Origin of the sequence: Aeromonas sanarellii, from assembly GCF_000820085.1 — a bacterium.
GTDB classification, from domain to species: Bacteria; Pseudomonadota; Gammaproteobacteria; order Enterobacterales; family Aeromonadaceae; genus Aeromonas; species Aeromonas sanarellii.
The window spans coordinates 55,447-112,260 of the sequence record NZ_CDBN01000007.1; the positions used below are offsets into that span (position 1 = coordinate 55,447).

The window sequence follows — 56,814 nt, forward strand, 5'->3', positions numbered from 1 at the left end:
TTGACAGCAGGCTATTTGGCAAATAAGGGTCTACTTTTGATTCTAAGAGTGCATATCACCTCGTTCTCATATTTTGTGCTGTTGCACCATGCTTGGGCCGGGTTGCACCGATTGACAGGTTTTTGAGCCGCTGGATAAGCTGCGAAAACGCAGGGAAGTGACGGCATCTTGCTTGGTTTGGGTGCCTGTTCGAATCAAACCACAGGGAAGAGTGACATGAAGCAGATACACAAGGCAGGTATGGTAGTGGTGCTGTCGCTGGTGGCAGCCAATGTGTGGGCAGAGGGGACTCTGGACTCGGTCAAGAAGAAGGGCTTCGTGCAGTGCGGGGTCGGCGATGGTCTGCCCGGCTTCTCCAACCCGGATGCCAAGGGGGTCTGGACCGGCCTGGACGTGGACGTGTGCCGCGCCGTCGCCGCCGCCGTGCTGGGGGATGCCGGCAAGGTGAAGTATGTCTCCCTGACCGCCAAGGAGCGTTTCACCGCCCTGCAATCCGGTGAGGTGGATCTGCTGTCGCGCAACACCACCTGGACCCTGACCCGGGATGGCTCCCTCGGCCTCACCTTTGCCGGGGTGAACTACTACGATGGCCAGGGTTTCCTGGTGAACAAGGCCCTCGGGGTCAAGAGCGCCAAGGAGCTGGACGGCGCCGCCGTCTGCATCCAGTCCGGCACCACAACCGAGCTCAACCTGGCCGACTACTTCCGTGCCAACGGCGGCATGAAATACACCCCTGTGGTGTTCGACACCTCGGATCAGACCGTCAAGGGATTCGAAGCAGGCCGCTGCGACGTGCTGACCTCGGATCAGTCTCAGCTTTACTCCCTCAAGATCAAGCTGACCAAGCCGGACGAGGCCCTGGTGCTGCCCGAAGTCATCTCCAAGGAGCCCCTGGGCCCGGCGGTGCGTCAGGGGGATGAACAGTGGTTCAAGGTGGTGCGCTGGAGTCTGAATGCCATGCTCAACGCCGAGGAGGCCGGGGTCACCAGCGCCAATGTGGACGAGATGCTCAAGTCCACCAACCCGGATATCCGCCGTCTGCTGGGGCTGGAAGAACCCAAGGGCAGCGTGCTGGGCCTGGATGACAAATGGGCCTACAACATAGTCAAACAGGTCGGCAACTATGGCGAATCCTTCGATCGCAACGTCGGTGCCGGCTCCCCCCTCAAGATCGATCGCGGCATCAATGCACTCTGGAACAAGGGCGGCCTGATGTACGCGCCGCCCATCCGCTGAGTTGACTGCAATCGGGGGGCCCTGCCCCCCATTTCCCCTGGCTTTGTCGGAGTCATCCTCATGGCGCTACAAGCATCAAACCATAGGAAGGAACAGGGCCGCTGGTGGTATGACGCCAAGGTGCGGGCGCTGCTCTTCCAGTGCCTGGCCGTGGCGGCCGTTATCGCGTTCCTGTTCTACATCGTCAACAATGCCCTGACCAATCTGGCCACCCGTGGCATCACCACCGGCTTCGATTTCCTGGGCAACACGGCCGGCTTCGGCATCTTGCAGAGCCTGATCCCCTATGACGAGACCCATACCTTCGGCCGCACCTTCCTGGTGGGGCTGCTCAACACCCTGCTGGTCTCGGTGCTCGGCATCCTGTTTGCCACCCTGCTCGGCTTCGTGCTCGGGGTGGCGCGCCTGTCGCGCAACTGGCTGGTGGCGCGGATTGCGGCCGTCTACATAGAGACGTTTCGCAACATTCCGCTGCTGCTGCAGATCTTCTTCTGGTATTTCTCGGTGCTGCGCACCCTGCCTTCCCCCCGCGAGAGCGTGGAGCTGGGGGGGCTCGCCTTTCTCAACGTGCGGGGCTTCTATCTGCCCAAGCCCTTGTTTGAAGAGGGATTTGGTTATGTGCTCTGGGCCCTGTTGCTGGCCGTCGTGCTGAGCTGGGGACTGAGCCGCTGGGCGCGGCGCCGCCAGGCGCTGACCGGCAGGATCTTCCCGTTCTGGCGCACGACAGCCGGTCTGGTCATTCTGCTCCCGGCCGTTACCTTCCTGCTGGCGGGCAGTCCGCTCACCTGGAGCGTGCCGACCCTGCAGGGGTTCAACTTCCGGGGGGGGCTGACGGTACTGCCTGAGCTCGCGGCCCTGTTGCTGGCGCTGACCATCTACACGGCGGCCTTCATCGCCGAGATAGTGCGATCCGGCATCCTGGCCATCAGCAAGGGACAGACGGAGGCGGCCTCCGCCCTCGGGCTGTCGCCCACCAAGACGTTGCGGCTGGTGGTCATCCCCCAGGCGATGCGGGTGATCATTCCTCCCCTGACCAGCCAGTACCTGAACCTCACCAAGAACTCCTCGCTGGCCACGGCCATCGGCTACCCGGATCTCGTTTCTGTGTTCATGGGCACCACCCTCAACCAGACCGGGCAGGCCATCGAGGTCATCGCCATGACCATGGGGGTCTATCTCATCATCAGTATCACCACCTCGGTGTTGATGAACATCTACAACCGCAGGATGACGCTGGTCGAGCGCTAGGGAGCTGTCATGTTCGTGAATGAATTGCAGGAGGCGCTGCCGCCTCCCAGCCATCGCCGGGGGCTGGTCGCCTGGCTCAGGCAGAATCTCTTTCCCAACTGGTGGAACGGCCTGCTGACCCTGGTGCTGGCCTGGCTGTTGCTGCCGCTGCTCTGGTCGGCACTGGACTGGGCGCTGTTTTCCGCCACCTGGCAGGGCAGCAGCCGTGCGGACTGCAGCCAGGGCGGGGCATGCTGGGTCTTTATCGAGAGCCGTCTGGGGCAATACCTCTATGGCTTCTACCCGGTTGATCAGTACTGGCGCATCAATCTGGCCTTCGCCGGCCTGGCGGTGCTGCTGGCCTTGCTGATCTGGCCGCGCACCCCGCGCAAGGGGTGGCTGGCGCTGTTTACGCTGCTGGTATTCCCCGTCATCGCCTTCTTCCTGATCCATGGCGGGGCCGGCCTCACTGTGGTGGAGACGAACCGCTGGGGCGGCCTGATGCTGACCCTGGTACTGGCGGTGGTGGGCATAGTGGTGGCCCTGCCGTTCGGCATCCTGCTGGCGCTGGGGCGTCGCTCCCACATGCCGGTCATCTCCAGCCTCTCCACCGTCTACATCGAGTTCTGGCGGGCGGTGCCGCTCATCACAGTACTCTTCATGGCGTCCGTCATGCTGCCGCTCTTCATGAGTACCGAGGTGGAGCTCGACAAGCTGCTGCGGGCGCTCATCGGCATCATCCTGTTCCAGGCGGCCTATGTGGCAGAGGTGGTGAGAGGGGGGCTGCAGGCGATCCCCAAGGGACAGTACGAGGCGGGGGATGCGCTGGGGCTCTCCTACTGGAAGGTGATGGGGCTCATCATCATGCCCCAGGCCCTCAAGATCACCATTCCCTCCCTGGTGAACACCTTCATCTCATTGTTCAAGGACACCAGCCTGGTGCTGATCATCGGCCTGTTCGATCTGCTGGCCATCTCCAAGGTGGCGCTGGCGGATCCGGCCTGGCTGGGTTTTTCCACCGAGGCTTATGTCTTCATTGCCATGATCTTCTGGATGTTCTGTTTTGGCATGTCCCGCTACTCCATCTATCTGGAGCGCAAACTCAACACGGGCCACAAGCATTAGGAGCAGTTTCGATATGAAAACGGACGCGGTAGTAGAACTGAAAGCCGTCAACAAGTGGTACGGTGAGTTTCATGTGTTGCGCAACATCAATCTGCAGGTGGGCAGAGGGGAGAAGATCGTCATCTGCGGGCCATCGGGGTCGGGCAAGTCCACCATGATCCGCTGCATCAACCGGCTGGAGGAGCACCAGAGCGGGGACATCCTGGTCAAGGGCACGGCGCTCACCTCGGATCTCAAGAACATAGAGACGGTGCGCCGTGAGGTGGGCATGGTGTTCCAGCACTTCAACCTCTTTCCCCACCTGACGGTGCTGGAGAACTGCTGCCTGGCCCCCATCTGGGTCAAGCAGTTGCCGCGCAAGGAGGCCGAGGAGATTGCCATGACCTTCCTGCGCCGGGTCAGGATCCCGGAGCAGGCCCTCAAGTACCCGGGCCAGCTCTCCGGCGGCCAGCAGCAGCGCGTCGCCATCGCCCGCAGTCTGTGCATGAACCCCCAGGTGATGCTGTTTGACGAGCCAACCTCGGCGCTCGACCCCGAGATGGTGCGCGAGGTGCTGGATGTCATGGTGGAGCTGGCCCACGAGGGGATGACCATGCTCTGCGTCACCCACGAGATGGGCTTTGCCAAGCAGGTGGCGGATCGGGTGATCTTCATGGACCGCGGCCAGATCATCGAGGAGAACGTGCCGGATCAGTTCTTCGACCATCCCCAGTCGGAGCGGACCAAGCTGTTCCTCTCCCAGATCCTGCAGCACTGAAACCGAGTCACGCCATAAAAACGGCCCGCACGCTCCAGTGAGCGGCGGGCAAAGACGTGCATGGAAGCAGACTACAGACGGAAAGGAGTATGTCAGCCCGGCAACGGGGTGCTGGTGCGCAGGTCGCGCACCGCCAGGTTGATCTGCCGGGCCAGGCTCAACGCCTGACGGCAGCTCAGCGTCCTCACATCGATGATCCCCCCTTGAAACTCAAACCGCCCCAGCGCCTCCACCATGAAGCTTCCATGATGAAAACTCTTGATATAGCGAGCAATTCGACGGGGAGACCACTGCTTGAACACCTTCATGGCAAGAGACCCTGTTGTTTGGACAGGGCACACTATGCCGATGGACAGTGACACTGATGTGACAGTTTGAGAAAGGTTTGTATGAATCCACTTCCCATCAGGGAAGGATCCACACTGGGGCCGAAAAAGTAGTGCCGTCCCCGACCCCGGCCCCGATATACTGCGGCCATCTCATGAATGACAAAGGTGCCGCACGTGGAGTGGGTGGACATAGTAGACGAGCAGGACAGAGTGATAGGAGTTGCCGAGCGCGCCAGGGTTCGGCGGGAAAACCTGCGCCATCGCGCCAGCTACATCCTGGTGCTGGACGAACAGGATCGCGTGCTGGTGCAGCGGCGCACCCTCGGCAAGGACTTCTGTCCCGGCATGCTGGATGCCTGCGCCGGCGGCGTGGTCACCCAGGGTGAGGCGATGGAGCCCTCCGCCCGGCGCGAGCTGGCGGAGGAGCTGGGGATCCACGGCGTGCCCCTCCAGGATTTTGGCACCTTCTATGCCGAAGGGGAGGGTTACCGGGTCTGGGGCGGCCTCTTCAGTTGCCATTATCAGGGGCCGGTGCAGCTTCAGGCGGAGGAGGTGAGCGAGGTGCACTGGATGAGCCTGGGCGAGATCGCCGAGCGGGCCGCCGAATTCACCCCCGACTCTTTGCTCGCCATCGCCACCTGGCAGGCGCGACGCTCGCAATCAGGTCAAGGGTAGCCGCCGGAAGTGCTCGTAGGGCATCCCCTTTGTTATCCCGGACGGGAGCCTGTTCGCCCTTTTGCGGATTGGGGTAGACTGGGCCTCTTTGAACCACATAAGGACGAGTCATCATGATCACGGTCGGTCAGACCCTGCCCGCAGGGGAATTTACCCTTATCACCGCCGAGGGCAAGCAGGTGAAGGATACCCAGACCCTGTTCGCGGGCAAGCGGGTGGTGCTGTTTGCGGTGCCCGGTGCCTTCACCCCCACCTGCTCCAACGCCCACCTGCCCGGCTATGTAGTGCTGGCGGACAAGTTCAAGGAGAAGGGGGTCGATGCCCTCTGCTGCCTGTCGGTGAACGACGCCTTCGTGATGAGGGCCTGGCAGGACGCCCAGAACGCGGAGGCCATCACCATGCTGGCGGATGGGGACGGCAGCTGGACCCGGGCCCTGGGCCTTGCCAAGGAGACCGGTGCCTTTGGCGGCCTGCGCGCCCAGCGCTTTGCCCTCATCGCCAATGACGGGGTGGTGGAGCGGCTGTTTGTGGAGGCCCCCGGCAAGTTCGAGGTCTCGGATGCCCAGAGCCTGCTGGCGGCGCTGTGAAAGATTAATCGCCGTTTGATTTTCCCTTGAAATGGAAAGTCGGCCCGTTACACTGGGCCCACTTCTGGAGAGAGCCGGGCCATCGCCTGGCTCTCGCATTTGCTGGCGATGGAATGGAGATGTTATGACCCTGGCTTTTGTTGCCCTGATAGCCGGACTGGCACTGCTGGTCTGGAGTGCGGACAAGTTCGTGGACGGTGCCGCCGCGACTGCCCGGTATGCTGGCATGCCGCCGCTGCTGATCGGCATGGTGATCATCGGCTTTGGCACCTCGGCCCCGGAGATGGTGGTGTCGGCCCTGGCTGCCTCCCAAGGCAACCCCGGGCTCGCGCTCGGTAACGCCTATGGCTCCAACATCACCAATATCGCGTTGATCCTGGGGCTGACCGCCCTGATCAGCCCCATCGCGGTAGCCTCCCAGGTGGTGCGCAAGGAGATCCCCGTCCTGCTCGCCATCACCCTGCTCTCCGGCGCCCTGTTGCTGGACGGCCAGTTGGATCGCACGGATGCCGCCATCCTGGGGGGGGTCTTCGTCGGCCTGATGGGCTGGTCCATCTGGGCCGGCATGAATGGCAAGGGGGATGCGCTGGATGTGGAGACGGAGGAAGACATCGAGAGTGAGGGCATGTCCCTCAAGAGTGCCATCCTCTGGCTCATCGTCGGTCTGGTGCTGCTGATCGCGGCCTCCCGCCTGCTGGTGTGGGGGGCGGTGACCATCGCCCAGGCGCTTGGCATCAGCGATCTGGTGATTGGCCTTACCATAGTGGCGGTAGGCACCTCCCTGCCGGAGCTCGCCTCTTCGCTGATCGCCATTCGCAAGAACGAGCACGATCTGGCCCTCGGTAACGTGCTCGGTTCCAACCTGTTCAATGCCCTGGCCGTGGTCGGGATCGCCGCCGGCATCCATCCGCTCGCGGTGGCGCCCGAGGTGCTCAGCCGTGACTGGAGCCTGATGATGGGGCTGACCCTGTTGCTGCTGGTGATGTGTCTGGGTCGCAAGGGGCCGGGGCGGATCAACCGGCTGGAGGGGGGCGTGCTGCTCGCTATCTTCGTCGCCTACACGGGCTGGCTGCTGACGAGCCAGTTCATCTAGGCCGGATGACATGAGAGAGGGGGAAGCATCGGCTTCCCCCTCTCGTTTTCGGTGTTGGCAACCCGTCAGGCCACGGCGACCAGCTTCTGCTTCTGGGCGCTGTCCAGGATGAGGATGCTCGCCTTGGGGAAGAAGTTGAAGGTGGAGGCGGAGGCCCAGGTGTAGGCTCCCATCACCCGGCCCACCACCAGTTCGCCGATGGCCAGATCCGGCAACATGATGTCGTCGCGAATGACATCCACGCTGTCACAGGTGGGGCCGGAGAGCACGGCATTGTGCTGTGGGCCGCTGGCATAGGGCGTGCTCACCGGGTAGGTGACGTGGTCGTAGAGCTGGCCGTTGTAGCTGCCGTAGAGGCCGTCATCCAGGTAGTACCAGATCTTGTCGCCGCGGTGGGCCTTGCCCATCACGCTGGCGACCGAGGTCATGGCCGGCGCGCTGATGAAGCGGCCCGGCTCGGCAATCTTCTGCACGGTGGCCGGCAGCTTCGCCAGCGCCTCGCGAATGGGGGCGCAGAAGCCGTCGATGTCGAACTCGCCGCCGTCATAGTCCACCGGGAAGCCGCCGCCGATGTCCAGTACCCAGGGCTTGAGGCCGAGATCCCAGGCTTGCTCCATGATCTCGCGGCAGGCGTCGATGGCCTGCACGTGGCGACGGGCGTGGGGCACCTGGGAGCCGACATGGAACGACAGTCCCATCACCTTGATCCCCTTGGCCTGGGCCAGTTGCAACAGCGGCAGCGCCTGCTCCGGGGTGCAGCCGAACTTCTTGGAAAGGTCGACCTTGGTCTCGGGGTTCGGGAAGCTGACGCGCAGCAGCAGTTTCACCTCGTCCTTGTAAGGCAGGAATTTCTCCAGCTCCAGCGGGTTGTCATAGACAAATACGGTGCAGCCGAATTCCAGGGCATAACGGATGTCGCTGTCGCGCTTGATGGGATGGGTATGGATGCAGCGCCCCGGGCGAACCCCTTGGCTGCGCACCAGATCCACTTCGCCATTGGTGGCCAGATCGAAACAGGCCCCCTCTTCCTTCAAGACAGAGACCACCGCCTCGTGGGGCAGGGGCTTGAGTGCATAATGCAAGCGCACATCGGGCAGGGCGGCTGCCAGGGCCCGATACTGTTTGCGGACGGCTGCCTTGTCGAGCAGCAGCAGGGGAGAGCCGAATTGTTCAACCAACTGACGGTAATCTTGTGCGACCAGGGTCTCGTTCATTCTCTTTTGATAGTCCTTAGGGGGCGTGATATGCCCAAGCCATATGCGATTGAACCGGCGACGGCCGGCTCAGGCGAGCGGTCCGGAGGGACCAACCAGGCACAATGCATAACTCCCTTGCGAAGTGCTTAGTTATGCGCGGGATTATCGGCTTATTGAGTTTGTGTGCAAGCATTTTGATTGGATATGTTGGCAAGTTTTTCTGGTCGAGACGAAACAGGCTCTTGATACGGGGAGCGTTCAGGGCCGTGATGGGGATCGCCCCCGAAGGGAGCTTGATAAGCTGTTGATAGTTAACGAACTAATAACATCAGGCCTGGGTGTTGCGGCTATGTAAAAAGGGGGCGCCGGGGCCAGGGAGTGGGAGACAGCTCACAGTTTTTAGATTACCATGCCCGCTTCCTAATCCAAACTAGTTCGGATGAAGGTAGCAGGAGAGCGATGGGCAACCATCCACCGAAGAAGTGAATCTTTCAGGTACCGGGCAACCGGTGTGGACTGCTACTGGACGATACTCTGGAGAGACCCGTTAGATCGGGCGCCGAAGGAGCAAGGCACCACGATTGCATCGCAATCTGGCGCCGGAAACTCTCAGGCAAAAGGACAGAGGGGATGGGATGGTTGTACCTGGGCTTGGAACTGTTCACGATCTGTCACGAGAGGTCGTCAGCAAGGTAAAGAGCCTCGCAGGAACCGGAGTGTATGTGAATACATGAGCCTCTCGGTCCCACATAAGCGAGCTGCGCATGAGCCTTGATCACTGCCTCGCAGTAAGAGTGTGAACACATTCTTGGCCTGCATCCGATCGCCTCTGGCCGATCGCGACACCTATGGGAAGATCATCCTTCTCCTCCTTAATCGTTGTTTTTTAAGGAGGATGCATGTCATCAATTCAATCGGCGCTCGCCGCCATCGATAGCTTTGTCTGGGGTCCGCCCCTGCTGATCCTGCTGGTCGGGACCGGCGTCTACCTCACCCTGCGTCTGGGTCTGCTTCAGGTGGTGCGTTTGCCGCTCGCCCTCAAGCTGGTCTTTGGTCGCGATCAGGGGCAGGGCAAGCAGGGGGATGTTTCCAGCTTTGGCGCGCTCTGCACCGCCCTCTCCGCCACCATAGGCACCGGCAACATCGTCGGGGTCGCCACCGCCATCAAGCTCGGCGGCCCCGGCGCCCTGTTCTGGATGTGGATGGCCGCCCTGTTCGGCATGGCCACCAAGTACGCCGAGTGTCTGCTGGCGGTCAAATATCGCCAGCAGGACGCCAACGGCCAGATGGCGGGCGGCCCCATGTACTACCTGGAGAAGGGGCTCGGCTCCAGGCCGCTCGCCAGGCTATTCGCCCTGTTCGGCATCGGCGTCGCCTTCTTCGGCATCGGTACCTTCCCCCAGGTCAACGCCATCAGTGACGCCATGAGCCTCTCCTTCTCGGTGCCCCGCGAGGCGACCGCCGTGGTGCTGACCCTGATCGTGGCGCTGGTGACCCTGGGGGGCATCCAGTCCATCTCCAGCGTGTCGAGCAAGGTGGTCCCCTTCATGGCCATCTTCTACATCCTGGCCTGTGCCGGGGTGCTGGTGAACAACGCCGGCGCCTTGCCGGATGCCGTCATGCTGGTGATCGAGAGCGCCTTCACCGGCCATGCGGCCACCGGCGGCTTCGTCGGCGCCGGCATCATGCTGGCGATCCAGTCCGGGGTGGCCCGCGGGGTCTTCTCCAACGAGTCCGGGCTGGGCTCGGCCCCCATCGCGGCGGCGGCGGCCAAGACGGATTCGTGCGTGGAGCAGGGGCTGGTCTCCATGACAGGTACCTTCATCGACACCATCATCATCTGCACCATGACCGGCCTGACGCTGGTGGTGACCGGGGTGTGGAGCGGCGATGCGAGCGGTGCGGCCATGACCAGTCTGGCCTTTGCCCAGGGGCTTGATGCCCATGTCGGTCAGTATCTGGTGAGCATCGGCCTGCTGTTCTTCGCCTTTACCACCATCCTTGGCTGGAACTACTACGGCGAGCGCTGCACCGAGTACCTGTTCGGGGTGAAGGCGATCAAACCCTACCGCCTCATCTATCTGGTGCTGGTGGCGAGCGGGGCCTTCCTGCATCTGGACCTGATCTGGCTCTTGGCCGACATCGTCAACGGCCTGATGGCGGTGCCCAACCTCATCGGTCTCATCGGCCTGCGCCACGTGGTGATCGCCGAGACCCGCGCCTACTTCAGCCGGGACCGGGATGCGGAGTCCGAGCCCGAGCCGCAGACGGCCTGACCCTGCACCACGCAGAAATGAAAAAGCCACGACCCAAGTCGTGGCTTTTGTTTCATGGCGCCATGGATGGGGCCTTTCCGCTCTTTCTGGGAGAGGGTCAGGACGTCTGCTCCTCGCCCAGCAGGCTCTCCAACCGTGTTCGTACCTTGTCCACCAGCCTTTCATCGCACTCCTGCCAACCAATGCAGCGCGCCAGCGTGGTGGAGGTGCCGGGCAAGAAACGCAGCTCCCCGCCCGCCAGCTCGTAGAAGCGGCTCGCCATCCGGGTGCCTTCATCCACATCCCCCGCTACGAGCAGCATGGCCTGGGCCAGCATGGCCCCTTGGTGATCCTGACCCGGCGCCAGCCAGCGCTGGGCGGTGCCGGTCACCTTGCGTCCCCCGATCACCAGATTGTACTGGCCGTCGCAAAACGAGCCGGGCACGAAGTCGTAGTTTCCCGCGAGACCGTACTCCCCCAACAGGCCGAGCAGCGGCGCCCCCAGCCGCCGGTAGTAGTGGGCGAGATCCGTGGTGGTACGGGGCAGCATGAGCGACAGGTTGAGGATGCCGGCGCCGTGGGGCACGGCGGTGCCGCCGCTGTCGCGCACGAACACCGGCCAGCCCTCGGCGGCAAGCTGCTCGCAGGCGTCGTGGTAGCGGGGCAAGCGGGTGTCCTTGCGGGTGACGATGAGGCATTGGGGGGCCTGCCAGAGGTGGGCGCGGGGCTGGCGGTCATGGGCACATTCCCGCAGCCAGCGCTGCTCCTCGGCCAGGATCTGATCCGGCGTGTGGCTGCTGGGCAGGGGGGGAAGCAGGGTATAGGGCATGGTGGCATTCTCGGGCAGAGGCTGCCCAGCACAGTACCCGTGGTGGTAAACAAGGTAAAGCCCCGCACTGCGGGGCTTTACCTGTGACATGGCGGGGCGTCAGGCCTGGGCGGCGCGCTTGGGCAGCAGCAGGTTCATTATGATGGCGGTGAGGCCGCCGGTGGCGACGCCGTAGGAGAGCACGCTCCTGGCGAGCTCCGGCAGGTGCTGCAACACCTCGGGCACCTGGGCTACCCCGAGACCCATGGCGAGCGATACCGCCAGTATCATCAGGGCGCGGCGGTCCAGCTCCTCTCGGGAGATGATGCGCACGCCGGCGGCGGCGATGGTGCCGAACATGACGATGGTGGCGCCGCCGAGCACGGGTTCGGGGATCTGCTGTACCAGGCTCGCCACCGCCGGGAACAGGCCGAGCAGGGCCAGCATGGCGGCGATGAAGAGTCCGACGTGGCGGCTGGCCACCCCGGTCAGCTGGATGACGCCGTTGTTCTGGGCGAAGGTGGACATGGGGAAGGTGGAGAAGACCGCCGCCAGCATGGAGTTGGCGCCGTCGGCCAGCACGCCCCCCTTGATCCGTTCCATGTAGACGGGCCCTTCCAGCGGCTCGCCGGAGATGTCCGAAGTGGCGGTCATGTCGCCGATGGCCTCCAGTGCCGTCACCACGAAGATGATGGCGAGCGGCACGAACAGCTGCCAGTCAAAGCCGAGCCCGTAGTGGAGCGGGATGGGCACCATCACCAGGGGGCCGTCGAAGGTGGGGGCGCTCACCTTGCCCAGCAGCAGCGCCACCGCATAGCCCGCCAGCATGGCGATCATGATGGCGGAGAGGCGCAGCCAGGGGTTGCGGCTGCGCTGCAGCAGCACGATGAGGCCGAGCACCAGCAGGGAGAGGAAGAGGTTGGAGTGGCTGGCGAAGCTGCCATCCGAGAGGGCGCCGTAGCCGCCACCCATGCTGATGAGGCCGACCTTGATCAGGGTCAGGCCGATGAGCAGCACGACTATGCCGGTCACCAGCGGGGTGATGATCCGTTTGACCAGGTGCAGGAAGCGGCTCATCACGACGATGGTGAGGGCGGCCGCCAGCATGGTGCCGAACAGGGTGCCCAGCAGATCCTCGGTGGGCATGGCCGCCTGCTTGAGGGCGAGACCGGAGGCGATGATGGGGCCGAGGAAGTTGAAGCTGGTGCCCTGCACCGACAGCAGGCCGGAGCCGAGGGGGCCGAAGCGGCGGGTCTGGATGAAGGAGGCGATGCCGGACATGACCAGGGACATGGAGACGATATAGCGGGTGTCTTCGGCCGGGAGGCCCAGGGCGTTGGCGATGATGAGGGGCGGGGTGATGATGGCGACAAACATGGCGAGCATATGCTGCAGGGCGGCGAACAGGGTCTGGGGCAGGGGCGGGACATCCTCTATGCCGTAGACCAGTTCGCTGTGGGGTCGCCTGGGGGGATGGGCCTCGACGGGGGCGCGCGCGACGGCTGCCTGTTCCATAAATACCTCGGATAATGTGGGGGAGGGGGAGAAAATTGGGCGCCATTGTAGTGATTGAAACGAGGCTTTCCAGCGTTAATTGAGCGGGAAAAGGTTTATTTTTTGATAGGTTGAAACGTTTTCCCGTGGCGTTTATGATCCGCCGGTTTGCGTGGGACCGATACCGTCATAAACCGGAGGCGTGCTGATGCATCCCGGCGGGGACGGTGTAGAATGAGCCCTCAGTTGGAAGATGGAGGCTCTGGATGCTGAAGCTGTCGGAGTTCTGGAGTGCCCGTGCCCACTCCGAAGATTTTACCCTGACCCGCATGGGCTTTATGACGGTGCGCCTGCGGCTGCTCATCTGCGTGCTGATGGTGGGGCTGCCCGCCTGGGCGCTGGTGGACTGGCTGACCCTGCCCGCCACCCAGTTCGAGGCACTGCTCCAGGCGCGCGTCTTCTGCCTGTTGGCCCTCTCCCCCCTGATCCCGCTCTCCTATCTCATCCACTTCAGGCGTGAGCGCATGAAGCTGGCGCTGGGCTATCTGATGGGGGTGATGATGCTCTTCTCCCTCATCTGTTTGCACAGCTTCGGCGCGGATCAGGAGTTGCAGGCTGGCTACATGGCCTTTCCCTATCTGCTGATCAGCCTGTTCGCCATCTTCCCCATTCCGCTCTCCCTCAGCCTGCAACTGTCGGGTGGCATACTGGTGACCATGCTGGCCGGCAACTGGCTGCTGGTGGGGCAGTCGCTCTGGAGCGTGCAGACCCTCAACCAGATCTGGCTGCTCGGGCTCTTTGCCGTCGCCAGCGCCTGGGTGCAGTGCGGCCAGCTCAACATGCTGCTGCAGCTCTACCGGGAGTCCACCACGGACGAGCTGACCGGCATGATGAACCGTCGCCTGCTGATGAAGCAGCTCGAAAAGGCCAGGGCCGCCATGATCCGCAAGCAGGCACCGTTCGCGGTGCTGCTGCTGGATCTGGATCGCTTCAAACGCATCAACGATACCTTCGGCCATCTGGCGGGAGATGCGGTATTGCGGGAGGTGGCGACGACCCTGGCGGAGCAGCTGGAGCCCGGCATGGTGCTGGGGCGTTATGGTGGCGAGGAGTTTGCCATCCTGCTGCCCCGTTGCCCGGAGCTGGCCCAGGCGAAGCGGGTGGCGGAGCGGCTGCGGGTGGCGGTGGAGGCGCGCCTGGTGAAGAGCCCCACCTCGGACGAGCTGCTGGAGGTGACGGTGAGCATAGGCCTGACCCTGGCGCGGCGCGGGGAGGGAATAGAGGCGCTGCTCAACCGGGCCGACGAGTGTCTCTATCGCGCCAAGATGGCGGGGCGCAACTGCGTGGTGGGCGAACTGGCGAAGACGTCGGAACAATCCGGGCCCACTAGGACGGATGCCGCCTGAAGGCGGCATCTTGTCGGAGGGATTGCGATCTCAGTTCAACCGGTACTTGCCTGACAACTGCTGGGCCAGCAGCTTGAACATGTTGAAGACCGCCATGGTCTTGCCGGTCGGGGTGCCATCTTCCGCCAGGAAGAACTCCCCCTTGAACACCAGGATGTCCCCCTTCTGCTCCACCGAGTCGGCGCGCATGCCGTGGATGAAGTCCTCGTGTTCCCGGATGATCCTGTTGGCCATCTCCAGCAGGGCCGTCTCGGTGATCGCCTCTTTCTGTGGTTGCATGTGCATCTCCTTTAACGACTGCTGACGGAGCAAAATGCGCCCCGTCGCTGATTGAAGAGGGGGCCAGCATACTGCAAGGGGGGATTTTCTGTCATTGATATGACCCCGCCTCGCCCCTCTTTTATCCCAGCACCAGATTTCGGAGCCAGTGGCGCTGACGGATGCGGCGCTGCACCAGCAGCACCTTGGCGAGCTCCTCCAGCAGCACCACGGCGACCACCCAGGAGAGGTGCCAGCCGAGCAGGCTGACCGCCACCCAGGCGAGCGGCAGGCCGATGCACCACATGCCGACGATGTCGATGAAGATGCTGTAGTTCACGTCGCCCCCCGAGCGCAGCACCCCGACGATGCCCACCATGTTGAACACCTTGAGCAGCATGCCAAGGCACATGATGGCGAGTACCTGGCCCGCCTCCCCCATGAGCTCGCCGGGCAGGTTGCCGACCCACTGCAGCAGGCTGCCCTGCATCAGCCAGACCGCGATCCCCACCAGCAGGGCGCCGACGGGGGCGAGCAGCAGGAACAGCTGGGAGTGCTGCCAGGCCTCGTCATACTCCTCGGCCCCGAGCCGGTGGCCGAGCAGGGTGGAGCAGGCCACCGCCAGCCCGAAGAAGAGGGAGATGAGGATGCTCTCGAGCGTCCCCAGGGTGGTCATAATGGCCAGGGAATCCGTGCCGAGGTGGGCGTAGAGGAAGCCGTAGAGCAGCATGCCGAAGGCCCAGAGCCCGTCGTGCAGCAGCAGCGGCAGGGCGATCAGGGTGAAGCGCACCACCTCCCTGCGCTTGAAGGCCGCCAGCCAGTCCGCCAGGCGCGGCACCAGCCGGGGCTCCTGGCGCAGCACATAGACGAGCAGTAGCGCGGTCTGCAGCAGGCGCGACAGCGTGGTGCCCCAGGCCGAGCCTGCCACCCCCATGGCCTCGAAGCCGAAGTGGCCGAAGATGAGGGCATAGTTGAGGATGACGTTGGCGATGATGGCGACGATGCCGATCCGGGTCGGTGCCGCCGCGTTGCCCACGGAGCGCAGTGCCGCCTCCAGGGGCACCACCACGGCGGTGCAGAGGATAGTGGCGCCGGTGATCATCAGGAACTCGTCGGCCAGGGGGCGCAGCACGGGATCCTGGCTGGCGAAGCCCAGCACACTGCCCGGCGAGAGCACATAGATGAGGGCAAACGGCAGGCTCACCAGCAGGGCACCCACCAGGGCCAGCGCCAGGGAGCGGCGCACCCCGGCGAGATCCCCCCGGCCGTAATACTGTGCCGCCAACACCGAGACGCCGCCCGAGAGCCCCGCTATCACCAGCAGATTGAAGAAGAAGACCCGGTTACCCAAGCCGACCGCCGCCACTGCGGTGGTGCCGAGCTGGCTCACCATCATGATGTCGATGAGGCCGAGCAGGGAGAACATCATGGACTGCAGCGACACCGGCAGGGCCAGTCGCCACAGTCTGGTCATGAACTCACGATCGGTGGTTTGTTTTAAAATCGCTTGCCAATAATTCATTTATGTTAACCGGGCATGTGAAAATCAAGGTTTGTCTTGGGTATGATAGGGGAGAAAAGGGGCTGTTCCACTGTGAGCCTCTCTCGGCTTTCTTGTGCAAAACTATCCTGTTGAGGTGCTATGCCATTTGTCAGCGAGTGTCTGGAAATTGCCCCGGCCTGCGAGGAGCGGATGCTGGGGCGCGAAGGTCTGCCCCTGCTCGGGGAGGCGGGGATCTTCCTGACCGGGCTCTCCCAGCTGCGGGATCACTATCTGATCCGTCGCAACAGGCCCGAATTCCACATCCTGATGGTGAGTCACGACGAGGGGGGCATGCTGCTGACCGAGGCAGGGGAGCAGCCGATCCCGGCCGGGGCCCTGGTATTCCTGCCGGCGGCCGTGCCGGGGGGGCTACGCCTCGCCGGGGAGCGCTGGCAGATCAGCTGGATCCTGCTGGACGACGTGCCGCGTTGGCACCACTTGCATCGGCTCGGCCATCGCATCTGGCAGGGGGAGGAAGGGGATCGGCTCTATCACCTGCTCAGCCTGATGCAGGGGGAGGGGGTCCGCTCGCCCCTGCAACCCCAGCTGCTGAGCCTGCTGCTGGCCCTGCTGGACCGCACCCTGCAAGGGGAGGTGCGCGGCACCCCGGAGCTGCGGCTGCAGGCGCTGTTTCGCCGGGTGGAGGCGCGCCTGGACGAGCCCTGGAGCGTGGCCCTGCTCGCCGAGCAGATGGCCTGCTCCGTGCCCCACCTGCACCGTCTCTGTCAGCAGGCGTTCGGCATGGGCCCCATGGCCTGGCTGACCCAGCTTCGCATGAACAAGGCGCGCCAGCTGCTGCTCTACACCAACTGGCCCCTCGGCGAGCTCGCCAGCCGGGTCGGTTACAGCGACGGAGCCAACTTCGCGAACCGCTTCCGGCGCCTGACTGGTCAGACCCCTGGGGCCTTTCGCCGCCTGGGTCGCAAACCTTTCGCAACAGACATGCAAACCCTTTGAAATTGTTGGCTCAAGCCCATAGGATCGGCGGGCCACACAGTCAAGGTACAGATCCATGTTTGAAGACAATAATCAGAAACGTCCCCTCTACATCCCCTACGCAGGCCCGGCCCTGCTGGAGACGCCCCTGCTCAACAAGGGCAGCGCCTTCACCAGCGAAGAGCGCAGCAGCTTCAATCTGGAAGGCCTGCTGCCCCAGAACATCGAGACCATCGAAGAGCAGGCCGAGCGCGCCTACCGCCAGTTCATGGCGTTCGGCAACGACATGGACAAGCACATCTATTTGCGCAACATCCAGGATACCAACGAGACCCTGTTCTACCGCCTGCTGAACAACCACCTGACCGAGATGCTGCCGGTCATCTACACCCCGACCGTGGGCAAGGCGTGCGAGGAGTTCTCCAACATCTATCGCCGTGCCCGCGGGCTGTTCATCTCCTATCCGGACAAGGACAGGATCGATGACATGCTGCAGAACGCCACCAAGCAGAACGTCAAGGTGATCGTGGTCACCGACGGCGAACGGATCCTGGGTCTCGGGGATCAGGGCATCGGCGGCATGGGCATTCCCATCGGCAAGCTGTCCCTCTACACCGCCTGCGGCGGCATCTCGCCCGCCTACTGCCTGCCGGTGGTGCTGGACGTGGGCACCAACAACCAGCAGCTGCTGAACGACCCCTTCTACATGGGCTGGCGCCACCCGCGCATCTCCGGGGAGGAGTACGACGAGTTCGTCGACGCCTTCATCCAGGCGGTCAAGCGTCGCTGGCCCGACATCCTGCTGCAGTTCGAGGACTTCGCCCAGGGCAATGCCACCCCGCTGCTCAACCGCTACAAGGACGAGCTGTGCTGCTTCAACGATGACATCCAGGGCACCGCTGCCGTGACCCTCGGCAGCCTCATCGCCGCCTGCAAGGCCTCCGGCGCCAAACTCTCCGAGAAGCGGGTCGCCTTCCTCGGTGCCGGCAGCGCCGGGTGCGGCATCGCCGAGCAGATAGTGGCGCAGATGAAGGCCGAAGGGCTGACCGACGCCGAGGCGCGGGGCCGGGTCTTCATGGTCGACCGCTTCGGTCTCATCACCGACAAGATCCCCAACCAGCTCGACTTCCAGCGCAAGCTCTCCCAGCCGCTGGAGCGGATCAAGGAGTGGCCGGTGGGGGACAACATCTCCCTGCTGGAGGTGATGGAACACGGTCGCCCGGACATCCTGATCGGGGTCTCCGGTCAGCCCGGCCTCTTCACCGAGGAGGTGGTCAAGACCATGCACAAGCACTGCGCCCGCCCCATCATCTTCCCGCTCTCCAACCCCACCTCCCGAGTGGAGGCCACCCCGGCGGATCTCATCCGCTGGACCGACGGCCAGGTGCTGGTGGCCACCGGCAGCCCGTTCGCACCGGTGGAGTACAAGGGCAAGCGCTATGTCATCGCCCAGTGCAACAACTCCTTCATCTTCCCGGGAATTGGTCTTGGCGTCATCGCCTCCGGCGCCAACCGGGTGACCGATGCCATGCTGATGTCGGCCAGCCGCGCCCTGGCGGACTGCTCGCCCCTGGTGAAGGGGGAGGAGGGCTCCCTCCTGCCGGATCTGGCTGACATCCACCGGGTCTCCCGCTACATCGCCAAGATGGTGGCCAAGACCGCCATGCTGCAGGGCAAGGCGGTGCAGACCCCGGATGATGTGATCGATCAGGCCATAGAGGCGAACTTCTGGCGTCCGGAATACCGCCGCTATCGCCGCACCTCGTTCTGACCGGGGGAGCCACCGAAAAACAGAAGGGATGCATCAGCATCCCTTTTTTGTGCACGGTGGCCGAGGGAGGGGTTATTGGGCCGGCTGCTCGGCGGCCGGCTCGGTGACGGCTTCTTCAGGGGCGGGTTCGGCAGCAGGTTCGGCGACCGGCACGGACTGCACGCCGGTGACTCGCACCTCGACCCGGCGATCCGGGGCCAGGCAGTCGATGAGGGCGGCCCTGGCCTTGACGGCATCACACTGGGTGCCGGTGACCGGGTTGCTCTCGCCATTGCCCTGGATGCTGACCTTGTCGGCAGGCAGGCCCTTGCCGATGAGGAAATCGGCCACGGTGCGCGCACGGGCTTCGGACAGCGCCTGGTTGTTGGCGTCGGAGCCGATGCGGTCGGTATAGCCCATCACCAGGGCGTTGCCGTCCTTGGGTTTGACGTCGACGATCTGCTGGTAGAGATCGTCCAGGGCGGCCATGCCTTCCGGCTTGAGCTCCGCCTTGCCGAAGGCAAACAGCACGTCAGAGCTCAGGTTGAAGGTCTGATCCACCGGTTCGGGGGCCGGCGGCGGGGCCACCACCATGGGGGCCGCCACCGGCACGGCGGCGACGGTGCGGTTGGGGTGCAGCACCAGCTCTATGGTGGCGGTGCTGATGTCGCTAACCCAGCGCTGGGTACCGCTGCCCACCTTGTCGTTGTCCGAGTCATCTCCCACCCGCACCATGTAGCGATAGCGGGCCTGGATGTCGATCCAGTCGTGCAGCCTGGCGGTCATGCCGAGTCCGGCCAGCGGCGCCAGGTTGTCCTCGCTGCCGTTGATGGACTTGACGCTGTAGAGGTAGCCACCACCCTCGGCAAACACCGAGAAGATGTCGTTCAATGGCAGGCGGCCCAGGATCGACAGGGTCGCCCCCTGGTTGCTGAATTCGTGACCATTGACGTCCCAGTCCCCGCCCGAGAGATAACCCAGTTCGGCCCCCAGGTTTTCGGTGAAGTTGTAGCCGGCGAAGGCGTTGTACGCGGTGTCATCGTTGCTGACATCCTTGCTGAAGTCATCGAGATCATGGGCCCATGCCCAGCCTGCCCCCGCGCCTATATACCAGTCATGAACAGGTGCCGCCTGTGCCGCTCCCGTCGCCAATACCAGTGCAATCCATACCGGTTTCAGTCTAATGTTCATCGCGTTTCCTCGTCGATGTTGGGTGTTATAGGGCTCCCAGCCCTTTGTTATGTATAACCAACATTATGTATAGGCCATATGAGACGTTTAACCACTTAAGTGGCGACCCCGTATGGAAAATCTGTGAGGAAGGTGACAACTGGTTCGCCCCAGAACGGGGGTGGGAAGGGCAGGCTGATGAATAAAAAAGGGGCCGAGTGGCCCCTTGTTTGGTTGCGGGTTGCCCGCTTACTGCTGGACTTCCTGCACGCCGGTGACGCGCACTTCGACGCGGCGATCCGGCGCCAGGCAGGAGATCAGCTGGTTCTTGCCCTTGACGCCGTCACACTGGGTGCCGGTGACCGGGTTGGCTTCACCACGGCCCTCGATGGAGACCTTGCCCGCCGGCAGACCCTTGCCGACCAGGAAGTCGGCCACGGTGCGTGCACGGGCTTCGGACAGCTTCAGGTTATAGGCGTCGGAGCCGATGCGGTCGGTGTAACCCACCACCACGGCGCTGCCGTCTTTCGGCTGGACGTCGACGATCTGCTGATACAGGGTGTTGAGCGCCGCGGTTCCTTCCGGCTTCAGGGTGGACTTGCCGAAGGCAAACAGCACGTCTGAGCTCAGGGCGAAGCTCTTGTCGACCATGACGGGCTCGGGAGCCGGCTCGGGAGCCGGTGCGGCCACAGGTGCGACATAGGCTTTGCGGTTCGGGTGCATCACCAGCTCCAGGGAGGCGACGCTCATGTCGGTCTTCCAGGTCTTCTGATCGTCGCCCAGATCCCAGATGTAGCGATAGCGAGCCTGCAGATCGAGCAGATCGGTGAGCTTGGCGCTCAGGCCCAGACCGGCCAGCGGCGAGGTGCCGTTGTCGCTGTCACCGTTGCCGTTGACGTGGTTGAAGTAGGCACCGCCTTCGGCGAACACGGAGAAGATGTCGTTCATGGGCAGGCGGGCGATACCGGACAGGGTCCCACCCTGGGTCTTGAAGTCGACGCCGTCGACGCCACCCTTGCCGGCATAGAGATAGCCCAGCTCGGCGGCAAAGTTTTCGGTGAAGTTGTAGCCGCCGAACAGGGAGATCGCGGTGGCGTCCTTGTCGGCATCCAGGCCGAAGGAGTCCAGGTCGTGGCCATATGCCCAACCTGCCCCCATGCCTGTGTACCAGTCGTCAGCCGCCTGGGCCGTGGTGGTTCCCATGGCTGCAATAGCCAGAGCAATCAGGGTTGGTGCCATTTTCATTTTCATCGTTTTATCCTCGTTGAGTTGCCGTGCTAAGGGCGTACTGCGCACTCTTTGTTATACCGGTCGCAGATGACACTTCATGTGCGACACCGTGAACGCGTCACGGACGGCTTGAATAAAAAAATGGATGGTAACCTGGATTCTCATGAAGCTTATTCTCCATGGACAACGCACCGGGCATTCAGCACTTTTAATAGTTCATCCAATGTCTTACAAGCGCAGCTACTGTATTCTTTTGAATCAGCTTGATCAAGTTTCCGGTCAGATATGCAGCGCTGGCGCCGGTACCATGGGGCTACCGCCAGAGTGGGAAGAGGGGGAGAGGTGAGACAGGAGATGTCGCCGGGGAAAACGCCAGACAAGCAAAAGGGGATGCCGTGGCATCCCCTTTTCGCATTATCTGAGCGAGGTCAGATTACTGCTGAACTTCCTGTACGCCGGATACGCGTACTTCTACGCGACGGTCCGGAGCCAGGCAGGAGATCAGCTGAGCCTTGGCCTTGACGCCGTCACACTTGGTGCCGGTGACAGGGTTGGCTTCGCCACGACCTTCGATGGCAACCTTGCTGGCAGCCATACCCTTGCTGACCAGGAAGTTGGCAACGGTACGGGCACGGGCTTCAGACAGCTTCTGGTTGTAAGCGTCGGAACCGATGCGGTCGGTGTAACCAACGACAACGGCGTTGCCGTCTTTCGGCTGGAACTCAACGATCTGCTGGTACAGGGCGTTCAGGGCTTCCACGCCTTCGGCCTTCAGGCTGTCTTTGCCAAAGGCAAACAGCACGTCGGAGTTCAGGGCGAAGTTCTTCTCAACGATTTGCGGAGCAGGAGCCGGAGCTTCTTCAACAACCGGAGCCGGAGCCGGCGCTACGTAGGAAGTGCGGAACGGGTGGTAAACGGCTTCCAGGGTCGCAACGCTCTGGTTGGACTTGTAGCGTACGTCGTCGGCGTGCAGGTCAGCCACGTCCCACATGTAGCGGTAACGAGCTTGCAGGTCCAGCGCGTCGTTGACCTTGTAGGTCACACCGACACCGGCCAGCGGGGATACCTTGGTATCGCTGGTGCCCAGACCGTCGGTGTGGCCCCAGTAGGCGCCAGCTTCACCGAACAGGGAGAAATCGTTGCCCAGCGGCAGACGAGCGATACCGGACAGGGTGGCACCCTGGCTCTCGTAACGGTTGCCGTTGGTGTTGCCACGGCCGGTGTATTGGTAGCCCAGCTCGGAACCGAAGTATTCGTTGAAGTTGTAACCAACGAAGGCATTGGCAGCAGCCGCGTCTTCTTCACCAGCGTTCACGCCTTCGATCTTGTTCAGACCGTTGAAGTGAGTCGCACCAACACCGGCACCGAAGTAGATGTCGTCAGCGGCGTGCGCTGCAGTTGCACCCATGGCAGCCATGGCGATGGCGATCAGGGAAGGAGCCATTTTCATCATAAAATAATCCTCGTTGAGATGGCACGTTGTCCACGTGCTTCGCACTTTGTAATTTATGTAAGCTGCTGGCTCTGTCGACCAACGACCGTTGGCGCGAACAGGGATCCTAGATCCATCCAGGAGGCACGCATCTGGGTGCACAAGTGAGCGGGTTGCACTGTCGACAATGCACGAACTCCGCCACGAACAGCCGATGTCATTCCGATGACGTGGCGCACTTTATGCCCATTTCAAAACATGATCAAGCTCACAGATAACCCATGGGGCAAATTGTGTCGTATGGATAACTGGCTGTTTCTTCGAATTTATTAGTGATCCAAGTAGGCGCGGTGCAGTTTTTTCTCAAGCTTCATATAGGCCTGAGCCCAGGCGTGCTGCGGGCTTGCGCCTGCCACCCTGGCCGAGAAGACCGCGAGATAATCGGCCTCGGTTGCTTCGCATAGCAAGGGGGTGAAGCTGAGCAAGAAATGGCGGGCGAGATAGGGGTCGAGGGGCCAGATATTGAGGATGGCCCGCGCCACAGGCTGAACGGCGGCTGAACAGATGAAATGGAGGTGACCGGCAGCCAGCCAGGCTTCCATCTCGTGCAGACCCAGCTCGGGCACTATGCCGCCATCCCCTTTGGCCTTCGCGAGCGCCATCCGGTTACCATTTTCCAGCCTCAGGGTGCCATCTTCCTGCAGGACTCCGTCGTGGCTGCGCAGCCCCGACGTCGCCGGGCATTCGAGATAGAGGCTGCACTTGTCCGAGAGGGCCGCCAGCACGGTGGCCGCGTCGTGCTGCATGGCCGCGGGCAGCCAGAATGCCTCGGCCCGGGTCTGCTGGCCCTGGCTGAGTTGACGGGGGAGGGATGCGGGATCCGAATCCGGGTGGAGACGGGAGATGATGCCGGGAAATGCCATGCTGATGACTCTCTTGGAAATAATCGGCGAATTATACGAGCGATGGCCGGGCAACCGGAAAGGTTTCTTTTCGAGACTGTTTACCTGAAGCGGCTCTGCGATTACCATCCCCGAGGTTTGTTAGGGTTGTCGTCGAAAGACGCTGATTATAGATAGAGGCTCGACCATAACGAGTCCGTTCAAAACTGATACACTTGACTACGAGTCGTCGCGAAAAATAAAGGTGGAGTCAATCCGCCGAACGGAGTATGGAACACATGAATTCAAATATCGTAACTGTTGGCAAGAAGATCCGTCAGATCCGCGAAGCGGTAGGCCTGAGCCGTCCCAAGTTTGCCGATCTGCTGGGCGTCCCCCCAACCACCCTGAAGAACTATGAACTGGGTTACCGTGAAGTCGGAGGCGCCTTCCTGGTCGCCCTGGCTCATCACCCGGATCTGCACAAGTTCACCCTCTGGCTGCTGGCCGACAAGAAAGTCGCCGAAATCGGCCAGATCGGTCCGGACGATATTGCCAAGGCTTGATGGCCTGAGCCTTGATAAAAATGCCGCCCTGGAGGCGGCATTTTTTATTTTTCAAAACAGAGGCTTGTTTAAATAAATACGGCGTTATGTGCGATGTGTGGCGATTTCAGCGAAATCAGCTTGTGGAACTGGATTAATCCCCGGAATATTCCGACCCTTTGAATTCAGGCCACTGCTGCGCACAACGAGACAAACATGAGTCAAACCACATCCAAGGCCAGAGATGGCTTTACCAGTACCTTTGGCGTGCTGGCCGCGACCCTGGGGTCGGCCGTCGGGCTTGGCAACATCTGGAAGTTCCCCTACCTGACCGGGGAGAACGGCGGCGCCGGCTTCCTGCTGGTCTATGTCATCGCCACCCTGCTGGTGGGGCTGCCGGTGATGATCTCCGAGATCATGCTGGGGCGTCAGGCCAAATCCGATGCGGTGAGCGGGCTCATCAAGCTGGCGCCGAAGGGACAACCCTGGTGGCTGATCGCGGCCATGGGGGTGAGCGCGGCCTTCCTCATCATGTCGTTCTACTCCGAGGTGGCGGCCTGGGTGTTTGCCTACATCTTCAAGGCGGCCAGCGGGGATATCCTCTCGACCGATCCCGCCGTGACGGGGGCGGCCTTCAACGCGCTCATCACCAATCCGCTGCAGAGCCTGCTGTGGCAGTGGCTGGTGCTGGCCCTGATGGGGGGCATACTGCTGATGGGGGTGGCCAAGGGGATCGAGGCAGTCACCAAGCGGCTGATGCCGCTGCTCTTCATCCTGCTGCTGGTGATCGGCATCCGCAGCCTGACCCTGCCAGGGGCGAGCGAGGGGCTGGACTTCCTGTTCTCCCCCGATTTCTCCAAGGTGACCGCAGGCGTCGTGCTGACGGCCATGGGACTGGCGTTCTTCAAGCTCTCCATCGGCATGGGCTGCATGATGACCTATGGCAGCTACTTTCGGGATGACCAGCACATTCCCCTGACCACGGTCCGGGTGATGTGCGCCGATCTCTTCGTCTCCATGCTGGCGGGGATCGCCATCTTCCCGGCGGTGTTCGCCTTCGGCTTCGAGCCGAGCGCCGGCCCCTCCCTGCTGTTCATCACCATACCCGCGGTGTTTGCCAGCATTCCGTTCGGTCACCTGTTCATGGTGCTGTTCTTCGTGCTCTCCGCCATCGCGGCCACGGGGGCCATGCTCTCCATCCTGGAGGTACCGGTCTCCGTGCTCTCCGAGCGTTTTCACATGAGCCGCAGAAGGGCCACCCTGATCAACCTCTTGGTGCTGGGGGCGGTCGGGTCGACCTGTGCGCTTTCCAACAGCACCCTGGCGGACGTGCAGATCGCCGGCAAGACCTTCTTCGATCTGTTCGACTTCGTCTCCTCCAACGTGCTGATGCCCCTTGGCGGCATCTTCCTCTGCCTATTCGTCGGCTGGGTCTGGGGCTTCGAGCGGATGAAGACGGCGCTGACCAATGGCGGCGAGCTGGAGCTGCCCATCCTCAAGCCCCTGTTCTTCATCATCCGTTACGTGTCGCCCCTGCTGATCCTGATCGTGATGCTCAAGGGGCTGGGGCTGTTCTGACCGCGGGGCCCGGACAGCAAAAGAGCGCCTGATGGCGCTCTTTTCATTGGTATCCCTGGGCGTCAGAGCAGGCCGAGCCGGGAGAGTTCCTCCTTGAGCTGATCCAGGCTGCGCTCGACACAGGCCTCCCCCTCGTTGATGGCGTCGTTGGCGCGGTGGAAGTCCATGATGGAGAGGTTGCCGAGGCGAGGGCAGAGCTGGATCTCGGGGGGATCGCCGGCCATCCGGGCCCGGGTGATGCGCTCCTGCATGATGTTGATGGAGCCGGTCATCACCCCCCACATGCCGGGGGTACTGGGTTCGGTGCGGCCGAGCCACTGGCTGAACAGCCCCCCCGGGGCGGGTTCGTCCGGCTCGTCCGTCCAGGGCTGGTGCAGGTCGGTGTTGAGGTTGACGGCGATCACCACCTCGGCCCCCATGGCGCGGGCGAGCGAGATGGGCACGGGGTTGACCACGGCACCGTCGACCAGCCAGCGGTCATCGATCCGGGTCGGGGTCAGGATGCCGGGCATGCCGCAGGAGGCGCGCACGCATTGGCGCAGGGGGCCCCGCTGCAACCAGATCTCGCGGCCGGTATCGAGTTCGGTGGCGACGCAGGCGAAGGGCAGCGGCAGGCTCTCGATGGCGGGATCCCCCAGATGGCCGGCGGCGATGCCGAACACCTTGTCACCGCGGAACAGGCCGCCGGAGAGGGCGGGGTCGAGCAGCCCCATCACCTGCAACCGGTTGAAACCGCGCACCCAGTTCTCCAGTTTGTCCAGTTCGCCGGCGGCGTAGGCGGCGCCGACGAAGCTGCCGATGGAGCAGCCAGCCACCAGATCCGGCTTGACGCCGAGGCGCTCCAGCGCCCGTATGATGCCGATGTGTGCCCATCCTCGGGCAGCGCCGCTGCCCAGGGCCAGACCCAGGCGGGGTTTTCGTGCCACAGTGCGTCTCCTGATGTGAATTGGGGTTCCAGCTTACCCCGGCTTCTCCTGCCCGTCATCCTGCCAACTTTCGCGGCGATTGCGACCGTTGCCCTTGGCCTGATAGAGGGCGAGATCGGCGCGGCGAATGGTCTCCAACAGTGTGCACGAGGGGGCTGGCGGCAATGGCTCGGGCTGAGCATGAGGCGCAAATCGGCCATCAGTGCAGGGCAGAACCCTCGTCATCGTCCCGGGAAGATGGTTTTTGATGATCTTCTCGCCAGGTTGTTACGTTTTGTCACATTTATACATAGTCGCGGCATAGTCAGGGGGTAACATGGTGCCATCCTTGATGAAGCTCTTTCCCTTTCTCTCTTTGACTGCATGGATCCTGTGATGAAAACGCGCGTGTGGCTGTGGCTTTTCCCTCTTCTACTGTTGCTGGCGGCGGGGGCCTGGCACCTGCGGCGGGACGTCCCCGCCAGCAAGCCCGAGCCAAGACAGCTCAACATCAGGGCCGAAACCGTCAGGCAGAGCCTGGCCGAGCCCTCCATCAAGCTGGTCAGCAAGCTGGCGGCCAATCGCTCCGTGGTGGTGAGTCCCGAGGTGACCGGCCGCATCGTCAACATTGCGGTGCGATCCGGCCAGCAGGTGGAGCAGGGGCAGACCCTGATCGCCCTGGACGCGGGCAAGCAGCAGGCGGAGCTCGCCGAGCAGAGCGCCAGCGTGCGCGACGAGGCGCGCAAGTTGCGGGACATGCGCCGCCTGGTGGCGCGCGGCGCCATCACCACCTCCGAGCTGGAGGGGCAGGAGGCCACCGTCGCCCAGGCCCAGGCCCGGGTGGACGCGGCCCGTTACGAGCTCTCCCTGCGCACCCTGGCCGCCCCCTTCGACGGCACCGTCAGCCTCATCGACTTGAGCGAAGGGGCCCTGGTCAACAGCGGTGACGTGCTGCTGCATCTGGACGAGCTGGCGAAGCTGCGCCTCGATCTGGCGGTGCCCGAGCGCTACCTCTCCCTGCTGCGCCCCGGCATGGCGGTGACGGCGACCAGCTCCGCCTGGCCGGATCAATCCTTCTCCGGGGTGCTGGAGACCCTCGACAGCCGGATCTCCAGCGACACCCAGAACATCAAGGCGCGGGTCATCCTGCCCAACCCCGGCGGCCAGTTGCGCCCCGGCATGCTGATGAACGTGGCGCTCGAACTGCCGGCCCAGAAGATGACCCTGATCCCGGCCCAGTCGGTGGAATACGCCGGCGAGCAGCGCTTCGTCTATCGCCTGGAGGCGGACGGCCGGGTGAAGCGCGTGCCGGTGGAGCTTGGCGACACCCATGGCGAAGAAGTGTGGGTGCTCAAGGGGCTGAACGTCGGCGATCGCATCGCGGTGGAGGGGCTGGTCAATTTGCGCGACGGCGCCCTGGTACGGGATCTGGGCGAGGTGAAAGGCTGATGTGGCTCTCCGATATCTCAGTGCGCCGCCCCCTGGTGGCGGTGGTCATCAGCGCCCTGCTCACCGTGTTCGGCCTGGTGGCCTTTTCCAAGCTGACGGTGCGGGAGATGCCGGACGTGCAGACCCCGTCCGTCTCCATCACCACCACCTATGAGGGGGCGGCCCCCGAGGTGATGGAGAGCCAGGTCACCAAGCCCATCGAGGACCAGCTCTCCGGCATCAGCGGCATCAAGAACATCAACTCGGTGACCCGCAAGGGGCGCTCCTCCATCACGGTGGAGTTCAAGCTCGGCTGGAACATGCTGGAGGGCACCTCGGACGTGCGCGACGCCATCTCCCGGGCCAGACCCAGGCTGCCAGACGGGGCGGACGAGCCCATGGTGACCAAGGACAACGGCAACGGCGACGTGGCCATCTGGCTGAACTTCAGCAGCACCCAGATGGACCGCACCGCCCTGACGGATTACGCCAACCGCATGCTGGTGGATCCCCTGAGCCTAGTGGACGGGGTGAGCGAGGTGCAACTCTCGGGGGATCTGACCCAGGTGATGTACGTGCGGCTGCGCCCGGCCGACATGGCGGCCCGCGGCATCACTGTGGCCGACGTGCAGGATGCCCTCAAGCGGGAGAACATCGAGCTCCCTGGCGGCGAGATCCGCAACAACACCATGACCATGGCGGTGCAGATCGCCCGCCTCTACCACAGCGCCGAGGATTTCCGCTCCCTGCCGGTGACGACCGCCGCCAACGGCCAGAGCATCTACCTGGCGGACATCGCGGATGTCGAGGTGGGGGCCAAGAACGAAGACAGCGCCTACCAGCGCAACGGCCGCGAGAGCCTGGGGATTGGCATAGTCGCCCAGTCCACCGCCAACCCCCTGGCGGTGGCCCAGGGCATCGAGAAGAAGCTGGTCGAGATGCAGCGCTTCCTGCCGGAAGGGGCAAAGCTCGAGGTCGACTACGATTCCACCATCTTCATCAAGCAGGCCATCGACGAGGTGTACGAGACACTCGCCATCTGCGCCCTGCTGGTGGTCGCCGTGCTCTATCTGTTCCTCGGGCAGGGGCGCACCACCCTGATCCCCGCCATCACGGTGCCGGTCTCCCTCATCTCGGCCTTTATCGGCGCTTGGTATCTGGGCTTTTCCATCAACCTCATCACCTTGCTGGCGCTCATCCTCGCCATCGGCCTGGTGGTGGACGACGCCATCGTGGTGGTGGAGAACATCCACCACCACCTGCAACGGGGGGAATCCCCATTGATGGCGGCCTGGCACGGCACCCGGGAGGTGGGGTTTGCGGTCATCGCCACCACCGCCGTGCTGGTGATGGTGTTCGTGCCCATCGCCTTCATGGAGGGCATGGTGGGGCGGCTCTTCACCGAGTTTGCAATATTGCTCTCGCTCGCCGTGCTCTTCTCCTCCCTGGTGGCGCTCACCCTGACCCCGGCCATGGGCTCCTGGCTGATGCGCGCCGTGGACAAACCCAACACCCTGACCGCCACGCTGGATAAAGGCCTCGGCTGGGTGGAGCGGCGCTATCGCGCCCTGCTGGGGGCCGTGCTGCGCCACGCCGTCTGGATGCCCCTGGTGCTGCTGCTCTGCCTTGGCGGCATCGGCGCCCTCTTTGGCAAGCTGCCCGCGAGCCTCACTCCCACAGAGGACAGGGGCGTGCTCTATGTGTTCGTGAAGGGAGCAGAGGGCACCAGCATAGAGCGGATGAAGCGCAACATGCAGCAGGTGGAGGCCGCCGTCCTGCCGCTGCTCGGCAAGGGGGTGGTGCAGGCGGTGAGCTTCAGCACCCCGGCCTTCGGCCGCGGCGGCGATCAGACCGGCATGGCCATCATCCAGCTCAGCGACTGGGCGGTGCGGGAGCAGACGGCCACCGAGTTCGGCCGCTCCCTGAGCGGGCTGCTCGCCGACATTCCGGACGTGATGATCCGCACCTTCCAGCCGGGCTTTCGCGGTGGCTCCACCGCCGCCGTGCAGTTCGTGCTGCAGGGCTCCGATTACGGCGAGCTATACCAGCAGGGGCTCATCTTGCAGCAGGCGGCGCGCCAGAGCGGGCTGATGCAGAGCCCGGATCTCGACTATGCCGAGAAGACCCCGGAGCTGCAGGTGACCATAGAGCGGGAGAGGGCCAGCCAGCTCGGCATCCCGGTCTCCACCATAGCAAGCTCCCTGCAGGCCCTGCTCGGGGGCGTCAGCCAGACCACCTATGTGGACAGGGGGAAGGAGTACGACGTCTATCTGAGGGCCAACCAGACCCAGTTCAACGGTATCTCGGATGTGAGCCGTATCTACCTCAAGGCCGCCAGCGGCGAGATGGTGAGCCTCTCGACCCTGGCCACCGTCACCCAGGTGGCCAGTCCCCAGCGCCTCAACCACTATCAGCGCCAGAAGGCGGTCACCCTCACCGCGGACCTGGCCCCCGACCACACCCTGGGGGAGGCGCTCGACTTCCTGGATGGCTGGGCCGCGGATCATCTGCCCATCGGCATGTCGGTGGATTACGCCGGCGAGTCCAAGGATTATCGCGACAACCAGGGGGAGATGGCGCTGGTGTTCGGCCTGGCCCTGCTGGTGGTCTACCTGGTGCTGGTGGCCCAGTTCGAGAGCCTGCTGACCCCGGCGGTGGTGATGATGACGGTGCCGCTCGGCATCTTCGGCGGCCTGCTCGGCCTCTGGCTCACGGGGCAGGAGCTCAGCATCTACAGCCAGATCGGCATGATCATGCTGATCGGCATGGTGACCAAGAACGGCATCCTCATCGTGGAGTTCATCAACCAGTTGCGCCAGCGGGGTGAAGGGTTCGAGGAGGCGATCATCAAGGGGTCGGTGCGCCGCCTGCGCCCCATATTGATGACGTCGCTCACCGCCATCATAGGTGCCGTGCCCCTGATGCTCTCCATGGGGGCGGGCTACGAGAGCAGGATGGCCGTGGGGACAGTGGTCTTCTTCGGGTTGTCGCTCGCGACCCTGGTCACCCTGCTGGTGGTGCCCGCCATCTATCACCTGATCGCCAGACGTGCGGGGATGACGGGGGCGCGGGATCGGCTGGTGGACGAGGTGCTGGCCACGGCAGCTCCGGCCAGCCCGTCCCCAGTGCAGGGGGAGGACGCCCCCGAGGGGCGGGACAAACCGGCGGCCTAGCGTGCCGACTCGGATGACAACAAGCAGGGCGCCCATGGGTGCCCTGCTTGTTGATGAACACCGAGTCTGTCACGCCGACCCGCGGCACCCGCTCGAAGCAGCCCTTTCCCCTCGCGTTCTGTGGGGGCAAAAAGCCGTCGCCCCCGCCTGGCTCTGCCGGTATAATGCGCGACCCGAATTGTTCCAGGTGGTCAAAATGCAGCCGGTTACCAACCTCTTCTCCTATCCCCGTTACTGGGCCGAGTGCTACGGCACGGCGCCCTTCCTGCCCATGTCCCGCGCGGAGATGGACAAGCTCGGCTGGGACAGCTGCGACATCGTGCTGGTGACAGGGGATGCCTATGTGGATCACCCGAGCTTCGGCATGGCGGTGATCGGCCGCATGCTCGAATCCCAGGGTTTTCGGGTCGGCATCATCGCCCAGCCGGACTGGTCATCGAAGGATGACTTTATGCGCCTGGGCAAGCCGAACCTCTTCTACGGGGTGACCGCGGGCAATATGGACTCCATGATCAACCGCTACACCGCCGACAAGAAGCTGCGCCACGACGACGCCTACACCCCGGGGGACGTGGGCGGCAAGCGGCCGGACCGCGCCACCCTGGTCTATACCCAGCGCTGCAAGGAGGCCTATAAAGAGGTGCCGGTGGTCATCGGCGGCATCGAGGCATCGCTGCGCCGCATCGCCCACTACGACTACTGGTCCGAGACCATCCGTCGCTCCATCCTGATCGACGCCAAGGCCGACATCCTCATCTACGGCAACGCCGAGCGCCCCCTGGTGGAGGTGGCTCACCGCATCGCAGGTGGCGAGACCATCGACACCATGCAGGACATTCGCGGCACCGCCGTCATTCGCAAGGAGCCGCTGCCGGGCTGGCGCGGGGTCGATTCGAGCAAGCTCGACCAGATTGGCCGCATCGACCCCATCCCCAACCCCTATATGGAAGGGGCGCCCTGCGCGGACGACGAAGGGACCGCGCCGATGGAACAGGAGGCCAAGCCCATCCTGGTGCAGCCCCCCAAGCAGAAGCCCTGGGAGAAAACCTACGTCAAGCTGCCGGCGTTCGAGCGGGTGAAGGAAGACAAGGTGCTCTACGCCCATGCGTCGCGTATCCTGCACCACGAGACCAACCCGGGCTGCGCCCGTGCCCTCTCCCAGGCCCACGGCGATCGCATCATCTGGGTCAACCCGCCCGCCTTCCCCCTCGAAACCGACGAGATGGACGGGGTGTTCGGCCTGCCGTATCAGCGGGTGCCGCACCCGGCCTATGGCAACGAGAAGATCCCGGCCTACGACATGATCAAGACCTCGGTCAACATCATGCGCGGCTGCTTCGGCGGCTGCTCCTTCTGCTCCATCACCGAGCACGAAGGGCGCATCATCCAGAGCCGCTCGGAAGAGTCGATCCTCAAAGAAATCGAAGAGATCCGCGACAAGGTGCCGGGCTTTACCGGCGTCATCTCGGATCTGGGCGGCCCCACCGCCAACATGTATCGCTTACGCTGCAAGAGCCCCAAGGCCGAGCAGACTTGTCGGCGCGCCTCCTGCGTCTGGCCGACCATCTGCCCTCACATGGACACCGACCACAGCCCGACCATCAACCTCTATCGCAAGGCGCGCGATCTCAAGGGCATCAAGAAGATCCTGATCGCCTCCGGGGTGCGTTACGACATCGCGGTGGAAGATCCGCGCTACATCAAGGAGCTGGCCAAGTACCACGTCGGCGGCTACCTCAAGATCGCGCCGGAGCACACCGAGGAGGGCCCGCTCTCCAAGATGATGAAGCCCGGCATGGGCAGCTACTACAGCTTCAAGGAGCTGTTCGACAAGTACTCCAAAGAGGCGGGCAAGCAGCAGTACCTGATCCCCTACTTCATCTCCGCCCACCCGGGCACCACGGATGAAGACATGTTGAACATGGCGCTCTGGATTAAAGCAAACCGCTTCAAGCTGGATCAGGTGCAGAACTTCTACCCGTCGCCGCTCGCCAACGCCACCACCATGTATTACACCGAGAAAAACCCGCTCAACAAGGTGAGCCGCCAGGGCGGGGACGTGTTCGTGGTGAAAGGGGAGCGTCGTCGTCGCCTGCACAAGGCGCTGCTGCGCTACCACGATCCGGCTGGCTGGCCCATGATCCGCGAAGCCTTGCTGGAGATGGGCAAGGGCCACCTCATCGGCAATGGCCCCGACTGCCTGGTGCCGCCGGAAGGCCGTGGCGAAGCCAAGGCCGAGCGCAGCCGCAGCAAGGGCCTCAAGCCCGCGTTGACCCGCCACAGTGCCATCACCCATCAGCGCAGCAACGGGGCTGGCAACAAGGCCGCCCGCAGCGAGGCTGGCGCAGGCAATGCCCCTGCGGCCAGCAAACATGGCGGCAAGACGGGCAATGGCAAACCGATCGGCTCTCAGCTCCAGAAGGGCTCGGGCAACGGCAAGTTTGCCGTGCAGGGCGCAGGGCAGGGCACTGGTCAGGGTAAACCGGCAGGGCAGGGGAAACCCGCTCACAAAGGCAAGGCCCCGAGCCGCGCAGGCACTGCCAAGCCGGGCGCCAAACCCGCCACTCAAGGCGGCAAGCCCGCGGCTAAAGGGAATAGTGCCAAGCGACCGGCTCGGTGAGTTTCCCTGTTGTTGGGGAAAGCAAGAAATAACAAGGGCGACCAGATGGTCGCCCTTGTTTTATTTGTATCTCGTATGTTGGCAGGAGGAAGCAGTCGCTCAAGATAGCGGTTGGTATCGATAACTATATGTTTTTATTTATATTTAATATTTTCAACTATAGGCGGGCAGTATATGTACCATTGATACGGCTGACTACACCGGGCAAGTGGCCACGATCTGCTCATTCTCGATCTTCACCAACATAGTCACAGGTTGGAGTTGCTTGGCAATGACTGCTTCCACAGCCCGCAGATCCCTGGCGATCTGTTCTTTGCATTGTGAGACTTCAGCCACCAGCCGGTCGTTCCATTCCAAGAGCGAGAGCTTACGTTCGTTCACGGTGAGGTTCTTGTTCCAGAGCGCCGACATAGACTTCACCTTCCGTCGCATGAATGCGTCGGTGCTGGAAAGCAGATCGCCGCCTTCCACCAGCTCCTCTATGGCCTCCTCGATGCTCCGCTTCCTGGTCTCCTTCAGGCGGTCCTCACCTGGATAGGCGGCCAGGAGCTGCAAACCGCAAGCTCTTGCTCGAATGCAGAGCAGCAACTGCTGGTACAGGTCATTCAGGAGATTCTGGTGCCCGCGGATAGCATCTTCCATGCCCTTCGACCCGAACATAGTCTCGTCTTTCACGTTCAGGATTGCCAGGTTCTCGTGTCGGATGTCGGCCATAAGGTGCTCTTGGACCTGGATCAGTTGGGCTTCATGGTGCTCAATCTGGCTCCGAACGCTTTCGGATAGCTCACCAGAGAGGACTGCCTGTGCCACCTGCTCGAAGTAGCGAGTAGCGCCCTTTATAACAGAGCAGCGCTCGTTCTTCTGAAAATCAAGGATCCTGTCGACGCTCATTTTTATCTCGGAGAGCTTCCTGCTGATGTCCGCCAAATGTTTCTGTGCAACTACCACCGATGCCACCTGGAGCAAGGCCGATGCGTTTACGATTGTGGAAAGTTTGTTGGGATCCATCAGGGTGCCGTGACTGGGCTTACCATCGATCATTGTTATGAGCCTGTAGCCATCCTGCCCCTTGGCCTTCAGTAGCGGCCCGTTGATCACGACCTCCATATATTTACCTGTCGCGACCTCGCCAGCCGTCGCTAGGCTTGGTACTCCCTGGAGGAGAGAATTGAGCCTGCTAATGCCATCGTCACTGTCAACAGGGTTCCATTCAACCACCTTCGGCTTCGGGATGCGCGCTAGCGACAGCACCGGGACTTCTTCAGACGTCCCGATGACGAGCGCGTCCGAACGAACCAGAGACCGGACTGCAGGTGCCGTATTAGCAACAGTCTGATGCACCCGAGCCGGGCTTGTGACCTCCAGGTACTTCTTGCGCAGGTACGCGATGTGTAGGACGCAAGGAACCGTCACTGAGAAGGCGGGATCTGCGATGCTGAAGACCGACACACCCCACCCTATTGGGCCGAGAGCCAACCGTGCCATCAGCAGAGTGCCGCCTTCCCGGATGACGTTTTTCGCATTGATATTGGTTCCTTTGGCTGCATCGGCACGAGCCTCCGCGATGAGTATCTCTCGCTCCTCCTCACTAAGCGCTTTCCACTGTCGGTCTAGGAAGATGGTCAGCAGGTTACTCTCGTTCCTGACTGTCTCGCCATCGCGGCACGGAACGTCGAGTTTCTTGCAGACGTCGAGGACCACCTCGTCATAAGAGGGCCCTTCTCCGCCGCGCATCAGGTTCCGGATCGTATTCCCGCCGAACAGTCGAATTTCGTCTGCGATGAACCGGTGGTACTTGGTGTGGTCGGGACTGTGTCGCTTGTAGTCTTCGTTGATGTCCAGTAGGTTTGAGAGCTTTTCGGTGATGCAGATCACTAGAGGATCCAAGTCTTCCTTGGTGCAGGCGGACAGAAGGGCGTACAGGTCCCCCTTGGCGATGTCCTTGATCTTTGTTCTCATTCAATTTCCTCATGGCCCGATCTCGTATGTTGGGCTTTACAGGCTTAGCGCCGACCTCCGTTTGTGGAGGTTGTGACTGGGCAGAGCGAAGCTCAACGTTTAGCGCGACGCCAATGTTACCGAACCATCCAATGTTTATCAGGTGGCTATTCCCTTATTCCGTACCAGAAGCAATATCAGTGGCCCAATTACGGTTTATCTATCCCATCACTGATGTTGGACTTCGCAAGCTCCGCACCAATCTACGAATTACAAAAAAACACGCTACCGCCCGTGGATTACAGCCATTGACCGGCAGGGTATCCATCGTGGTTCAACAGGCACTGATGGGTAGACTAAGCCAAACGAATCAGCTCATGCGAGCTCAGAAGTGATGCAACCATCAGAAAATCATCGTTTTTTGAGCCGTATCATCAAAGAGCTTAAGCAGGTGCGATAAAGGCGGGCAAGCTGGTGCGGCTTTGCTATCTTGATCAGCCTTATGGATAAGGGGAGGGGCTGAATGGCCGGCTCCCTTGCACAGGAGCAATAGATGGCGGTGAAAGCCAAATCCAGAAGAGAGAAGATTGGCAGCGGGCTTGGACTGGTGATGGGGCTCATTGCCTTTAACCTGATTGCGCCCCTGCTCCTCGAATCAACAGAGATCTCGGATATGAACCGGATGATCGGGGCCATGATCAGTGCCATGATCTGCTCCGAGCTGGGTGCCCGAATCGGCAAGTGGCTCGATGCCAGGGAGTAGGCCAAAGAACTGGCGAAAGAACCCGAATAGAAAGCGCCGGATATTACTCTGTCTGCATCCCATCCATCACAAGGAGTCCCCATGCGCATTGCCCTCGTAGGTCTTGGCGATATCGCCCAGAAGGCTTATCTGCCGCTGCTCGCGAGCGACGAGCGAGTCACCCCGCTGCTCTGTACCCGGAGCCCAGCTGTATTGGCTAAGCTGGCCCGCCAGTACCGGATATCCGAGTGCTTTACCGAGGTGGAGGCGTTGCTGGCTAGCCGCCCGGATGCGGTGATGATCCACGCCGCCACCTCGGTGCACTTCGCGTTGGCCGAGCAATGTCTGCGGGCAGGCATCCCCACCTTTGTGGACAAGCCGCTCTGCTTTGATTACGCCGAGGCGGAGGCGCTCGCCAATCTCGCCATCGCGAAGGGCTGCCCGCTCTTTGTGGGTTTCAACCGCCGCTATCTGCCCGCCATGGGCGCCGCCCGTGCCCAGCCGCTCACCGAGCTTCACTGGCAGAAGCACAGACACTATCTGCCTGGGGCGCCACGCCAGTTCCTGTTCGACGACTTTATCCATGTGCTCGACAGCCTCTGCTTCTACGGCGGCGTGCCGGACGGGGATCTTCATGCCGTGCTGCGGCGCAGTGCGCAGGATCCGGACATGCTGGTGAGCGCGAGCGTGGCCTGGCAGAGCGGGCAGGTGGCGGTGAGCGGCAGCATGAACCGCAGCGCCGGCATCACGGAGGAGCGCATCGACGCCTATGGCGACAACCTCTCCCTGCATATCGAGAACTGCACCCGGGGCACGTGCGCGCGGGACAAGGCCGTGCAGACCCTGGCACCGGACGACTGGCAGCCGGTGCTGGCGAGCCGGGGTTTCGTGGCGATGCTCGATCACTGGTATGGGCAGGTTGAGCTGGGTCGGGCCGACGGGGCGTTGATTGAGAGCTATCTGCACGGCCACCGGCTGGCGGAACGACTGGTGGCCCTGGCGGGGGAGTGACCCCGTCGCAACCGGCCGGCATAACTGGCCAGAGAAGCTGCAGACCACTGTACAAGATGGCGCATCCCTGCGCAGTCAGGCGACCTGGGCGCTGCCGCGCGAGCCAAGCGGGGGCGAGTTTGCTATCTTGGCCGCCATGAACAGCCTTCAACACAGCAGAGTCTCATGAGCATTATCTTGGGGATCGACCCCGGCTCCCGGATCACCGGTTACGGCGTCATCCGCATCGTCTCCGGCAAGGCGCAGTACCTGGGGTCGGGCTGCATCCGTACCGATCTGGGCGAGCTGCCGTCCCGCCTCAAGCAGGTTTACGACGGGGTGAGCGAGATCATCACCCAGTTCAAGCCGGACGAGTTTGCCATCGAGCGGGTCTTCATGGCCCGCAACGCGGATTCGGCGCTCAAGCTCGGCCAGGCCCGTGGCAGCGCCATAGTTGCGGCGGTCAATGCCAGCTTGCCGGTGAGCGAGTACTCGGCGACCCAGATCAAGCAGGCGGTGGTGGGCACCGGCGGCGCGGGCAAGGAGCAGGTGCAGCACATGGTGATGCACCTGCTCAAGCTCTCGGCCACCCCCCAGGCGGATGCGGCGGACGCCCTCGGGGTGGCGCTCTGCCACTTCCATACCCGCCAGAGCCTGATCCGGATGGCGGGCCAGGCCAGCGGCTCGGTGCGCGGACGTTATCGCTGAGCCCGGTGCTCCGCCTTGGCAGAGTGCGAGAGAAGGGTGAGCCAGATGTCGGCGCCTGTTGGCAAAAGCGCTGATTGAGTCACGATTTGTCGCACCTCCTCAGGGGACTCCCATGAGAAAGCCCCATGGGGCGGGACTGGTTCTTTCTACCTAATCAACAACTTGTGATTAAGATCACACATTCCCCCCGGTGCGGGCCGGCTTCGCCTTGTGCCGCCACACTCCCATAATATGGCGCCTGTTTAATAACAGTGTTCGTATGAGCCTTTCCTGGCTCCTGTGTTAGTCATCATGGGGAGAGACAAGAGTGAAACCTTTTGCTGCTGAATTTATGGGGACCTTCTGGCTGGTGCTGGGGGGCTGCGGCAGCGCCGTGCTGGCCGCCGCGTTTCCGAACGTGGGGATCGGCCTGCTGGGCGTGGCCCTGGCATTCGGCCTGACCGTGCTGACCATGGCCTATGCCATCGGTCATATCTCCGGCTGCCACCTGAACCCGGCCGTGACCGTCGGGCTCTGGGCCGGTGGTCGTTTCCCGGCCTCCAACGTGCTGCCCTACATAGTGGCTCAGGTGCTTGGCGGGATCGCGGCGGGTGGCGTGCTCTATGTCATTGCCAGCGGGCAAGCGGGTTTTGATGTGAGCGCCGGTTTTGCCTCCAACGGTTATGGCGAGCACTCCCCCGGCGGCTACAGCCTGCTGGCGGCCCTGGTGTGTGAAGTGGTGATGACCGGCTTCTTCCTGTTCGTCATCATGGGCGCCACCGACAGCCGTGCCCCGGCCGGGTTCGCGCCCATCGCCATCGGCCTGTGCCTGACCCTCATTCACCTCATCAGCATTCCGGTGACCAACACCTCGGTCAACCCGGCGCGCAGCACGGGTGTGGCGCTGTTCGTGGGTGACTGGGCCATCGGCCAGCTCTGGCTGTTCTGGGTTGCCCCCATCGTCGGTGCCATTCTGGGTGCATTGGCCTATCGTGTGATCGCCACGAAAGAGTGATGTGTTGCTAAACAACGTGTGGTATCGACACGCCCCCGGGCGTGTTTTTTTGTTTCTGGCGGGCACGAAAACGGGCCACCAAGGGCCCGCAGTATTGTTCAGCCGGCTGAAAGAGGGAGGGGGTTACAGACCCCGGGCGCTCAGCATCTCCTTGTAGCGCTGATGCAGCAGTTTGACTCGCTCCACATAGGCACGGGTCTCGGCGTAGGGCGGGATGCCGCCATGCTTTTGTACCGCGCCGGCCCCTGCGTTGTAGGCCGCGGTGGCCAGGGCGACGTTGCCGTCGTACTGCTTGAGCAGCCCCGCCAGGTACTTCACCCCGCCGAAGATGTTCTGCTCCGCCATCAGGGCGTTGCCGACCCCCAGCTCGCGGGCGGTGGCGGGCATCAGCTGGGTCAGCCCCATGGCCCCCTTGCGGGAGACCGCCAGGGGGTTGAAGGCGGATTCGGCGTGGATCAGCGCCCGAATGAGGGCGGGCTCTACCTGATACGCCTTGGCTGCCGCCTTGATGGTGCTGGCGTAGTCATAGAGGAAGAGGCCTGTGGTGCGCCAGTTGACCTTGGAGGCGGGATCGCAGGCATAGCAGTCGTTGAACAGCAGCAACTCGTAGTGGCCCTGCTCCGGCATCATGTCGGAGTAGCGGATGACCCCGTTCTTCTGCACCGACTTGTAGACCTGGATCTGGCGGCTGGCGGGCGTGGCGGACCCGGGAGGCGGCGAGGAGAGGGGGGCCGTGGCGGCGGCCACTGTCTGGGGCTTGGGAGCCGGGGCTATCGACTCCGGCGTCAGGATCACCACCTCGGCCGGTGGTGGCATCTGGCCCCAGGCAAGGTGGGAAAACAGCGGGATCATGCCCAGCAACATCCATGCTTTCAACGGCTTGCTCCTTAAGCCTCGTTAGCCACGTTGAGTAAAGCATCCGGAGCGGGACAGAACAAGTCCGCCGGCGGAGCGTCGCAGGAAAAGTTCAGGAAAGAGGGGGCCGGATGGCTGCAAAGGGCAGGGGGGTGGCCGATGTCCGGCACGGCATCGTGCCCACAGCGTCGTCTTTTCCATCAGGCTATTGGCTTTATTGTAAGTTAAAGCCGTGTTATCTTGCTGTGGCTCCACTCTGGTCAGATCTCTTCGTGGGGCCGGATGATGGGTCAGGAGAGGGCGGGGTGGCCAGAGCGACATGGGTATGACAAGCAGGCGGGCGATGGAGCTCAGATTCGAAGAGTACTGTGATGCGGATCTTTCCCTGATCAGGGACTATTACGAAACGACTTTTTCCCACTATGTGCCGGACCTGGCCGAGCGGATCTTCGTGGTGCGCGACGCCCATTGGCTGGTGGGGGCTGTGCGTCTGCGCGACGAGCAGGAGTACTACCATCTGTGCGGTTTCCGGCTGCTGCCCCATTACCAGTCCCTGGGCCTGGGCTCCCGGCTGTTGCAGCATGCCTGCCGCGGTCTGCTGGACAAGCCCGTGATCTGCCATGCCCTGCCCTTCGAGAAGCCCTTCTACCTCAAGGCCGGCTTCGACCACCTTCCCCTGCACGAACTCGACGGGCCGCTTCATGCCCTCTACCACCAGCAGCGCGAACAGGGTTACCAGATCGAGCTGCTGGTGCGTCAGGCGAGGGCTCCCGTCTTCAACTGAGGCGTCACTGTGGCTTGGTCAGCAGGTGGATCTTGCCCGGTGACAGCTCCAGCCCCAGCAGATTCTCCTTGAGCCAGGCCTGATTGGGATCCTTGTCGTCGAGCCTGTAGACGGGCTGGGTCTCCAGCCGCTTCTCCATGCTCTGCAGCAGCATGCGCAACATGAAACCGAACTTCTGCTCGGCCGCCGCCGGCTCCAGCTTGTAGTCGACGAGCTTCATGTTGTCGAGAAAGAGCGCGCTCTGGGCCTTGTCGTAGCGGGGCCTCGCCTCATAGGTCATGTTCAGCAGGGCGTCGTACTCGGTCTGGTCCGGCAGCGCTATCTTCAGCTTGCCCTTGCCAAACACCCTGGCGGTGTCCGGGCTCTGGCGGCCGATCTGCACATCGCTCTGCTCAAGCTTCACATGGGCCTTGATAATGCCGGGCAGTTCCAGCTGTTTGTCCACTTGCACCTGGGATTGCAGGTACTGATTTATCTGCTGCTCATTGATGTCATATGAGCCTTGACCTAGCATGGCCAGACTCAGCAGCATAGATTGCAGGATCATGCTAACGACCTGATAGAATGGGTTTGTCCTACAGCATACCATTCCGGCCTTGTGGGATCTGCCCATGCCACTTGTTCAACACACCAAGGAGTCGCCTTGCTCGACGGTCTGGAATACGACATTCAGTTGCTGTTTTCCCGCTTTCTCGGCTGGTTGTTGCTGCTGTTTCACACCGTGATCGTGGCGGGGATCTCCCTGCGGGTGGTGATGAAGCGGCGTCCCATCGGGGTGTCGCTGGCCTGGCTGGCCCTCATCTATGCCATCCCCTTCGCCGGGGTCGGCTTCTATGTGCTGTTCGGCGAGATCCGGCTCGGCCGCAAGCGGGCGGAGCGCGCCCAGGCCATGTACCGCCCTTACGCCATCTGGATCCGCCAGCTGGCTCGCCTCTTCCCGCAGCACTGCTGCGAGGTGGGGAGCAAGGCCCGTCCGCTCCATGATCTGATCCAGGGCCGGCTGGCCATGCCCATGCTCTCCGGCAACCGGATGACGCTGCTGCACAAGCCCGACACCATCATCCAGGAGATAGTGCGCGACATCCGGGGCTCCTCCCAATCCTGCTACCTGGAGTTCTATATCTGGCATCCCGGCGGGGATGTGGACGCGGTGTGCGAGGCGTTGATGGAGGTGGCGGCACGCGGCGTGGATTGTCGTGTGTTGCTCGATTCCGTCGGCAGCAAGACCTTCTTCCGCTCCCATTGGCCGAACACCCTGGGCGCGGCCGGCGTCAAGGTGGTGGAGGTGCTGCCGGTCGGCGCCTGGCGCATCCCCTTCCAGCGCCAGGACTTGCGCATGCACCGCAAGCTGGTGGTGATCGACGACAGGGTCGGTTACACCGGCTCCATGAACATGGTGGATCCACGTTTCTTCAAGCAGGATGCCGGGGTCGGCCAGTGGGTCGACATCATGATCCGGGTGCAGGGGCCCGTGGTGCCGCTGATGTGGTCCACCTTCGTCTGGGACTGGGAGATGGAGACCGGCGAGCGCCTGCTCGACAGCCTGCAGCACGAGCCCGAGGCCTGGCCGCAAACCAACTACCGGGCCCAGCTCATCCCCTCAGGCCCCTTCGTCGGGGGGGACTGCATCCAGCAGAGCCTGCTGCTGGCCATCTATCAGGCCCGCCACCATCTGGTGCTGACCACCCCCTATTTCGTGCCCGATGACCCGTTGGCGGCCGCGCTCTCCTCGGCGGCGGCCCGGGGCGTGCTGGTGCAACTGGTGTTGCCGGCGCGCAACGACTCCCTGATGGCCAACCACGCCAGCAACTCCTTCATGGAGGATCTGCTGGCGGCCGGAGTCGAGATCTACCGCTACGACGCCGGCCTGCTGCACACCAAGAGCGTGCTGGTGGACGATGACTTCGCTCTGGTGGGCACGGTCAACCTGGACAGACGCAGCCTCTGGCTCAATTTCGAAATCACCCTGCTCATCGACAACCCGGTGTTTGTCGCCGAGATGAACCAACTGGTGCAGGGCTACATGCTGGAGGCGACCCCCATGTCCCTGACCAGGTGGCGTGCGAGGCCCTGGTACAAAAAATTGCTTGAGAACATCTTCTACCTGTTCAGCCCCCTGCTGTGACAATGGAGCGTGGACCCGGCGGCCTCATCCGGCTTGCGTGGCCTCCCATCCTCCCCGTAGAGTGCGCCCATGCACCCGCCATCGAATAATGTGGAGAAACAGAACAGATGAAGAAAAAAGTGGCCTTGGCCGTTGGGGCCGTATTGGTGGTCGGGGGGCTTGGCGCCTGCTGGTACACGGGCAATACGTTCGACCGGATCCTGGCCGAACAGATCGCCAGGGCGCAGCAGGAGAGCGGGATCGAGATCACCTGGCACCCTACCACGGAGCACCTGTTCGCCCGTGACGGCATGCTCAAGGTGGTGGTGCCGCCAGAGACGCTGGCGAGCCTGGACCCCCAGCTGGCGGGGAGCGAGCCCATCGAGATGCAGTTCGCGTTCAACAGCCGCATGCTGCCGCTCTATATCAAGAGCCACCTGCTGCTGGATACCGCACAGGGCACCCTGGCGCCGATATTCAGCTCCCTTGGCATGCAGCAGTGGCAGCTGGGAGCGGAGTCGGCCAGCAGCCTCTGGACCATGAGCAACAGCTCCCGTTTCTGGGTCGGTGACTTCAAGGTCAGAGAGGGGATGAACGAGTTCAACTTCCTGCCCCTGAGCGGCGACTATCGCGGGGATCTCGACGGCAACGGCCACATGACGGTCCAGTGGCTGGGCATGACGGTCCACGATGCGCAGAGCAAGATGGATCTGGCCCTGGCCGATCTCAAGGGCAGTGCCGACATGGCCGAGATCAGCGGCCTCTGGCTCTCCCCCCGCAGCGATGCGACCCTGTCCGCCTTCACCCTGACGCAGCCGGGGAACATCAGGCTCTCCCTGCAGGGGCTCTCCACGGCCACCCAGCTGGCGGGGGACGACGCCCAGACCCTCTCCAGCCGTTACCAGATGAAGGTGGAAACCCTCAATCTGGAGAGCGAGGAGGACAGCCTGGCGCTGACCGAAGGCAACCTGGACCTGGCGCTCAACGGGCTGGATCTGGAGGGGTATCAGACACTGCAGGAGGTGAGCGGTCAGCGGGTGGATGAGTCGGCCATCCAGGAGGCGCTGGACAAGATGCTCCAGCGGGGCGTTACGCTGCAGCTGACGGATTTCAGCGCCCGGCTCAACGGTGAACCCGTCAGCCTGCAAGGGGAGGCCAGGCTGGCGTCAACGACCCTGGCACAGCTGATGGGTAGCGAGGAGGGGATGCAGGCCCTGTCGGGGCTGCTCCATGCCCACCTGGGTGACAAGCTGGGTCAGGCGGTTCCCCAGCTGGCCCCCATGCTGGCGCAGTTCACCGCCCTGGGGTATCTGAAGGCGGAGCAGGCGCAGCTCCAGGCCGAGCTCAAGCTCGACAAGGGGCAGCTCACCGTCAACGGTCTGCCGCTGCAGCCATGAGTGCCGCGCGATGAAAAAAGGCTCCCTCGGGAGCCTTTTTTCTGGATGCCTGGCGGCGGCTTACTTGAACACCACCGTCTTGTTGCCGTAGACGAACACCCGTTCGTTCAGTACCAGCTCCAGGGCGCGGCTCAGCACGGACTTCTCCACGTCGCGGCCAGCCTTGGCCATGTCGTCGGCGCTGAAAGTGTGGTCGACGTGGATCACGTCCTGCTCGACGATGGGGCCCTCATCCAGATCGTCGGTGACGAAGTGGGCGGTGGCGCCGATCAGCTTGACCCCGCGATCGAAGGCCTGGCGATAGGGGCGGGCGCCGATGAAGGCGGGCAGGAAGGAGTGGTGGATGTTGAGGATCTTGCGGGGATAGGCCGCCACGAAGCTCGGGGTGAGCACCCGCATGTACTTGGCGAGGATCACGTAATCCGGCTGGTAGCCGTCGATGAGGGTGCGCACCTGCTCTTCGTGCTCGGTACGGCTGAGATCCTCGTGGCTCACGCAGTGGAAGGGGATGTCGAACTTGCCCGTCAGCTCGGCGAGGGTGTCGTAGTTGCCGATCACCGCCACTATGTCCATGTCCAGGGCGCCGGCATAGTTCTTCATCAGGATGTCGCCCAGGCAGTGGGTCTCCTTGGTCACCAGGATGACGATGCGCTTCTTGCCCGCCTTGACCAGGCGGCGCTGGGCACCCGCCGGCAGGGCGTCGTCGAGATCCGCCAGCAGGGTCTCGTCGTTGAAGCGTCCTTCCAGCTCGGTACGCATGAAGAAGCGGCCGTTTTCGTGGTCCACGAATTCGTCGTTCTTGTTGATGTTGAGCTGGTGCTTGTAGCAGATGTTGGTGATCTTGGCGATGAGCCCCTTGGCGTCGGGGCAATCGGTCAGCAATATTTTCTTTTCCATCTCTGTCATGATTCCGTTTGTGTTGTTGGCGCCCGAGTCTGCGCGGGCTGCACGTTTTTGCTGGCACTATGCCACAAACAAAATCAGAAAGGACAGCGCGCCGTGCATCGGAGTGGCAGGTGGGTGGGCCGGTTCGCCACCTGTGCCCCTTGGTCTTTGATGGGTTTTGGGCTGGCATCCTGCGCCTTTTTTCTTTAGGCTGTCTGCGCTTATTCTCAGGGCGGGGTGAAATTCCCCACCGGCGGTATCCCGATGTGACTCGGGGAGCCCGCGAGCGCCCGACCCGGTCTTGGACCGGTTCGGGGTCAGCAGATCCGGTGAGATGCCGGAGCCGACGGTCATAGTCCGGATGAAAGAGGATAAGACAGATAATGCTGGCGAGCCCCCCATGGGTTGGCCGCCGCATGCCTGCCTCTGTCTGCCTTTCCATGCCCTGATTCTGGTCCTTGTCTTTTTTAGGAGTCTTACCATGAATCAGTCTCTGCTCAGTGAATTCGGTGATCCCATTGCTCGCGTCGAGGCCGCGCTGGCCGCACTGCGTGTCGGCCAGGGTGTGCTGGTGGCCGACGACGAAGATCGGGAAAATGAGGGTGACCTCATCTTCGCCGCAGAATCCATGACCAACGAACAGATGGCCATGATGATCCGCGAGTGCTCCGGCATCGTCTGCCTCTGTCTGACCGATGAGCGGGTCCGCCAGCTCGAACTGCCCATGATGGTGGAGGCGAACTCCAGCCACTACCAGACCGCCTTCACCGTGACCATAGAAGCGGCGCAGGGGGTGACCACCGGGGTGTCCGCCGCCGACCGCATCACCACTATCCGCGCGGCCATTGCAGACGGTGCCAGACCATCCGACCTGCATCGCCCTGGCCACGTCTTCCCGCTGCGCGCCCGCACGGGTGGCGTGCTGACCCGGCGCGGTCACACCGAAGCCACGGTCGATCTGATGCAACTCGCCGGTCTCAAGCCCTACGGGGTGCTGTGCGAGCTGACCAAGGAGGATGGCTCCATGGCCAGACTGCCCGACCTGGTGGCCTTCGGTCGTCAGCATCGGATGCCGGTGCTGACCATCGAGGATCTGGTGCAATATCGTCAATTGCTGTCAGAGCGTTCGGCCTGAGCCTCATACGAAATTGTAATAAGCCGAAAATTTGGTTACGCTTTGCACGAACCTCATCCAGGGACACTTATTTTTGCTTAAAGTTTGCGCATAAAGTGTGCAACTAAAAAAAAATGAGGGTTTTAACGCATTTATCTGTGATGGGGCCTATCCAAACTATGATTTTTTTGTGCCATAATCACGCCGCTTGCTAAACGTCTGGCGAGTTAAAGGGAGCTTTTAAAAATGAAAAAAATGTTGTTGGTAGGTGTTGTTGGTCTGTCCGCTCTGCTGGGCGGTTGTGCAAACACCAGCGAACTGGAAACTTCCGTTCAGAATCTGTCTAACAAAGTTGACCAACTGGCTCAAGATGTTAGCGCTGTTCGTGCTGATCAGTCCAAGATCGCTGCTGATGTTGCAGAAGCCAAGCAAGAAGCTATGCGTGCTAACCAGCGCATCGACAACATGGCTACTTCCTACAAGAAGTAATCCATGCGAAAAAATGGCGCATTTCAATGCGCCATTTTTTTTGCCTGAAATTTGGTTATTCCCCCGCGTTTCACTCCGCCTGAACAAGGCAATGCCGACTGATCGGCATTCCCCGTCCTGATTTCCCATTCGATCAATAGAGCAGGCTGTAGAGCTTGCGGCGGTAATTCTGTGCCGCCGGGTGTGCGCCCATGGTGGCCAGCACGTCGAGGTAGATCTTCTTGGCATCCCCAAAGGCCAGATCCCGCTTGAGGATAGTAAACAGCAAGGCCAGGGCCTCCTCCTGGCGACCAACCTGGCTGTAGAGCACCGCCAGCTCCTGGGTGATGGCAGCGTCGTCCGGCTGTTCGGCGTGACGCAGCTCCAGTGCGCGCAGCTCCGGACTGTCGCTGGCCTGCTGCGCGAGGGAGAGGCGGGAGCTCAGGGTCTGATAGTGATCGTCCTGCGCCACCATGGGGATGGCGGCGAGCAGGGACTGGGCTTCATCCAGCAGGTTCAGATCCAGCGCGGCCTGTGCCAGCCAGAGGCTGATGTCGTGGCGCTCGGGGGCGAGGCGATGGGCCTTGCTCAGATGACTGTGCGCCACATCGGCCTGCTCCGCGGCCAGTGCCTGCTTTGCCTGTTCGAGCAGCAGCTCTTCTTCCTTGGGGGCAAAGGCGGCGAAGTACTGGCGCAGGGTGGCTTCATCCTGCGGACCTTCGAGGATGGCCTGTTCGTCCGGGCGCCCCTGATGGAACAGCACCAGCGCCGGCAAGGCACGCAGGGCAAGCTGGCTGGCCAGCGGCTGCAGCTGGGGATCGTTCATGTCGACCTTGGCCAGGGTTACGCCGGGATTGGCCGGGCCGACCAGGGCTTCCACCAGGGGGGTCATGCCCTGGCATTCCGGCATCTGCGGCGCATGGAAATAGATGACGACCGGCTTCTTCAGGGATGCATCGATCAGTTCGGCGTGAAAATTCTGGGGAGTGATGTCGACGATCATGAGGCTGACTCTCGGAAAATGGTGTGGATCAACATGGGGTCCAACGGGGTGGATTTCAAGCGCGCATCCAGCAGATGGGCGCTGACCTGGCGGGTCGGGGCGGCGAGGCTGAGCCAGCCGTTGCCGACCCGCCAGTCGCTCACTTCATAGTTGCGGGCATCGAGGCGATTCTCCAGCCGCCATCCCTGCGCCGGGATGAAACAGATCTTGTCCAGTCCGGCGGCAATGCCGGCGCCATGGGCCTTGAGCACCGCCTCCTTGCGTGCCCACAGCCGGTAGAAGGCGGACGCCTGCTCCTGTGGCGGCAAGCTGCACAGCCACCTGTGTTCGCCCGGGGCATAGAAGCGCTCAGCCAGCGGCAGTACGGGCCGGCGGCGCAACCCCATCTCGATGTCCACGCCGAGGGGCCCCTCCCGACAGAGGGCGAGCACCAGCCACTCCCCGCTGTGACTCAGGTTGAACTGCCAGGAGTGGCTGCGCAGTGCGGGCTTGCCATGCTCGCCGATGGAAAATGCCAGCGCATCGGGCGGGCAGTGGAGTCGCTCTGCCAGCAGACGGCGCAGCAGCACCCGGCCGAGCAGGTATTCCCGCTGGCGGCCGGGCTGACGGATCTCGTGCCAGTGGCCCTGTTCCTGTGGGGAGAGCTCGGACGGCAGACTGAGCCACTGCCCTGCATCGACACACGCCGTATTTAACAAATAGAGATCCGCAGAGAGCATAATATTTCACTTAAAAATGGGGGCGAAGTAGCGATAACAGTCGGTTTGACGAGGGCAAAACCGGTACTTCCCAGATTGTATATTGTTTGGTCATGATCACATAAATTGCGCTAAACAGAGCATTTCCTTGCAAAAATGTGAGATCGATTGGGATTTTCGCTTGCCTCGATAGAATTCTTGGATATAGTCGGGTGCTGTTGCCTTATAAATTGCCCTCTCGGGCTGCATTTTAACAAGTTTCACTCTTTTGCGGGGATAAAGGATTGCGCCACCTGATGCTACTGCTGGTCGCGCTCGGAATGGTGGGTTGTGCCTCGGCACCCCAACCCGAGGTCGCGAGCAAGATCGAGGTTTCCATGATGGAGCCCGTGATTGAACCCGAAGTTTCAACCACCCCTGATGTCAACGAAATCCTGACCGTATACAAAGAGTGGCGTGGCGTTCCTTACCGCATGGGGGGCAGCAGCCAGCGAGGCATCGATTGCTCCGCCTTCGCCCGTGAAGTGTTCCGCAACGCCGTCGGCATCGAATTGCCCCGCGATACCCGCTCCCAGGTACACGAGGGGACCCGGGTCTCCAAACAGGAGCTGGTCGAAGGGGATCTGGTCTTCTTCAAAATCAATCCCCGTCTCAATCACGTCGGCATCTATGTCGGCAACGGCGAATTCATCCATGCCTCCACCCGCGCCGGGGTGACGCGCTCCAAGCTCGACAGCTCTTACTGGCGCAGCAAGTTCTGGCAGGCACGCCGGATCGATATCTGAGTCAGGCTGGACAAACGGCTCGCAGTACGGACTGTTTTTCCAACCTCACTTGAACCGGGCCCCGAAGGGCCCGGTTTTTTTTATGACCCTCGTTTAGACTTTCCCTGGCCGACTCTCTATAGTGTGGCCCCCTTGATCCTCGGCAGGTCCAGCATGAAGCCCCAGCACAAATCCGGATTGCACCCGCGCAACCGCCATCAGGCCCCCTACGACTTCGATGCGCTCTGTCAGCGCACCCCCGAGCTGCTGCCCTTCGTGTTCATCAACGAACACGGCACCCGGACCCTGGATTTCGCCGATCCGGCCGCCGTCAAGGCGCTGAACAGGGCGCTGCTTGCGCTGCACTACGGCATTGCGCATTGGGATCTGCCGCCGGGCTACCTCTGTCCGCCCATTCCGGGCCGGGTCGATTACCTGCACCGGGTGGCGGATCTGCTGGCGGAGAGTGCCGGCAAGGTGCCGACCGGCAAGGGGGTGAGGGTGCTGGACATAGGCGTCGGGGCCAACTGCATCTATCCCCTGCTGGGGGCCCGTGAGTATGGCTGGCGTTTCGTGGGGTCCGACATCGATCCCGTGTCGGTCAAGGCGGCGGCCCTGCTGGCCGCGAGCAATGGCCTGGGCAGCCAGATCGCGTGCCGTCATCAGGGCAACCCCGGACATATCTTTCGCGGCATCCTGGAGCCGAAGGAGCACTTCGCCCTGACCCTGTGCAACTCGCCGTTCCACGCCTCGCTGGCGGAGGCGAGCAAGGGGACGGAGCGCAAGCTGCGCAACCTGGGCAAGGGTCAGGGCGAGGCGGTGACCGGGGCCCCCGTGCTCAACTTCGGCGGTCAGAAGGCCGAGCTCTGGTACGAGGGGGGCGAGGCGGCGTTTCTGGCGGCCATGATAGAGCAGAGCCGGGAGTTTGCCGCCCAATGCCTCTGGTTCAGCTCGCTGGTCTCGAAGAAGGAGAACCTGCCGGCCGCCCGCAAGGCGCTGACCCGGGCGGGGGCACGGGAGGTTCGGGTGATCGACATGGCGCAGGGCAACAAGGTGAGCCGGATCCTGGCCTGGAGTTTCCTGGACGAGGAGCACCGCACCGCCTGGTGGTCTGCCCGCGGGCGGTAACGGCGGCGGGGCGTTGCGATGGCAAGGGCCCCGCCTGTTTCCCCTTTTTCGGCCCCGATATTTTCTCGTTTGCGACCCTTATCTCAATCGTTTTCCTGCCCGTTTTCCCCCGCATGTTAGTGACCACTCCCGCGCCTGGTACAGTTGTACGCCGAGATTTTTTTGTACTTGCGGATGAAACTTTCATAAAATGGGACTGGTTAGACCTCTTTACAGGCTGTTAATCGAATAGGGATCGGTAAATGAAAGTTGTCGATTTTCTGAAGCACAAGCGCGAAATCCTGGCGCAACACCCCTTTGAGCTCAAGGATTGGCTCTCCCCGGCTATCCGCGACTACTGGCGTGAGTTTCAGCAAAAGGCACACCTTCACCCCTTGCTGGGGCGAGTGCTGGATCTGCAGGGGGAGTCCCAGAACGCCCGGCAGCAGGACTCCGCCAGGGTGTCGCAGGTGGCGAACGGCCAGCCTGCCATGACGCAGGATCCCGTCGTCGAACTCGAGGGGGAAGCCGCCGCACTCTATGCGGCGCTGCAGACCCGCATCGGGGAGGAGACCCACGTCGGCGAGTGGCTGTCTATTACCCAGGGGCTGATCGATCAGTTCGCGGCCGTGACCGGTGATCATCAATGGATCCACACCGATCCCGAGCGCGCGGCGGCCGAGTCGCCGTTCAAGACCACCATAGCCCACGGCTTCCTGACCCTGGCCCTGCTGCCGCAGCTGACCGGTTCGGTGGATGAGGCGACCCCTGAGTTCCCGACCGCCCGCATGGTGGTGAACTTCGGCCTGGAGCAGGTTCGCTTTCCCTATCCCATCAAGGTGGACAGCAACATCCGTGCGCGCACCAGGCTGTCGCGCGTCACTCCCATCAAGGGCGGGATAGAGCTGCTCAAGGAGATCAAGATAGAGATCGAAGGGATCCGCCGCCCTGGCTGCGTCATCGAGTCGGTGACCCGGATCTACTTCTGACGCCCACTCGTGGCGATGAACGCAGGCCCACTTCGGTGGGCCTGCGTCGTTTCCGGGCTAGAAGCTCGCGCCCAGGGTGATGAGGTGGCGCCACTCCTTCTCGCTCAAGTCCAGCTGGACGTCGTGGTAGTCGAGCCAGGCATCGTCCCAGTCCAGCTCGCTGGACCAGGAGAGACGCAGGTGGTCGTTGAAGTAGTACCTGAGCCCCAGGCTGCCGCTGATGGACTGTTTCCTGGTCAGGTAGGGGGAGGGTTGATCGATGAACTTCTCGTAGCTCCCCTTGCTGAACAGCTCCAGCTTCTCCTCCCACAGGGAGAAGGGGTGCCGGTAGTCCCAGCCCAGGTTGACGAAGGGATAATTGATGATCCTCTCGTCAAACAGGTCCGAATTGCTCCACACCTCCGGCCTGAAGTAGGCCCGCTCCAGGCCGAGTTGGCTGATAAGTTCCATACGGCGCTTGTTGTCATTCCAGAAGCGGTATCCCGGGCCAGAGGCATAGTCTATTTCCAGATAGCCCGCCTCTATCATGTTGTAATCGATGTCGACGGAGGAGCGCAGGAACCAGTGGTCGTCGAAGAAGAAGTCGAGCTTGGGCTTGAGCTTGTATTCGTGGCTGTCGGTGATGTTGTTCGCCGTCTCGTAGATGTATTCGCCATCCAGGCTGTAACGCCAGTCCAGATTGGCAAGCTCGGTGGAGACCTTGAGATTGACGTTGTTGGTCTTCTTGTCGCTCTCTTTCAACTTGATGTTCAGATCTCCGGTCCCGGTCAGCAGCCAGGCATGGGCGTCGTCAGGGGAATCCAGCAGGGGGATCCCCGTCTTGGTCAGGGGCCTGGGCTTCTCCTGCTTGTCCAGGCGCCAGCGCTTGATGGCCTGACGCTGGACAGTCATGGCCTGGCTGTAGGCGGGCTTGATGCGGATCTGCTCGTCCGTGATCTCCTCTATGGTCCCGGTCAGGCGATCGCCGTTGTGCATCCAGAGGATGTCGGCCATGGCGGCGGAGCCCGGCAGCAGAAGCAGCAGGCAAAGTGCGTATCGCATCCTGTTCATCATCGCCCTGGCCTCAGCCGCTCACGGGCGCCGGCAGGCCGTTCCGGCTGTCGAGCAGGGCCGTCACCCTGGCATTGTCTATCTCAGGGTCGGCGATGAATTGCTCGGCCTCGGGGGAGAGCACCAGAGGCGCACCGTCGGCCATCTCCGCTTCGGTGCGGGAGAGGGGGGAGTGGACCTCCAGCCAGCGGCGGCCATCGGGTTCCACCGCCATCTTGACCGGCTGATTGATCACCCGCACCTGGGTGCCGACGGGGACCAGGCCGAACAGGGTCTCGATGTCGTCCGGGCGCAGCCGGATGCAGCCGGCGCTGACTCGCAGGCCGACCCCGAAGTCCTTGTTGGTGCCGTGAATGAGGTAGTCCCTGTTGCCATAGCCGAGGCGCATGGCGAACTTGCCGAGGGGATTGTCCGGGCCGGGGGGGACCACGGCGGGCAGGTCGATGCCCTTCTGCTCCAGCCAGGACTTGCGCACCATGGGGCCGGGTACCCAGGTCGGGTTCGGGTTTTTCGCGATGACGGTGGTGGTCATCTCCGGCGTCTCGCGCCCGATGTCCCCGATGCCGATGGGCAGCACCATCACCTCCGCCTTGTCCTTGGGGAAGTAATAGAGCCGCAGCTCCGGCAGGTTGATGACGATGCCCTCCCGCGGCACGTCGGGCAGCAGCATCTGGGTGGGCAGGGTCAGCCGGGTACCTGGGGTGGGCAGATAGGGATCGACACCAGGATTGGCCTCGAGCAGCGCCAGAAAGCCGATCTGGGTATGCTTGCCAACCAGCTCCAGATGATCGCCCGGTTGTACTATGTAGTCCTCCAGCTCGCCGATGAGACGGCTGTTGGCTGGCGGCAGGGGATAGGTTTTGGACCAGACCGGCGCGGCCCAGAGGCTGGCGGCGGCCAGCAGCAGTGAGACGATACGTGTGTGCAACATGGTTTTTCCTATCGACTGTGGGTGAGGGATGCGCGTCCCTCCCAAAAAATGAGCAGCGATTGTCAACCAATCGTTCGGGGATTACCAGCGTCAGCCCAGGTCCTTCCTGCCTGGATGGCGGCAGGTTGAGCCGGTTTTCGGCACAAAGGCCCCTCGTCGCCGGGAAAGGGGTCATTATGCCCCCGTCCCGCCTGGTGACAGCTTCTGGCATGGCTGGGCTGGCTCGCCGTTAAGCCTTGGAGGCATCCGAGGCGCGCACGGGGTCGCGAGATGGCGGTTTTATCGCCAGTCGTCTGATCTGCAACGAGATTTACGTTGATTTCCCAGCCGGGGTTGAGTCAATATGAGGGCCCGCGGAGAGATGCCGGAGTGGCCGAACGGGATTGACTCGAAATCAATTGTGGCAGCAATGCCACCCAGGGTTCGAATCCCTGTCTCTCCGCCATTCATCAAACCCAATCTGTACAACAGGTTGGGTTTTTTGTTTCTGCACCTGTCGTGGTGCTGCCCTCCTGCATGGCGTGGTGCCGGCCTTGGCCCGGTGAGTCTGCCCGTGCTGGTTGCCTGCACATGCCCCCTCCGAGTTTGCCCCTCCACCCTCTGACCGAGACAAAAAACAGCCGCAAGGCGGCTGAAAGAGCGAGTCATCGTTCGTGACCCGGCCGTAGGCATTCGAGTGCCCCCCCTAGAGCGGTTTCGACACGCCTTTATTTCACGACCTGATGTTGAAGGGGGGGCGCGTCATTTGACGGCGTCGATGATGAGGGTGCCAGAGGGCAGGGTGGTCAAGGCATCCAGACCCGATTCAATGCGTCCCAGCTTGATGAGCCCGGTTGAATAGCCAAAGTCCCGATAGAAGATCGCCAGATTGCCCCAGGGGGCGTAATAGCTGATATCCCCCACGTCCGGGTCCATGCCCTTGGGAGCACCCTGGGTGGTCAATTGGCGCGATAGATAGGCAATCTTTTCGGTCTCGGCATAGTCCTCGAACGGCAATGTCAGGGGGAGCATGGCGAAAAAGTCCCGGGCGCTGTCACTCTCTTCCAGGGTGGCCGTGATGATCTGGCCGGCGATGGTGATCTTGATGTTCATCTCTCTTGTACTCCGGTTGGCGGCCGATGCGCAGGTGACCGCCAGGAGCAGGGCTGTCGCACAGGGGAACTTGCCTCTGATCATCATTCGTCTCCCGACATGGGCACGGTGCCGTCATCGATGAGAAAACACGGCGAAACGGGGCCGCCGTGTTTTCGGCACTCACTTCAGGTTGGTCTTGAAGAACTGTTCAATCCTGTCAAATGGGATCTGGTCCACCCGATCGTAGAGATCGACGTGGCTGGCACCTTTGACGATGTACAGCTCCTTGGGCTCATTGGCTGCCGCGTAAGCCGTCTCGCTGAAGTAGCGCGAATGGGCCTTCTCGCCGTGGATCAGCAGCAGCGGACGTGGCGAGATCTCCTTGATGTAACTCAAGAGCGGCATATTCATAAACGAGAGGGGGGTGGTCTGTGTCCATGCGTGACCGGAGTTGACCGCCCTCGCGTGATAGCCGCGCTTGGTCATGTAGTAGTCGTGATAGTCCACCAGAAACTGCGCCTCGCCCCCCTTGAGCGTGTTGTAAGCGGCTTGGTAGGCTGGCGCGCCGTTTGCCGCATCCTGCCAACGCTGCTGGCTCAGTTGCTCCAGTATCTTGGTTCGTTGCGCAAGGGTCATGCTGTCGTTGTAGCCCCTGGACATGACGCGGGTCATGTCGTACATGGTACTGGCAACCACGGCCTTGACCCGCTTGTCCACAGCGGTCGCATTGAGGGCCATGCCGCCCCAACCACAGATGCCTATGATGCCGATGCGGTTGCGGTCGACTTCCTTTTGCAGGCCGAGGAAATCGACGGCGGCGCTGAAATCCTCGGTGTTGATGTCAGGCGAGGCCACATCCCGCGGTTGGCCGCCGCTCTCGCCGGTAAAGGAGGGGTCAAACGCCAGGGTGATGAAACCTTGCTCGGCCAGGGTCTGGGCATAGAGGCCGCTCGATTGCTCCTTCACCGCGCCGAAGGGGCCGCTCACGGCAATGGCCGCCAGCTTGGCGTTGCCCCGGTTCTTCGGCAGGTAGAGGTCGGCGACCAGGGTGAGGCCGTAGCGGTTCTTGAAGGTCACCTTGCGATGATCGACCTTGTCGCTCTGGGCAAAGGTCTTGTCCCACAGTGTCACCATGGAGACGGGCTCGGCAGGGTCGGTGGTTTGTGCGTGGCTCATGGCGGATGCTCCGGTCAATGCGGTGCCCAGCAACAGGGCGGACGCGATGGTGCTCAGTTTCTTGGGAAGAACATTCATGGCAAGGCTCCTTGAAAACAGATTCCCGATCCCTGGCATCAGGGAGGTGGTGGCGTGACCCACGGCAGCATTCTAGTTAGAACCTTTCGTGATGATTAGGCCGGGATTTTTGATAACATTAATGCGTATTTGTTATTAATCTGGGCATGCAGTGGGCCCTGAACGGACCATGGCGGGCTGAGAGAGGGGAGTGGAACCAGATGACAAGCCGAGAGAATTACAACGATCTCCACGTCTTCATGCTGGTTGCCCGGGAAGGCAGTTTTACCCGGGCGGCTGCCAGGCTGGGGCTGGCCCAGTCGGGAGTCAGCCGCACCATCCGGGAGCTCGAAGCCAGGCTCGGGGTTCAGCTGCTGGTGCGCACGACCCGCAGCCTGTCGCTGACCCAGGCCGGCGAGCAGCTGTACCGCACGACGCAGGGCAGCTTTCAGGCCCTGGATGCGGGGCTGGCCACGCTCGCCCACTTTCGCGACACCCCGTCAGGCACGGTGCGGATCAACGCCAGTCAGCACGCCATCGACAAGGTGCTGCTGCCCAAGCTGGCCCTCTTCAGACAACGTTATCCCGACATTCGGCTGGAGCTCATCAGCGAGAACCGCTTCGTGAACATCATCGACGAGCGCTTCGATGCCGGTGTGCGGCTGGGGGGCGAGGTGGACGAGGGAATGGTGGCCGTGCGCATCACCCCGGACATGGAGATGGTGATGGTGGCGACGCCGGATCACCTTCTGCAGTACGGTTTTCCGCAGGCACCTGCCGATCTGGCGGGGCATCCCTGCATCGCCTACCAGTTTGCCGATGGCAGCCTCTATTCGTGGGAGCTGTGGCAGGAGGGCAAGCCCGTCAGACACAGGCCCCGGGGGCAGTGGGTCTTCTCCGACAGCTACATGGAGGCGGCGGCGGCAAGAAGGGGGCTGGGGCTGGCCTATGTGCCGGAGGAGCTGGTCACCGATGAGTTGGAGCGCGGAACCCTGATCCGGGTGCTACAGCGCTTCAGCCACCGCCTGGATGGCCTCTTTCTTTACTACCCCCATCGCAACGTGTCACCAGCCCTGAGGGCCGTCATCGACACGCTGAAACTGTAAAGACAGACGACTGAGGCCTTGGCATGTGGCGCCGACTGGGTGAACGCCATGATGCCTCAACCGTGTTTGCAGGGGGGGGACTCGGGCATGTCGGCCTGCCGGGCGCCGATGGTGGCATCGCTCATCGGCGCGACACGGGGTAGATACCAGAGGAAACAGGCGTCAGGAGGCGGATTGGCCCCCTGGATGGGCACAGGATTCAGGCCAAGTTCAGCGCGATCCCGGTATGGTGGTCAGCGCCGA

The 56,814-nt window shown here is 62.5% G+C and carries 50 protein-coding genes, 1 tRNA gene and 2 riboswitches; of the genes, 30 read left to right on the forward strand and 21 right to left on the reverse strand.

Features of this window, described 5'->3' with window-relative positions; genetic code table 11:
- Positions 1-216: 216 nt before the first annotated feature.
- Genes BN1132_RS01325 through BN1132_RS01340 form a run of 4 tightly spaced genes read left to right on the forward strand, consistent with a single transcriptional unit; the run spans position 217 to position 4,345 of the window.
- Positions 217-1,236, forward strand: coding sequence for an amino acid ABC transporter substrate-binding protein (locus tag BN1132_RS01325; RefSeq protein ID WP_042074314.1), 1,020 nt, complete (start codon positions 217-219; stop codon positions 1,234-1,236).
- A 60-nt stretch (positions 1,237-1,296) separates the two neighbouring features.
- A complete protein-coding gene (locus BN1132_RS01330; protein ID WP_042074315.1) occupies positions 1,297-2,484 on the forward strand; it encodes an amino acid ABC transporter permease in 1,188 nt (395 codons plus the stop codon).
- A 9-nt stretch (positions 2,485-2,493) separates the two neighbouring features.
- Positions 2,494-3,588 (forward strand): amino acid ABC transporter permease, encoded by a 1,095-nt coding sequence (locus BN1132_RS01335; protein WP_042074316.1) that lies wholly within the window; start codon positions 2,494-2,496, stop codon positions 3,586-3,588.
- Between the two features lie 13 nt (positions 3,589-3,601).
- Positions 3,602-4,345: an amino acid ABC transporter ATP-binding protein gene (locus BN1132_RS01340; RefSeq protein WP_042074317.1), complete on the forward strand. Its 744-nt coding sequence runs from the start codon at positions 3,602-3,604 to the stop codon at positions 4,343-4,345.
- 92 nt (positions 4,346-4,437) lie between these two features.
- Here BN1132_RS01340 and BN1132_RS01345 read toward each other — a convergent pair whose 3' ends face one another.
- Positions 4,438-4,653: a DUF1107 family protein gene (locus BN1132_RS01345; RefSeq protein ID WP_042074318.1), complete on the reverse strand. Its 216-nt coding sequence runs from the start codon at positions 4,651-4,653 to the stop codon at positions 4,438-4,440.
- Positions 4,654-4,848: 195 nt separating this feature from the next.
- On the opposite strand from BN1132_RS01345, the gene yfcD reads away from it, so the two are divergent.
- The 3 genes from yfcD (at position 4,849) to BN1132_RS01360 (ending at position 7,029) form a co-directional block, all read left to right on the forward strand.
- On the forward strand, positions 4,849-5,349 hold the full coding sequence (gene yfcD, locus BN1132_RS01350) for an NUDIX hydrolase YfcD (protein WP_167335692.1): 501 nt from the start codon (positions 4,849-4,851) through the stop codon (positions 5,347-5,349).
- A 113-nt stretch (positions 5,350-5,462) separates the two neighbouring features.
- Complete coding sequence (locus tag BN1132_RS01355) at positions 5,463-5,936, forward strand: peroxiredoxin (RefSeq protein WP_042074320.1); 474 nt, start codon at positions 5,463-5,465, stop codon at positions 5,934-5,936.
- Positions 5,937-6,060: 124 nt separating this feature from the next.
- Entirely contained in the window at positions 6,061-7,029 is a 969-nt protein-coding gene (locus tag BN1132_RS01360) for a calcium/sodium antiporter (RefSeq protein WP_042074323.1), read from the forward strand.
- Positions 7,030-7,094: 65 nt separating this feature from the next.
- Here BN1132_RS01360 and BN1132_RS01365 read toward each other — a convergent pair whose 3' ends face one another.
- Positions 7,095-8,243, reverse strand: coding sequence for a type III PLP-dependent enzyme (locus BN1132_RS01365; RefSeq protein ID WP_042074325.1), 1,149 nt, complete (start codon positions 8,241-8,243; stop codon positions 7,095-7,097).
- Positions 8,244-8,749: 506 nt separating this feature from the next.
- Positions 8,750-8,860, forward strand: a riboswitch (glycine riboswitch).
- A 264-nt stretch (positions 8,861-9,124) separates the two neighbouring features.
- Between BN1132_RS01365 and BN1132_RS01370 the strand changes: the two genes are divergently transcribed.
- Complete coding sequence (locus BN1132_RS01370) at positions 9,125-10,501, forward strand: alanine/glycine:cation symporter family protein (protein WP_042074326.1); 1,377 nt, start codon at positions 9,125-9,127, stop codon at positions 10,499-10,501.
- 97 nt (positions 10,502-10,598) lie between these two features.
- Here the strand turns inward: BN1132_RS01370 and BN1132_RS01375 are convergent, their stop codons facing one another.
- The gene (locus BN1132_RS01375; RefSeq protein WP_042074327.1) at positions 10,599-11,309 is read right to left on the reverse strand and encodes a lipoyl protein ligase domain-containing protein; all 711 of its coding nucleotides are present in this window, start codon (positions 11,307-11,309) and stop codon (positions 10,599-10,601) included.
- 99 nt (positions 11,310-11,408) lie between these two features.
- Positions 11,409-12,803, reverse strand: coding sequence for a nucleobase:cation symporter-2 family protein (locus BN1132_RS01380; RefSeq protein WP_042074329.1), 1,395 nt, complete (start codon positions 12,801-12,803; stop codon positions 11,409-11,411).
- Between the two features lie 245 nt (positions 12,804-13,048).
- Here BN1132_RS01380 and BN1132_RS01385 point away from each other — a divergent pair, with 245 nt between their 5' ends.
- The gene (locus BN1132_RS01385; RefSeq protein WP_042074331.1) at positions 13,049-14,188 is read left to right on the forward strand and encodes a GGDEF domain-containing protein; all 1,140 of its coding nucleotides are present in this window, start codon (positions 13,049-13,051) and stop codon (positions 14,186-14,188) included.
- Between the two features lie 30 nt (positions 14,189-14,218).
- On the opposite strand, the gene BN1132_RS01390 is transcribed toward BN1132_RS01385, so the two are convergent.
- Positions 14,219-14,467 (reverse strand): YciN family protein, encoded by a 249-nt coding sequence (locus tag BN1132_RS01390; protein ID WP_042074332.1) that lies wholly within the window; start codon positions 14,465-14,467, stop codon positions 14,219-14,221.
- Between the two features lie 121 nt (positions 14,468-14,588).
- Entirely contained in the window at positions 14,589-15,968 is a 1,380-nt protein-coding gene (locus BN1132_RS01395; protein WP_042074333.1) for an MATE family efflux transporter, read from the reverse strand.
- A gap of 120 nt (positions 15,969-16,088) precedes the next feature.
- Here BN1132_RS01395 and BN1132_RS01400 point away from each other — a divergent pair, with 120 nt between their 5' ends.
- Together BN1132_RS01400 and BN1132_RS01405 are read left to right on the forward strand one after the other, a co-directional pair.
- Positions 16,089-16,946 (forward strand): helix-turn-helix transcriptional regulator, encoded by an 858-nt coding sequence (locus BN1132_RS01400; RefSeq protein ID WP_042074335.1) that lies wholly within the window; start codon positions 16,089-16,091, stop codon positions 16,944-16,946.
- Between the two features lie 55 nt (positions 16,947-17,001).
- Positions 17,002-18,696, forward strand: coding sequence for an NAD-dependent malic enzyme (locus BN1132_RS01405; RefSeq protein ID WP_042074337.1), 1,695 nt, complete (start codon positions 17,002-17,004; stop codon positions 18,694-18,696).
- A gap of 72 nt (positions 18,697-18,768) precedes the next feature.
- On the opposite strand, the gene BN1132_RS01410 is transcribed toward BN1132_RS01405, so the two are convergent.
- From BN1132_RS01410 to BN1132_RS01425, 4 genes are all read right to left on the reverse strand, one after another.
- The gene (locus BN1132_RS01410) at positions 18,769-19,866 is read right to left on the reverse strand and encodes an OmpA family protein (protein ID WP_042074339.1); all 1,098 of its coding nucleotides are present in this window, start codon (positions 19,864-19,866) and stop codon (positions 18,769-18,771) included.
- A 228-nt stretch (positions 19,867-20,094) separates the two neighbouring features.
- Positions 20,095-21,096 (reverse strand): porin OmpA, encoded by a 1,002-nt coding sequence (gene ompA, locus BN1132_RS01415; RefSeq protein ID WP_042074341.1) that lies wholly within the window; start codon positions 21,094-21,096, stop codon positions 20,095-20,097.
- Between the two features lie 412 nt (positions 21,097-21,508).
- Entirely contained in the window at positions 21,509-22,528 is a 1,020-nt protein-coding gene (ompA, locus tag BN1132_RS01420; protein WP_042074342.1) for a porin OmpA, read from the reverse strand.
- Positions 22,529-22,836: 308 nt separating this feature from the next.
- Positions 22,837-23,430, reverse strand: a complete 594-nt coding sequence (locus BN1132_RS01425; RefSeq protein ID WP_042074343.1) for a hypothetical protein — start codon at positions 23,428-23,430, stop codon at positions 22,837-22,839.
- Positions 23,431-23,687: 257 nt separating this feature from the next.
- Here BN1132_RS01425 and BN1132_RS01430 point away from each other — a divergent pair, with 257 nt between their 5' ends.
- Together BN1132_RS01430 and BN1132_RS01435 are read left to right on the forward strand one after the other, a co-directional pair.
- Complete coding sequence (locus BN1132_RS01430) at positions 23,688-23,954, forward strand: helix-turn-helix domain-containing protein (protein ID WP_010673503.1); 267 nt, start codon at positions 23,688-23,690, stop codon at positions 23,952-23,954.
- A gap of 195 nt (positions 23,955-24,149) precedes the next feature.
- Positions 24,150-25,511: a sodium-dependent transporter gene (locus BN1132_RS01435; RefSeq protein WP_042074344.1), complete on the forward strand. Its 1,362-nt coding sequence runs from the start codon at positions 24,150-24,152 to the stop codon at positions 25,509-25,511.
- Positions 25,512-25,573: 62 nt separating this feature from the next.
- On the opposite strand, the gene BN1132_RS01440 is transcribed toward BN1132_RS01435, so the two are convergent.
- Positions 25,574-26,437, reverse strand: a complete 864-nt coding sequence (locus tag BN1132_RS01440) for a patatin-like phospholipase family protein (RefSeq protein ID WP_042074346.1) — start codon at positions 26,435-26,437, stop codon at positions 25,574-25,576.
- Positions 26,438-26,812: 375 nt separating this feature from the next.
- Between BN1132_RS01440 and BN1132_RS01445 the strand changes: the two genes are divergently transcribed.
- The 3 genes from BN1132_RS01445 (at position 26,813) to BN1132_RS01455 (ending at position 33,637) form a co-directional block, all read left to right on the forward strand.
- Positions 26,813-27,865 carry an efflux RND transporter periplasmic adaptor subunit gene (locus tag BN1132_RS01445; RefSeq protein ID WP_042074347.1) on the forward strand — a complete coding sequence of 351 codons (1,053 nt, stop codon included), beginning with the start codon at positions 26,813-26,815 and terminating at the stop codon, positions 27,863-27,865.
- Complete coding sequence (locus BN1132_RS01450; protein WP_042074348.1) at positions 27,865-31,017, forward strand: efflux RND transporter permease subunit; 3,153 nt, start codon at positions 27,865-27,867, stop codon at positions 31,015-31,017. The genes BN1132_RS01445 and BN1132_RS01450 overlap by 1 nt, the downstream gene beginning before the upstream one ends.
- Positions 31,018-31,213: 196 nt before the next feature.
- Positions 31,214-33,637 (forward strand): YgiQ family radical SAM protein, encoded by a 2,424-nt coding sequence (locus BN1132_RS01455; RefSeq protein WP_042074385.1) that lies wholly within the window; start codon positions 31,214-31,216, stop codon positions 33,635-33,637.
- Positions 33,638-33,832: 195 nt separating this feature from the next.
- On the opposite strand, the gene BN1132_RS01460 is transcribed toward BN1132_RS01455, so the two are convergent.
- A complete protein-coding gene (locus tag BN1132_RS01460; RefSeq protein ID WP_042074349.1) occupies positions 33,833-35,596 on the reverse strand; it encodes a YaaW family protein in 1,764 nt (587 codons plus the stop codon).
- A 532-nt stretch (positions 35,597-36,128) separates the two neighbouring features.
- On the opposite strand from BN1132_RS01460, the gene BN1132_RS01465 reads away from it, so the two are divergent.
- The 4 genes from BN1132_RS01465 (at position 36,129) to aqpZ (ending at position 39,009) form a co-directional block, all read left to right on the forward strand.
- A complete protein-coding gene (locus BN1132_RS01465) occupies positions 36,129-36,338 on the forward strand; it encodes a hypothetical protein (RefSeq protein WP_042074350.1) in 210 nt (69 codons plus the stop codon).
- 81 nt (positions 36,339-36,419) lie between these two features.
- Positions 36,420-37,328, forward strand: a complete 909-nt coding sequence (locus BN1132_RS01470; RefSeq protein ID WP_042074352.1) for a Gfo/Idh/MocA family protein — start codon at positions 36,420-36,422, stop codon at positions 37,326-37,328.
- A gap of 165 nt (positions 37,329-37,493) precedes the next feature.
- Complete coding sequence (ruvC, locus tag BN1132_RS01475) at positions 37,494-38,015, forward strand: crossover junction endodeoxyribonuclease RuvC (protein WP_042074353.1); 522 nt, start codon at positions 37,494-37,496, stop codon at positions 38,013-38,015.
- 307 nt (positions 38,016-38,322) lie between these two features.
- On the forward strand, positions 38,323-39,009 hold the full coding sequence (gene aqpZ / locus BN1132_RS01480; RefSeq protein WP_042074354.1) for an aquaporin Z: 687 nt from the start codon (positions 38,323-38,325) through the stop codon (positions 39,007-39,009).
- A gap of 123 nt (positions 39,010-39,132) precedes the next feature.
- On the opposite strand, the gene BN1132_RS01485 is transcribed toward aqpZ, so the two are convergent.
- Complete coding sequence (locus BN1132_RS01485) at positions 39,133-39,873, reverse strand: lytic transglycosylase domain-containing protein (RefSeq protein ID WP_042074355.1); 741 nt, start codon at positions 39,871-39,873, stop codon at positions 39,133-39,135.
- Between the two features lie 334 nt (positions 39,874-40,207).
- Between BN1132_RS01485 and BN1132_RS01490 the strand changes: the two genes are divergently transcribed.
- The gene (locus BN1132_RS01490) at positions 40,208-40,648 is read left to right on the forward strand and encodes a GNAT family N-acetyltransferase (protein WP_408852720.1); all 441 of its coding nucleotides are present in this window, start codon (positions 40,208-40,210) and stop codon (positions 40,646-40,648) included.
- A 4-nt stretch (positions 40,649-40,652) separates the two neighbouring features.
- On the opposite strand, the gene BN1132_RS01495 is transcribed toward BN1132_RS01490, so the two are convergent.
- Entirely contained in the window at positions 40,653-41,195 is a 543-nt protein-coding gene (locus BN1132_RS01495) for a YceB family lipoprotein (RefSeq protein WP_042074357.1), read from the reverse strand.
- Between the two features lie 96 nt (positions 41,196-41,291).
- Here BN1132_RS01495 and cls point away from each other — a divergent pair, with 96 nt between their 5' ends.
- Complete coding sequence (cls, locus tag BN1132_RS01500; protein WP_042074358.1) at positions 41,292-42,773, forward strand: cardiolipin synthase; 1,482 nt, start codon at positions 41,292-41,294, stop codon at positions 42,771-42,773.
- Positions 42,774-42,880: 107 nt separating this feature from the next.
- Complete coding sequence (locus tag BN1132_RS01505; RefSeq protein WP_042074359.1) at positions 42,881-44,149, forward strand: DUF945 family protein; 1,269 nt, start codon at positions 42,881-42,883, stop codon at positions 44,147-44,149.
- Between the two features lie 60 nt (positions 44,150-44,209).
- On the opposite strand, the gene purU is transcribed toward BN1132_RS01505, so the two are convergent.
- Positions 44,210-45,046, reverse strand: a complete 837-nt coding sequence (gene purU, locus BN1132_RS01510; RefSeq protein ID WP_042074361.1) for a formyltetrahydrofolate deformylase — start codon at positions 45,044-45,046, stop codon at positions 44,210-44,212.
- 207 nt (positions 45,047-45,253) lie between these two features.
- A riboswitch (FMN riboswitch) is annotated at positions 45,254-45,411 on the forward strand.
- A gap of 104 nt (positions 45,412-45,515) precedes the next feature.
- Here purU and ribB point away from each other — a divergent pair.
- Both ribB and BN1132_RS01520 read left to right on the forward strand, forming a co-directional pair.
- Positions 45,516-46,169 carry a 3,4-dihydroxy-2-butanone-4-phosphate synthase gene (gene ribB / locus BN1132_RS01515; RefSeq protein ID WP_042074362.1) on the forward strand — a complete coding sequence of 218 codons (654 nt, stop codon included), beginning with the start codon at positions 45,516-45,518 and terminating at the stop codon, positions 46,167-46,169.
- 225 nt (positions 46,170-46,394) lie between these two features.
- Complete coding sequence (locus BN1132_RS01520) at positions 46,395-46,637, forward strand: Lpp/OprI family alanine-zipper lipoprotein (RefSeq protein WP_010634682.1); 243 nt, start codon at positions 46,395-46,397, stop codon at positions 46,635-46,637.
- A gap of 133 nt (positions 46,638-46,770) precedes the next feature.
- On the opposite strand, the gene BN1132_RS01525 is transcribed toward BN1132_RS01520, so the two are convergent.
- Entirely contained in the window at positions 46,771-47,619 is an 849-nt protein-coding gene (locus tag BN1132_RS01525) for a tetratricopeptide repeat protein (RefSeq protein ID WP_042074363.1), read from the reverse strand.
- The gene (locus tag BN1132_RS01530; RefSeq protein WP_042074364.1) at positions 47,616-48,338 is read right to left on the reverse strand and encodes a 4'-phosphopantetheinyl transferase family protein; all 723 of its coding nucleotides are present in this window, start codon (positions 48,336-48,338) and stop codon (positions 47,616-47,618) included. The genes BN1132_RS01525 and BN1132_RS01530 overlap by 4 nt, the downstream gene beginning before the upstream one ends.
- A gap of 275 nt (positions 48,339-48,613) precedes the next feature.
- On the opposite strand from BN1132_RS01530, the gene BN1132_RS01535 reads away from it, so the two are divergent.
- From BN1132_RS01535 to BN1132_RS01545, 3 genes are all read left to right on the forward strand, one after another.
- Positions 48,614-49,102 (forward strand): C40 family peptidase, encoded by a 489-nt coding sequence (locus BN1132_RS01535; RefSeq protein ID WP_042074365.1) that lies wholly within the window; start codon positions 48,614-48,616, stop codon positions 49,100-49,102.
- 153 nt (positions 49,103-49,255) lie between these two features.
- Complete coding sequence (gene rlmF / locus BN1132_RS01540) at positions 49,256-50,209, forward strand: 23S rRNA (adenine(1618)-N(6))-methyltransferase RlmF (RefSeq protein WP_042074367.1); 954 nt, start codon at positions 49,256-49,258, stop codon at positions 50,207-50,209.
- A 242-nt stretch (positions 50,210-50,451) separates the two neighbouring features.
- Positions 50,452-51,177, forward strand: coding sequence for a MaoC family dehydratase (locus tag BN1132_RS01545; RefSeq protein ID WP_042074368.1), 726 nt, complete (start codon positions 50,452-50,454; stop codon positions 51,175-51,177).
- 57 nt (positions 51,178-51,234) lie between these two features.
- On the opposite strand, the gene BN1132_RS01550 is transcribed toward BN1132_RS01545, so the two are convergent.
- Positions 51,235-52,218, reverse strand: a complete 984-nt coding sequence (locus BN1132_RS01550; protein ID WP_042074369.1) for a DUF481 domain-containing protein — start codon at positions 52,216-52,218, stop codon at positions 51,235-51,237.
- A gap of 22 nt (positions 52,219-52,240) precedes the next feature.
- Complete coding sequence (locus BN1132_RS01555) at positions 52,241-53,158, reverse strand: L,D-transpeptidase family protein (protein WP_042074371.1); 918 nt, start codon at positions 53,156-53,158, stop codon at positions 52,241-52,243.
- Positions 53,159-53,513: 355 nt separating this feature from the next.
- Here BN1132_RS01555 and BN1132_RS01560 point away from each other — a divergent pair.
- Positions 53,514-53,603 (forward strand) — tRNA-Ser (locus BN1132_RS01560).
- Positions 53,604-53,899: 296 nt separating this feature from the next.
- Here BN1132_RS01560 and BN1132_RS01565 read toward each other — a convergent pair.
- A complete protein-coding gene (locus BN1132_RS01565; RefSeq protein ID WP_042074372.1) occupies positions 53,900-54,250 on the reverse strand; it encodes a cyclophilin-like fold protein in 351 nt (116 codons plus the stop codon).
- Between the two features lie 162 nt (positions 54,251-54,412).
- A complete protein-coding gene (locus BN1132_RS01570) occupies positions 54,413-55,486 on the reverse strand; it encodes an alpha/beta hydrolase (protein WP_157005279.1) in 1,074 nt (357 codons plus the stop codon).
- A gap of 200 nt (positions 55,487-55,686) precedes the next feature.
- Between BN1132_RS01570 and BN1132_RS01575 the strand changes: the two genes are divergently transcribed.
- A complete protein-coding gene (locus tag BN1132_RS01575; RefSeq protein WP_042074374.1) occupies positions 55,687-56,571 on the forward strand; it encodes a LysR family transcriptional regulator in 885 nt (294 codons plus the stop codon).
- The last annotated feature ends 243 nt before the right edge of the window (positions 56,572-56,814 follow it).

Coding starts and splice junctions, on each gene's coding strand:
- BN1132_RS01325 (WP_042074314.1), top strand. CDS start 217: ATGAAGCAGATACACAAGGCAGGTATGGTAGTGGTGCTGTCGCTGGTG.
- BN1132_RS01330 (WP_042074315.1), top strand. CDS start 1,297: ATGGCGCTACAAGCATCAAACCATAGGAAGGAACAGGGCCGCTGGTGG.
- BN1132_RS01335 (WP_042074316.1), top strand. CDS start 2,494: ATGTTCGTGAATGAATTGCAGGAGGCGCTGCCGCCTCCCAGCCATCGC.
- BN1132_RS01340 (WP_042074317.1), top strand. CDS start 3,602: ATGAAAACGGACGCGGTAGTAGAACTGAAAGCCGTCAACAAGTGGTAC.
- BN1132_RS01345 (WP_042074318.1), bottom strand. CDS start 4,653: ATGAAGGTGTTCAAGCAGTGGTCTCCCCGTCGAATTGCTCGCTATATC.
- BN1132_RS01355 (WP_042074320.1), top strand. CDS start 5,463: ATGATCACGGTCGGTCAGACCCTGCCCGCAGGGGAATTTACCCTTATC.
- BN1132_RS01360 (WP_042074323.1), top strand. CDS start 6,061: ATGACCCTGGCTTTTGTTGCCCTGATAGCCGGACTGGCACTGCTGGTC.
- BN1132_RS01365 (WP_042074325.1), bottom strand. CDS start 8,243: ATGAACGAGACCCTGGTCGCACAAGATTACCGTCAGTTGGTTGAACAA.
- BN1132_RS01370 (WP_042074326.1), top strand. CDS start 9,125: ATGTCATCAATTCAATCGGCGCTCGCCGCCATCGATAGCTTTGTCTGG.
- BN1132_RS01375 (WP_042074327.1), bottom strand. CDS start 11,309: ATGCCCTATACCCTGCTTCCCCCCCTGCCCAGCAGCCACACGCCGGAT.
- BN1132_RS01380 (WP_042074329.1), bottom strand. CDS start 12,803: ATGGAACAGGCAGCCGTCGCGCGCGCCCCCGTCGAGGCCCATCCCCCC.
- BN1132_RS01385 (WP_042074331.1), top strand. CDS start 13,049: ATGCTGAAGCTGTCGGAGTTCTGGAGTGCCCGTGCCCACTCCGAAGAT.
- BN1132_RS01390 (WP_042074332.1), bottom strand. CDS start 14,467: ATGCAACCACAGAAAGAGGCGATCACCGAGACGGCCCTGCTGGAGATG.
- BN1132_RS01395 (WP_042074333.1), bottom strand. CDS start 15,968: ATGAATTATTGGCAAGCGATTTTAAAACAAACCACCGATCGTGAGTTC.
- BN1132_RS01400 (WP_042074335.1), top strand. CDS start 16,089: ATGCCATTTGTCAGCGAGTGTCTGGAAATTGCCCCGGCCTGCGAGGAG.
- BN1132_RS01405 (WP_042074337.1), top strand. CDS start 17,002: ATGTTTGAAGACAATAATCAGAAACGTCCCCTCTACATCCCCTACGCA.
- BN1132_RS01410 (WP_042074339.1), bottom strand. CDS start 19,866: ATGAACATTAGACTGAAACCGGTATGGATTGCACTGGTATTGGCGACG.
- ompA (WP_042074341.1), bottom strand. CDS start 21,096: ATGAAAATGAAAATGGCACCAACCCTGATTGCTCTGGCTATTGCAGCC.
- ompA (WP_042074342.1), bottom strand. CDS start 22,528: ATGATGAAAATGGCTCCTTCCCTGATCGCCATCGCCATGGCTGCCATG.
- BN1132_RS01425 (WP_042074343.1), bottom strand. CDS start 23,430: ATGGCATTTCCCGGCATCATCTCCCGTCTCCACCCGGATTCGGATCCC.
- BN1132_RS01430 (WP_010673503.1), top strand. CDS start 23,688: ATGAATTCAAATATCGTAACTGTTGGCAAGAAGATCCGTCAGATCCGC.
- BN1132_RS01435 (WP_042074344.1), top strand. CDS start 24,150: ATGAGTCAAACCACATCCAAGGCCAGAGATGGCTTTACCAGTACCTTT.
- BN1132_RS01445 (WP_042074347.1), top strand. CDS start 26,813: ATGAAAACGCGCGTGTGGCTGTGGCTTTTCCCTCTTCTACTGTTGCTG.
- BN1132_RS01450 (WP_042074348.1), top strand. CDS start 27,865: ATGTGGCTCTCCGATATCTCAGTGCGCCGCCCCCTGGTGGCGGTGGTC.
- BN1132_RS01455 (WP_042074385.1), top strand. CDS start 31,214: ATGCAGCCGGTTACCAACCTCTTCTCCTATCCCCGTTACTGGGCCGAG.
- BN1132_RS01460 (WP_042074349.1), bottom strand. CDS start 35,596: ATGAGAACAAAGATCAAGGACATCGCCAAGGGGGACCTGTACGCCCTT.
- BN1132_RS01465 (WP_042074350.1), top strand. CDS start 36,129: ATGGCGGTGAAAGCCAAATCCAGAAGAGAGAAGATTGGCAGCGGGCTT.
- BN1132_RS01470 (WP_042074352.1), top strand. CDS start 36,420: ATGCGCATTGCCCTCGTAGGTCTTGGCGATATCGCCCAGAAGGCTTAT.
- ruvC (WP_042074353.1), top strand. CDS start 37,494: ATGAGCATTATCTTGGGGATCGACCCCGGCTCCCGGATCACCGGTTAC.
- BN1132_RS01485 (WP_042074355.1), bottom strand. CDS start 39,873: ATGTTGCTGGGCATGATCCCGCTGTTTTCCCACCTTGCCTGGGGCCAG.
- BN1132_RS01490 (WP_408852720.1), top strand. CDS start 40,208: ATGGAGCTCAGATTCGAAGAGTACTGTGATGCGGATCTTTCCCTGATC.
- BN1132_RS01495 (WP_042074357.1), bottom strand. CDS start 41,195: ATGATCCTGCAATCTATGCTGCTGAGTCTGGCCATGCTAGGTCAAGGC.
- BN1132_RS01505 (WP_042074359.1), top strand. CDS start 42,881: ATGAAGAAAAAAGTGGCCTTGGCCGTTGGGGCCGTATTGGTGGTCGGG.
- purU (WP_042074361.1), bottom strand. CDS start 45,046: ATGGAAAAGAAAATATTGCTGACCGATTGCCCCGACGCCAAGGGGCTC.
- ribB (WP_042074362.1), top strand. CDS start 45,516: ATGAATCAGTCTCTGCTCAGTGAATTCGGTGATCCCATTGCTCGCGTC.
- BN1132_RS01520 (WP_010634682.1), top strand. CDS start 46,395: ATGAAAAAAATGTTGTTGGTAGGTGTTGTTGGTCTGTCCGCTCTGCTG.
- BN1132_RS01525 (WP_042074363.1), bottom strand. CDS start 47,619: ATGATCGTCGACATCACTCCCCAGAATTTTCACGCCGAACTGATCGAT.
- BN1132_RS01530 (WP_042074364.1), bottom strand. CDS start 48,338: ATGCTCTCTGCGGATCTCTATTTGTTAAATACGGCGTGTGTCGATGCA.
- BN1132_RS01535 (WP_042074365.1), top strand. CDS start 48,614: ATGCTACTGCTGGTCGCGCTCGGAATGGTGGGTTGTGCCTCGGCACCC.
- rlmF (WP_042074367.1), top strand. CDS start 49,256: ATGAAGCCCCAGCACAAATCCGGATTGCACCCGCGCAACCGCCATCAG.
- BN1132_RS01545 (WP_042074368.1), top strand. CDS start 50,452: ATGAAAGTTGTCGATTTTCTGAAGCACAAGCGCGAAATCCTGGCGCAA.
- BN1132_RS01550 (WP_042074369.1), bottom strand. CDS start 52,218: ATGCGATACGCACTTTGCCTGCTGCTTCTGCTGCCGGGCTCCGCCGCC.
- BN1132_RS01555 (WP_042074371.1), bottom strand. CDS start 53,158: ATGTTGCACACACGTATCGTCTCACTGCTGCTGGCCGCCGCCAGCCTC.
- BN1132_RS01565 (WP_042074372.1), bottom strand. CDS start 54,250: ATGAACATCAAGATCACCATCGCCGGCCAGATCATCACGGCCACCCTG.
- BN1132_RS01570 (WP_157005279.1), bottom strand. CDS start 55,486: ATGAATGTTCTTCCCAAGAAACTGAGCACCATCGCGTCCGCCCTGTTG.
- BN1132_RS01575 (WP_042074374.1), top strand. CDS start 55,687: ATGACAAGCCGAGAGAATTACAACGATCTCCACGTCTTCATGCTGGTT.